This is a genomic window from Microbacterium gubbeenense DSM 15944, assembly GCF_000422745.1.
GTDB lineage: Bacteria > Actinomycetota > Actinomycetes > Actinomycetales > Microbacteriaceae > Microbacterium > Microbacterium gubbeenense.
This window is the reverse complement of the sequence record NZ_AUGQ01000008.1, coordinates 57,672-98,774: the sequence shown is the minus strand read 5'-3', so window position 1 is coordinate 98,774 and position 41,103 is coordinate 57,672. Positions and strand designations below refer to the sequence as shown.

The 41,103-nt window shown below is 69.7% G+C and carries 41 protein-coding genes (1 of these 41 cut by a window edge); 23 read left to right on the top strand and 18 right to left on the bottom strand.

The window, feature by feature from the left end:
* The coding region (locus tag G510_RS18660) for a hypothetical protein (protein WP_029153071.1) at positions 1 to 310 on the bottom strand (310 nt) is incomplete at its 3' end.
* Positions 311 to 490: 180 nt separating this feature from the next.
* Between G510_RS18660 and G510_RS19075 the strand changes: the two genes are divergently transcribed.
* Positions 491 to 1,546 carry a helicase associated domain-containing protein gene (locus G510_RS19075; protein WP_425411290.1) on the top strand — a complete coding sequence of 352 codons (1,056 nt, stop codon included), beginning with the start codon at positions 491 to 493 and terminating at the stop codon, positions 1,544 to 1,546.
* A 107-nt stretch (positions 1,547 to 1,653) separates the two neighbouring features.
* Here the strand turns inward: G510_RS19075 and G510_RS15835 are convergent, their stop codons facing one another.
* Positions 1,654 to 2,373 carry a DUF6518 family protein gene (locus G510_RS15835; protein WP_245563250.1) on the bottom strand — a complete coding sequence of 240 codons (720 nt, stop codon included), beginning with the start codon at positions 2,371 to 2,373 and terminating at the stop codon, positions 1,654 to 1,656.
* Between the two features lie 82 nt (positions 2,374 to 2,455).
* Between G510_RS15835 and dcd the strand changes: the two genes are divergently transcribed.
* The 3 genes from dcd to G510_RS0107115 are packed head-to-tail and all read left to right on the top strand — an operon-like array spanning position 2,456 to position 4,389.
* Positions 2,456 to 3,055: a dCTP deaminase gene (dcd, locus tag G510_RS0107125; protein ID WP_029153070.1), complete on the top strand. Its 600-nt coding sequence runs from the start codon at positions 2,456 to 2,458 to the stop codon at positions 3,053 to 3,055.
* A gap of 2 nt (positions 3,056 to 3,057) precedes the next feature.
* On the top strand, positions 3,058 to 3,369 hold the full coding sequence (locus tag G510_RS17515; RefSeq protein WP_051216557.1) for a TfoX/Sxy family protein: 312 nt from the start codon (positions 3,058 to 3,060) through the stop codon (positions 3,367 to 3,369).
* 33 nt (positions 3,370 to 3,402) lie between these two features.
* The gene (locus tag G510_RS0107115; protein ID WP_029153069.1) at positions 3,403 to 4,389 is read left to right on the top strand and encodes a DUF4231 domain-containing protein; all 987 of its coding nucleotides are present in this window, start codon (positions 3,403 to 3,405) and stop codon (positions 4,387 to 4,389) included.
* Positions 4,390 to 4,515: 126 nt separating this feature from the next.
* Here G510_RS0107115 and G510_RS15825 read toward each other — a convergent pair whose 3' ends face one another.
* Entirely contained in the window at positions 4,516 to 5,382 is an 867-nt protein-coding gene (locus G510_RS15825; protein WP_051216556.1) for an endonuclease domain-containing protein, read from the bottom strand.
* A 280-nt stretch (positions 5,383 to 5,662) separates the two neighbouring features.
* Positions 5,663 to 6,505 (bottom strand): CPBP family intramembrane glutamic endopeptidase, encoded by an 843-nt coding sequence (locus G510_RS17510; protein WP_051216555.1) that lies wholly within the window; start codon positions 6,503 to 6,505, stop codon positions 5,663 to 5,665.
* A 137-nt stretch (positions 6,506 to 6,642) separates the two neighbouring features.
* Here G510_RS17510 and G510_RS0107100 point away from each other — a divergent pair, with 137 nt between their 5' ends.
* Positions 6,643 to 7,434 (top strand): siderophore-interacting protein, encoded by a 792-nt coding sequence (locus tag G510_RS0107100; protein WP_029153068.1) that lies wholly within the window; start codon positions 6,643 to 6,645, stop codon positions 7,432 to 7,434.
* A gap of 145 nt (positions 7,435 to 7,579) precedes the next feature.
* Here the strand turns inward: G510_RS0107100 and G510_RS0107095 are convergent, their stop codons facing one another.
* Positions 7,580 to 8,950: an LLM class flavin-dependent oxidoreductase gene (locus tag G510_RS0107095; RefSeq protein WP_029153067.1), complete on the bottom strand. Its 1,371-nt coding sequence runs from the start codon at positions 8,948 to 8,950 to the stop codon at positions 7,580 to 7,582.
* A gap of 78 nt (positions 8,951 to 9,028) precedes the next feature.
* Here G510_RS0107095 and G510_RS15815 point away from each other — a divergent pair, with 78 nt between their 5' ends.
* Entirely contained in the window at positions 9,029 to 9,427 is a 399-nt protein-coding gene (locus G510_RS15815) for a CidA/LrgA family protein (protein WP_051216554.1), read from the top strand.
* Positions 9,424 to 10,095, top strand: a complete 672-nt coding sequence (locus G510_RS0107085) for an LrgB family protein (RefSeq protein ID WP_029153066.1) — start codon at positions 9,424 to 9,426, stop codon at positions 10,093 to 10,095. The genes G510_RS15815 and G510_RS0107085 overlap by 4 nt, the downstream gene beginning before the upstream one ends.
* 6 nt (positions 10,096 to 10,101) lie before the next feature.
* Here G510_RS0107085 and G510_RS0107080 read toward each other — a convergent pair whose 3' ends face one another.
* A complete protein-coding gene (locus tag G510_RS0107080) occupies positions 10,102 to 10,965 on the bottom strand; it encodes a phosphoribosylaminoimidazolesuccinocarboxamide synthase (RefSeq protein WP_029153065.1) in 864 nt (287 codons plus the stop codon).
* A gap of 56 nt (positions 10,966 to 11,021) precedes the next feature.
* Here G510_RS0107080 and G510_RS0107075 point away from each other — a divergent pair, with 56 nt between their 5' ends.
* Positions 11,022 to 12,200, top strand: a complete 1,179-nt coding sequence (locus G510_RS0107075; protein WP_029153064.1) for an MFS transporter — start codon at positions 11,022 to 11,024, stop codon at positions 12,198 to 12,200.
* A gap of 53 nt (positions 12,201 to 12,253) precedes the next feature.
* Here G510_RS0107075 and katG read toward each other — a convergent pair whose 3' ends face one another.
* Positions 12,254 to 14,470: a catalase/peroxidase HPI gene (katG, locus tag G510_RS0107070; protein WP_029153063.1), complete on the bottom strand. Its 2,217-nt coding sequence runs from the start codon at positions 14,468 to 14,470 to the stop codon at positions 12,254 to 12,256.
* A 117-nt stretch (positions 14,471 to 14,587) separates the two neighbouring features.
* Between katG and G510_RS0107065 the strand changes: the two genes are divergently transcribed.
* The 3 genes from G510_RS0107065 to G510_RS18230 all read left to right on the top strand — a co-directional run bounded on the left by G510_RS0107065 (position 14,588) and on the right by G510_RS18230 (position 16,905).
* Positions 14,588 to 15,046, top strand: a complete 459-nt coding sequence (locus G510_RS0107065; RefSeq protein ID WP_029153062.1) for a hypothetical protein — start codon at positions 14,588 to 14,590, stop codon at positions 15,044 to 15,046.
* Positions 15,047 to 15,190: 144 nt separating this feature from the next.
* Entirely contained in the window at positions 15,191 to 16,768 is a 1,578-nt protein-coding gene (locus G510_RS0107060; RefSeq protein ID WP_029153061.1) for a sodium-dependent transporter, read from the top strand.
* Positions 16,765 to 16,905, top strand: coding sequence for a MetS family NSS transporter small subunit (locus tag G510_RS18230; protein WP_157560465.1), 141 nt, complete (start codon positions 16,765 to 16,767; stop codon positions 16,903 to 16,905). The genes G510_RS0107060 and G510_RS18230 overlap by 4 nt, the downstream gene beginning before the upstream one ends.
* A gap of 6 nt (positions 16,906 to 16,911) precedes the next feature.
* Here the strand turns inward: G510_RS18230 and G510_RS0107050 are convergent, their stop codons facing one another.
* Positions 16,912 to 17,607 carry a LysR substrate-binding domain-containing protein gene (locus tag G510_RS0107050; protein ID WP_036322303.1) on the bottom strand — a complete coding sequence of 232 codons (696 nt, stop codon included), beginning with the start codon at positions 17,605 to 17,607 and terminating at the stop codon, positions 16,912 to 16,914.
* A gap of 71 nt (positions 17,608 to 17,678) precedes the next feature.
* Here G510_RS0107050 and G510_RS0107045 point away from each other — a divergent pair, with 71 nt between their 5' ends.
* Positions 17,679 to 18,635 (top strand): acetylxylan esterase, encoded by a 957-nt coding sequence (locus G510_RS0107045; RefSeq protein ID WP_029153059.1) that lies wholly within the window; start codon positions 17,679 to 17,681, stop codon positions 18,633 to 18,635.
* Positions 18,636 to 18,790: 155 nt separating this feature from the next.
* Here the strand turns inward: G510_RS0107045 and G510_RS0107040 are convergent, their stop codons facing one another.
* Positions 18,791 to 19,198: a transferase gene (locus G510_RS0107040; protein WP_029153058.1), complete on the bottom strand. Its 408-nt coding sequence runs from the start codon at positions 19,196 to 19,198 to the stop codon at positions 18,791 to 18,793.
* Positions 19,199 to 19,359: 161 nt separating this feature from the next.
* Here G510_RS0107040 and G510_RS15810 point away from each other — a divergent pair, with 161 nt between their 5' ends.
* The 3 genes from G510_RS15810 to G510_RS15805 all read left to right on the top strand — a co-directional run bounded on the left by G510_RS15810 (position 19,360) and on the right by G510_RS15805 (position 21,629).
* Positions 19,360 to 20,628, top strand: a complete 1,269-nt coding sequence (locus tag G510_RS15810) for a winged helix-turn-helix domain-containing protein (RefSeq protein WP_245563249.1) — start codon at positions 19,360 to 19,362, stop codon at positions 20,626 to 20,628.
* An 85-nt stretch (positions 20,629 to 20,713) separates the two neighbouring features.
* Complete coding sequence (locus tag G510_RS0107030; protein WP_029153057.1) at positions 20,714 to 20,980, top strand: hypothetical protein; 267 nt, start codon at positions 20,714 to 20,716, stop codon at positions 20,978 to 20,980.
* A 127-nt stretch (positions 20,981 to 21,107) separates the two neighbouring features.
* On the top strand, positions 21,108 to 21,629 hold the full coding sequence (locus G510_RS15805) for a protein kinase family protein (protein ID WP_051216552.1): 522 nt from the start codon (positions 21,108 to 21,110) through the stop codon (positions 21,627 to 21,629).
* A gap of 3 nt (positions 21,630 to 21,632) precedes the next feature.
* On the opposite strand, the gene G510_RS0107020 is transcribed toward G510_RS15805, so the two are convergent.
* The 6 genes from G510_RS0107020 to G510_RS0106995 form a co-directional block, all read right to left on the bottom strand.
* Positions 21,633 to 22,397, bottom strand: coding sequence for a DNA-formamidopyrimidine glycosylase family protein (locus tag G510_RS0107020; protein ID WP_029153056.1), 765 nt, complete (start codon positions 22,395 to 22,397; stop codon positions 21,633 to 21,635).
* 103 nt (positions 22,398 to 22,500) lie between these two features.
* A complete protein-coding gene (locus G510_RS0107015; protein ID WP_029153055.1) occupies positions 22,501 to 27,354 on the bottom strand; it encodes an Lhr family ATP-dependent helicase in 4,854 nt (1,617 codons plus the stop codon).
* Positions 27,355 to 27,397: 43 nt separating this feature from the next.
* Positions 27,398 to 27,709 carry a type II toxin-antitoxin system RelE/ParE family toxin gene (locus G510_RS19070; protein WP_084644252.1) on the bottom strand — a complete coding sequence of 104 codons (312 nt, stop codon included), beginning with the start codon at positions 27,707 to 27,709 and terminating at the stop codon, positions 27,398 to 27,400.
* Between the two features lie 14 nt (positions 27,710 to 27,723).
* Complete coding sequence (locus G510_RS0107005) at positions 27,724 to 27,993, bottom strand: type II toxin-antitoxin system ParD family antitoxin (protein ID WP_029153054.1); 270 nt, start codon at positions 27,991 to 27,993, stop codon at positions 27,724 to 27,726.
* A 38-nt stretch (positions 27,994 to 28,031) separates the two neighbouring features.
* Positions 28,032 to 29,711 (bottom strand): bifunctional 3'-5' exonuclease/DNA polymerase, encoded by a 1,680-nt coding sequence (locus G510_RS0107000; RefSeq protein ID WP_029153053.1) that lies wholly within the window; start codon positions 29,709 to 29,711, stop codon positions 28,032 to 28,034.
* 9 nt (positions 29,712 to 29,720) lie between these two features.
* The gene (locus tag G510_RS0106995; RefSeq protein WP_029153052.1) at positions 29,721 to 30,680 is read right to left on the bottom strand and encodes a LacI family DNA-binding transcriptional regulator; all 960 of its coding nucleotides are present in this window, start codon (positions 30,678 to 30,680) and stop codon (positions 29,721 to 29,723) included.
* Positions 30,681 to 30,793: 113 nt separating this feature from the next.
* On the opposite strand from G510_RS0106995, the gene G510_RS0106990 reads away from it, so the two are divergent.
* The 4 genes from G510_RS0106990 to G510_RS0106975 are packed head-to-tail and all read left to right on the top strand — an operon-like array spanning position 30,794 to position 35,842.
* On the top strand, positions 30,794 to 32,401 hold the full coding sequence (locus G510_RS0106990; protein ID WP_029153051.1) for an HAD family hydrolase: 1,608 nt from the start codon (positions 30,794 to 30,796) through the stop codon (positions 32,399 to 32,401).
* Positions 32,402 to 32,418: 17 nt separating this feature from the next.
* Entirely contained in the window at positions 32,419 to 33,315 is an 897-nt protein-coding gene (locus G510_RS0106985; protein ID WP_029153050.1) for a DUF8171 family membrane protein, read from the top strand.
* Positions 33,312 to 35,012: an ABC transporter ATP-binding protein gene (locus G510_RS0106980; protein WP_029153049.1), complete on the top strand. Its 1,701-nt coding sequence runs from the start codon at positions 33,312 to 33,314 to the stop codon at positions 35,010 to 35,012. Before G510_RS0106985 ends, G510_RS0106980 begins: the two co-directional genes overlap by 4 nt.
* Entirely contained in the window at positions 35,009 to 35,842 is an 834-nt protein-coding gene (locus G510_RS0106975) for an energy-coupling factor transporter transmembrane component T family protein (protein ID WP_029153048.1), read from the top strand. Before G510_RS0106980 ends, G510_RS0106975 begins: the two co-directional genes overlap by 4 nt.
* Before the next feature lie 80 nt (positions 35,843 to 35,922).
* Here the strand turns inward: G510_RS0106975 and G510_RS0106970 are convergent, their stop codons facing one another.
* Both G510_RS0106970 and G510_RS0106965 read right to left on the bottom strand, forming a co-directional pair.
* Positions 35,923 to 36,912 (bottom strand): LLM class F420-dependent oxidoreductase, encoded by a 990-nt coding sequence (locus G510_RS0106970; RefSeq protein ID WP_029153047.1) that lies wholly within the window; start codon positions 36,910 to 36,912, stop codon positions 35,923 to 35,925.
* Positions 36,913 to 36,940: 28 nt separating this feature from the next.
* Entirely contained in the window at positions 36,941 to 38,674 is a 1,734-nt protein-coding gene (locus G510_RS0106965) for an ABC-F family ATP-binding cassette domain-containing protein (protein WP_029153046.1), read from the bottom strand.
* A gap of 400 nt (positions 38,675 to 39,074) precedes the next feature.
* On the opposite strand from G510_RS0106965, the gene G510_RS18225 reads away from it, so the two are divergent.
* Entirely contained in the window at positions 39,075 to 39,215 is a 141-nt protein-coding gene (locus G510_RS18225; RefSeq protein ID WP_157560463.1) for a hypothetical protein, read from the top strand.
* Between the two features lie 47 nt (positions 39,216 to 39,262).
* On the top strand, positions 39,263 to 39,646 hold the full coding sequence (locus G510_RS15795) for a hypothetical protein (protein WP_051216550.1): 384 nt from the start codon (positions 39,263 to 39,265) through the stop codon (positions 39,644 to 39,646).
* 4 nt (positions 39,647 to 39,650) lie between these two features.
* Here the strand turns inward: G510_RS15795 and G510_RS0106950 are convergent, their stop codons facing one another.
* Positions 39,651 to 40,280 carry an alpha/beta hydrolase gene (locus tag G510_RS0106950; protein WP_029153045.1) on the bottom strand — a complete coding sequence of 210 codons (630 nt, stop codon included), beginning with the start codon at positions 40,278 to 40,280 and terminating at the stop codon, positions 39,651 to 39,653.
* A gap of 117 nt (positions 40,281 to 40,397) precedes the next feature.
* Between G510_RS0106950 and G510_RS0106945 the strand changes: the two genes are divergently transcribed.
* Both G510_RS0106945 and G510_RS17505 read left to right on the top strand, forming a co-directional pair.
* Complete coding sequence (locus tag G510_RS0106945) at positions 40,398 to 40,997, top strand: NUDIX hydrolase family protein (RefSeq protein WP_029153044.1); 600 nt, start codon at positions 40,398 to 40,400, stop codon at positions 40,995 to 40,997.
* Positions 40,998 to 41,103 carry the 5' portion of an LppP/LprE family lipoprotein gene (locus G510_RS17505; protein ID WP_051216548.1) on the top strand. Its footprint extends 479 nt past the window's final position, so the window shows 106 of its 585 coding nt (coding positions 1-106); it begins with the start codon at positions 40,998 to 41,000; its stop codon lies off the right edge, out of view. It begins immediately after the preceding gene.

Here is a 41,103-nt window from a genome sequence, read left to right as displayed (position 1 = left end):
GTCGGTAGATGACGGCCCAGTTGGCAACGGTTGTAGGTGAGGGCAGGTCAAACTCCTCGGCGAGTGCTCGTCCGGACTCGCCAGCGACGTGACGCCGCACGATCTCGAGTTTCGTCTCGAACGGATACTGCCTACGCTCTCTCGTCACCAGCGCCCCTGCTCCTCGGAGTTGCCATCGCTGGAACAACATTTGGACAGGGTTCGGGGTCAGGTCAAGAGCGAGCGCCACGGACTTCGCGGTGAACCCTTCTTCGAACAACTCGATTACAGATGCGGCCTCTGTCTGCGTCAGCGTGCTTCGCGTGTACATGGGTGGACTCCTTCGGGGGACAGTGCTTGATTGCGGTGTCCAACTTCTGGGGTCCACTCCAATTACGTTCCTGTTCCGGTAATCGGCGGCGTCCAGGGAGGCGGCTCTGCCGCACCGCTCAAGATTCCCAGCGCGCCACCAAATCACTCGTCAGACGCGCCCTGGTCGCGAGAGTGATCGATGTCGCGTCGGCGACCCCATCCGCACCAGCACCATCGCCTGCTGTCGGGGCGTTCGACACTGCATCAAAAATGTGATCCACGGCGCGGTGCACATTCACAATTTCCCGCGGCGTTCAATCCGCGATACGTCACGCTCCGAAGTCTCGATGTGCCCGGCGAACATGCAGCCGCCGCACGTCAGTACGAGACGACAGACAGGACGATGGCAGTGGGACGTGGACATAAACAACGGTCCGGAGGGAACCAGCTCCTCGGCACGGAGCAGTATTGGCGGAAGCAAGCCCGCGAGGTCAGGAATTTTCAGGCGCGGCACGCGAGGTGGCCGAGCGACGATGCGCGCGACCCGACCGAACGGGCTCTCGGAGTATGGCTGGGTGCTCAACAGAGAGCAGCTCGAGGCGGAAGGCTCGCCGCGGATAGGCGGCAGTTTCTCAACGACGAAGCCTCCGGCTGGGCTGACGAGACAGCCGTGCCAGAGTGGGTCGTGTCAGCGCGTGATGCGGTGTCGTCCCACACACGCGAGGAGAGGTGGCGGACGCGCTGTCGTGAGCTAGGAGCGTTCCGCGAGCTACACGCGCGCTGGCCGAATGGACACTCGCGCAAGATCTCCGAGAAGACGCTCGGTCTATGGCTAGGCACGCAGCGGGTGGCATCCGGGAAAGGAAAGCTCTCGTCTGAGCGTCGTGAGTATCTGGACGACGTCGCACCCGGGTGGCTGACCGATGACCGTGACGATCTCTGGCGCGGGAAGGTGCAGGAGCTCGCGGAGTTCGTGACGCGGAGAGCCGGTGGCCGCGTGCGAAAGCGGCGCTCGCTCTGGAATCGACGCTCGGGCGGTGACTGCGGAACTACCAAGCTCAGGCAGCGTCAGGCACTCTGGTGCCGGAACGTCGCGCAATCCTCGATTCGCTTGCGCCGGGGTGGAGTTCGGCTTGACGGGCTGGCGACGGGGGATGCTCGGATGGGAGTGAACACTCCGTGGCGCCGCCGAGGACGAGCATCAGGCGTACCTCACGTCGCCTCGGCCAGCAGCTCCGACAGGCCCGCTCGTTGAGCCGGATGCCGGTTGTGGGGCGTGAGAACTGAAGGGCTCGCGCATGGCTCCACACCCCTCCTCGGCTGGGCCTCGCGGGTCGCGCCGATACATCACGTGCTCTCGCGCTATCCGAGACCCCGATAGGCGATGTTGAACGCAGCGGCGATCGCGAGTGTGCCGCCGAAGAGCACGATCAGCGAGAGCAATCCGCGTACCCTCGTCACGGAAGTGTAGACAACGAGCGCAGCGCTCAGGATGATGATCGCGATCCAGTACACGGGGCTGGTGGTCTCCGCTACCGCGGTGAGCCCGTAAACGCCTTCTCCGACACCGATGCCGGCAAGCAGCGCGGTTCCGGCGGCCGCGCGAATGCCGTTTGCACGGAGCCAGCACGCGGCGACGCCGACGAACGGCCCGACGATCACGCCGATGACGGAGAACATGAGCGGGTCATAGTAGAAGCCGCGCCACGTCGACACGATGGCATATCCCACGGTCAGTGCAACGAAGCTGCCTGCGCCGAGCAGTGCGGCCAGAGGCCAGCGGACCCTGGCGACGACGACAAGCACTGATGTGATCAGGCTCCAGCCGCTCGCTGAGTTGGCGAACGATTGCAGAGCATCCGGCAGGAAACCCTGAGCATACGACGTCACCCCGCCGAGGATCAGGCTTCCGATGATGGTGCAGAACGTCGCGACGAGCGCCGCGGCTCCGGTGCGGCTGTTTTGGCAGCGCCGGATGAGGTTCGCTGAGCGTCGTGGGTCATGGCACCGATCGTAGGGGGAGGGCGTGCTTGGTGTGTTTGTGACACGACTGCGCTTCAACGCCCCATGCCGCACGACCATTGCGCCGGCAGTCCTCTGCGCACGTTCGCTTCCGCTTCGGCGGCGTCGAGGTCGCTGTGCGATCGCAAAGTAGACTCGAGCCGTGCTGCTCTCTGATCGCGATATCAACGCCGAGCTCGACGCCCAACGCATCCGTCTGGATCCGCTCGACCGACTGATGGTGCAACCGTCGAGCGTCGACGTGCGCATGGACCGCTACTTCAGGCTGTTCAGCAACCACAAGTATCCGTTCATCGACCCGGCCGAGGATCAGCCCGATCTCACTCACCTCGTCGAGGTGGCCGCGGACGAGCCGTTCATCCTGCACCCCGGCGAGTTCGTGCTGGCGAGCACGTTCGAGACCGTCACGCTGCCCGACGATGTCGCCGCCCGACTCGAGGGCAAGTCGTCGCTCGGACGTCTCGGCCTGCTGACGCACTCGACGGCCGGATTCATCGATCCCGGGTTCTCCGGTCACGTCACCCTCGAGCTGTCGAACATGGCGACGCTCCCCATCAAGCTGTGGCCCGGCATGAAGATCGGCCAACTCTGCTTCTTCCGGCTCTCGTCGCCCGCCGAGAACGCGTACGGCGCATACGGCAACCGCTACCAGGGGCAGCAGGGGCCGACTGCGAGCCGCTCGCACCTGCGGTTCGTGCGCACCGACGTGTCCGTGACCGATATCGGATCCGCCGGGGAGTAGACATGGCCTACAACCCCGAGATCGCGGATCGCGTGCGCGCGATCATCGAGGCGGCGGGCGATGTCGACGAGAAGCGCATGATGGGATCGCTCGCGTTCATGCTCGGCGGCAAGATGGCGGTCGGCGTCTCGGGCGACGAGGTGTTCTTCCCGATGGGCGGAGGCGAGGCGCTGGACGTCGCGCTGCAGCAGGGCGCGCACCGTCTGCGGCTGCCCAGCGGCCAGGAGGTGCCGTTCGCCGCGCTCACGGACCCCGGCGACGAGATCCTCGCCGACTGGATCGGCGACGCGATCGCCCGCGCTCTCGGAGACTGACACGCGATGAGCCGCGTCTGAGAGGATCCGCCGATGACCCATGGGCTCGCATCGATGCGAGATTTCCGCCGCCACGCGCGTCGCGAGGCGCCGATCATCCGGCGTGCCGAACGCATCTGGCCGATGGTGCTCGGTTGGGGACTGCTCGCCCTGGTCTTCGCGGCGATGGGCGCACTCGTCGTCTGCATCGCGATCGACACAGACGACTCCGGGGCGTTCTGGGCGGGCGTCGCGATCGTGGCGTTTGCGGTCGTGCTTCTCGGATCCATCGTCGCTGTCGCGACCTCGAATGCGCGCCGGTGGCGGATGCGCCGCGCTGCGGCGGAGCTCGCGCTTGCCCATGGCTGGCACTTCGAGCTCGAGGTCGACCCGCGCTTCTTCCGCGGTTCGCTGTTCACCGCCGGTCGTCAGGGCCGCGCCGAGACGGTGATGCACACGCACGACCCCCGAATGATCGAGGTCGGCAACTACACGTTCTCGGCGGACGTCGGACAGTCCTTCAAGGGCGTCGACCAGGTCGGCTACGTGCGCATGGTGCTCGACAACGAACTGCCGCACATGTTCCTGCAGGCGCAAGGTCGCACCAGGCCGCGCCCGTATGCCTTTGCGTTCGACCGCGTGCAACGGATCGATCTGGAGGGAGATTTCACCCGGTACTGGCGTCTGTATGTTCCGCAGGGCAGCGAACAGCACGCGTACTACATCTTCACACCTGACCTCATGCAGACCTTCGTCGACGTGATCCCCGGGTGCGACATTGAGGTTGTCGGCACCGAGTTATACATCTACGCTCCCGGCAGGTTCGATCTCACCCACGCCGACGTTCTCGATGCAGCCGAGGTTGTCGCTGAGACGGTCGGCGAGCACACCAGCCGACGGGCCGCGCGGTTCACCGACCTCATCGGTGGACCGGTGCCGCGCCTGAGCCCGGTCGCGACGTGGATATTGCGGCTTGTTCCTGCGGCGATCGTCGGAATCGGCCTGATCATCGTCGGTCGGCAAGGCGGACTCTTCGGTTGACGCCGGCGAGAGCCCAGTTGTGTCGGAACCGCGCAAGAGCCAGCGCTGGTTCCGCCGGAGACTCTGCACTTCTCGACCCGCTTGCTCGTCACCGCCGCGAAATCTCCGACAGAACCGAAGCGTCGATCACGCGACCTCCGACAGAACCGGGCGACGACCGCCCCGGCGGCTTGCACGCGCGCCGATGATCGCGGCCTCGACGACCGGCCAGTCGTACGTGACGAGCGCGTAGTCGAACCGCAGAGCCGTGTACCCGCGCGCGGCGGCAGCTGCGTCTCGCCGCAGGTCTTTGTGCCGCTTCGACGGGCCGTCATGGTTCTCGCGGCCGTCGATCTCGAGAATGATGCATCCGTCGATCAGGAAGTCGACGAGTCCGACATCGTCGATCCACACCTGAGCCTCGACGCGGATGCCCAAGAGGTGCAGGCGCAGCCGCACGAGCGACTCGAGACCGCTGTCGGATTCGCCGTGCGCGAAGTCGACGAGCCACCTCTTCCGCGCCGGGATGCGCGAGCGCACCGCCTGACGGTCCTCCGCGCCGAGCATGCCCTTGTTCCACGCCGATTCGAACGCGGCGAAGAACGCCTCGTCGCCGCGGCACGACAGGATCTGTGCGAGCGCCATATGCAGCGGTACGGCTCCCACACCTCCGGATCCCGAGCTCCAGTGCGCGACGCATCTGCACCCGTCGTGGGGCCGCGCCCTGCCGCGCGATCCGAGCCAGACGTGCACATCGTCGTGGCCGTCGAGCACCCAGATTCCCCGCAGATACAGCAATGACGCGCACGTCAGCGCACCGCCGTGCAGGGCGGCCTCCACAACCGGCTCGGGCGTCTCGGGCACGACGTAGATGCCCTTCCTCGGCCGCAGGACGGTTTCTGCGCGTCGCGCACTGAGCAGATTCTCCTCCGTCGCGCCGCTGTTCAACAGGGTCGAGGTGCGTGCGCACCCGCCGGCGTGCCGGATGGCGGCGGCGATGTCGTCTGGGGTCATGAACCCACACTGCGCTCGAGCGGGCAGCCGTGCGTGGTGCGAGTGCCGTCAATGGGGATGGATCGGCGAAGATCCCGATTGTGAGCGCGTTGACCCCGCGCCGACCGGCAGACGCACAGGGCCTCCGCCGCCCAGAACCCGCATTCTTCGACGGCGCTCACCGGGGCAGCTCGCTGCAGCACCCGGTTCTGTCGGGCCCACGGCCCGAGTGTCTCCGGTTCTGTCGGAGATTCCCTCCGTATTCGGTGCTGTCCCGGCGCTGCGGAGCGGATGTCCGACGCTACCCAACCCAGGCGGGGGACGTCTCCGACAGAATCGGGATACGTCGCGTCACGACCGCGAGCACCACGGCCCATACGCCCCAGCTCACGCCGAAGAACGCCCAGTACGCGCCGTCGTCGAGCGACGTCAGCGGCGTGATGAGGTTGCTGTACGCGAACTGCCCCATCGTGTTCATCACTGCGTGCGCGAACACCGCCGGCCACACGGATCCGCTGAACCACCGCACGAGCGAGATCGCGACAGCGGCGAACAGCAGATTCACGGTGGTGCTCACGACGTCTCGGAACGGCATCGTCCCGTCGAGCGCATAAGTGAGCGTCAGCGGAAGGTGCCACGCGGCCCAGAATCCGCCGATCACAAGGGTCGACCGCCAGAAGCCGAGCGGTGCGAGGAGCGAGGTGAGGTATCCGCGCCACCCGATCTCCTCGCCGAACGCGAACACCATCCATACGATCGACAGCGGCAGCACCAGCAGGGCAGCGGCCGCCGCGCCCTCCACTGGCGCGAACTCGACGAGCCCGAGCGCCGTGCCGATCGCGATCGTCGCGATCGGCACGGCGACGAAGACCGCGAGCGCGACTCCGGCTGCGCCGACCGTGCGAGCGACCGGTCGCACTCCGATCGCGCTCCATCGCCAGAACCTCATGCCCGGTCGCATCGCGAGGTGCACGACGAGCACCACGGCGAACGGCAGCCACTGCAGCGCGGGCGTCACGACCGAGAGGATCTCGCTATCGAGATCGGTCACCCAGAACGGCAGGCAGACGGCGACGACCGATGCAACGAGTGCGGCACCCGAGACGGCGAGGAAGCGTGGTGCCCACGGCAGGAGAGCGTTCATGTCGCCAGGTTAGGGAGGCGTCCCGCGCGATATCCACCCTTCGCCGGAATGCGGGGGTCAACTCGAGGGCTATCCCCACCGCCGGCGTGGGGACCGTACGATGTGAGGTAAGCCTCACCTATGTTCAAGGGAATGTCATGCCCAACATCACCATCACCCACGCAGACTCCGGCCTCGTGGCAGCGGAGGTCGTGCGCACCGCTCGCGTCACGCCGAACATGATCCGGATCACGCTCGGCGGCGACGACCTGCGCCGGTTCGAGTACCGGGGCTTCGACCAGTGGTTCCGCCTCGCGCTGCCGGTCAGCAGCCCGGACGATCTCGCGCGCATGCCGCAGAAGTTCGGCGTCGGCGGCTACCTCTCGTACCTGAGGATCCCGAAGGGCCATCGCCCGATCGTGCGCAACTACACCGTGCGGTCGTTCGACGAGGAGTCGCGCGAGCTCGACATCGACTTCGTCTCGCACGGCACCGAGGGCGTGGCCGGGCCGTGGGCGGCGTCGGCCGAGCCGGGCGATCGCGTCGCGCTCATCGACCAGGGCTGCGGGTGGCTCGGGCGCGCCTCCGACTGGAACCTCATCGTCGCCGACGAGAGCGCGCTCCCCGCGGCACTCGGGGTGCTGCGGGACATGCCGCGCGACGCCACCGGCCACGCGATCATCGAGCTCTTCGACCGACGCGACGAGCAGCCCGTCGATGCACCCGACGGCGTCACGGTGCACTGGGTGGTGCGCGAGGGAGACCCCGGATCCGCCGCCCTGCCGCTGCTCCGAGAGCTCGAGTTCCCGGCAGGCGAGCCCTATGCTTTTGCCGTCGGCGAGCAGTCGCTCGCGGCCGGCGCACGCCGCCATCTCGTGAAGGAGCGCGGCCTCGCGAAGGACCGCGTCACCTTCTCCGGTTACTGGCGCAAGGGTCGCGCCGCCGGGTGACGCCCGGTTCTGTCGGAGCTGCACTGGAACGTGATCCGGTTCTGTCGGAGAAAAGTGTCAGCACGCGCCGCGAGACCACGGATCCCGCCAGAACTCCGACAGCACCGCCGATGCCCGGGCGCCGTCTCCGACAGAACCGGCCGGATCAGGCGTTGTAGCGGTACTGCGCGGCCCGGTGCGTGTCCTTCACCCGGTCGCCGGCGCCCTGAAGCTTGTTGCGCAGCGTGCCGGGCGCGTATTCGGTCGGGTAAGCCTCGCGTGCGCGCAGCACGGGGATCACGTGCTCGATGACGTCCTCCCATGTCTCGTGCGCCACTGCATAGGCGAGGTTGAATCCGTCGATGTCGGTCTCTTCCTGCCAGCGCTGCAGCTCATCAGCGATCTGCTCGCCGGATCCGACGATGGTCGGGCCGAGCCCGCCGATCGCGTTCTTTCGGGCGAGATCGCCGACGGTCCATTCACGCCCCAGGTCGGCCTCCTCCTGGAGGTGCTGCAGCGTCGACTGGATGGCGTTCGATTCGACGTTTCCGAGCGGCTCGTCCCAGCTGTAGGTCGACAGGTCGACGCCCATCCAGCCCGACGTGAACGTGAGCGCGCCCTCGGTCGAAGCGTACTGGTCGTACTCGGCCTTCTTGGCGAGCGCGTCCTCCTCGGTCGCCCCCGTCACGATGGTGACGAGCGTGTAGATCTTCGCGTCGTAGCGGCCGCGCCCGGCGGCCTCGAGCCCATCGCGGACGCGCTTCACGGTGTTCGCGAGCACCTCTGTCGAGGGGGCAGCGACGAAGATCGCCTCGGCGTTCCCCGCGGCGAACGCGACCCCGCGCGGCGAGGCGCCGGCCTGGTAGATGACGGGAGTGCGCTGCGGCGACGGTTCTGAGATGTGGATGCCGGGGACATCGAACCACTTGCCGTGGTGCCCGATCTCGTGCACCTTCGACGGATCGGTGAAGACGCCCGTCTCGCGGTCTTCGATCACGGCGTCGTCCTCCCACGACCCCTCCCACAGCTTGTAGAGCACCTCGAGGTACTCGTCGGCGTGGTCGTAGCGCTCGTCGTGCGCCATCTGATCCTCGGCGCCCATGTTGCGGGCCGCGCTCGGCAGGTAGCCGGTCACGACGTTCCACCCGATGCGGCCGTTCGTCAGGTGATCGAGCGTCGTGAGCCGGCGCGCGAACGGGTACGGGTGCTCGAACGCCGTGCCCGCCGTGATGCCGAACCCGAGGTTCTCGGTCACGGCCGCCATCGCCGAGGCGAGCAGGATCGGGTCGTTCACGGGAACCTGCGCGCCGTTGCGAAGCGCGGCCTCGTTCGTGCCGCCGTACACGTCGTACGTGCCGAGAACGTCGGCGATGAACAGGCCGTCGAACGTGCCCGATTCGAGCAGCTTCGCCAAGTCGGTCCAATACTTGATCGTGTTGTACTCGCGCGACCGGTCGCGCGGATGCCGCCACATGCCCGAGGCTTGATGGGCGACGCAGTTCATATCGAAGGCGTTGAAACGGATCTGGCGAGTCATGGGACGAGCCAACCCCGCGGATCGCCGGCGCGCAAACCGGGCGTCATCCAGCGTCACGGCGCCTGGCAGAATGCACGTGTGGACGAAACGACGCAGCCGGCACGGGGTGCACCGATCGCGCGCTGGCTGCTCGGGCTCGGCCTGCTCGTCGCGTTCGCCGCGGGCGGCAATCTCGTGCAGCACCTCCTGGACCTGCCGATCCCCGGATCCACGATCGGCATGATCGCGCTGCTCATCCTGCTGGCAACGCCGGTGCGCGAGCCGCTGATCCGGCTGGTCTCGCCCGCGGCCGACTCGCTCATCGCGGTGCTGCCGCTGCTGCTCGTGCCGCTCGCGGTCGGCATCGTCGGATCCTTCGGCCCGCTCGCCGAGCACGCCCTCGCGCTCGCGGCGGCGCTCGTGATCGGCTGGCTCGTCACGTTCCTGACGGCGGCGTTCGTCGCCGATCTGCTGATGCGACGGATGAGGCGCCCGTGATCTGGGCGCTCGCCGTAACGCTGCTCGTGTGGTCGGGCGCCGTCTGGCTGTCGCGGTTCGGCCGCGGCGTGCTGAACCCCGTGCTCGTCAGCACGATCGTGATCGTCGCGGTGCTTCTCGTCGGACGCATTCCGCTCGAGGCGTACGCCGAGGGGACCGTGCCGCTGACGGCGCTTCTCGGCCCGGCGATCGTGGCGCTCGCCTTCCCGATCTGGCGGCACGGCAAGGAGCTCGGCCGCCTCCTGCCAGCGCTCGTCATCGCCGCCGTCGTCGCCACGATCGTCGGCGCCGCGGTGACCGTTCTGGTCGCCTGGCTGCTCGGCGTGCCGCACGACATCCTGCTCGCGATCGCTCCGAAGCACGCGACGTCGGCCGTATCGGCGGCGGTCGCCGACGCGCTCGGCGCCGATGTCTCGCTCGCCGCGGTGTTCTCGATCCTCACGGGGATCCTCGGCGCCGTCGCCGGGCCCCCGCTGCTGCGTCTGGTGCGGGTGAAGGATCCGGTGTCGCAGGGGTTCGCGATCGGCCTGTCGGCGCACGCGATCGGCACCGCCCGCGCCATGGAGCTCGGCCGCACGACCGGCGCGTCCTCGGCGCTCGGTCTCGCGCTCGCCGCGCTGTTCGTGCCCGTGGCGCTGCTGGCCGCGTCGCTGTTCGGCTGGATCTGATCCGGGCTATTCGCCCGTGAGCCGCCCCAGCAGCTCCTCGTACCGGGCGACCGTGCGATCGATGATGTCCGCCGGAAGCGCGGGCGGCGTGCCCTGCTTGTCCCAGTTCGCGGCGAGCCAGTCGCGCACGATCTGCTTGTCGAAGCTCGCCATGCGCTCGGCGGTCGTGGATCCGTTCTCCCACGCCGCGCGATCCCAGTAGCGCGACGAGTCGCTCGTGAGCACCTCGTCGGCGAGGCGCAGCACACCCTCGTCGTCGGTGCCGAACTCGAACTTCGTGTCGGCGAGGATCAGGCCCTTGGCCTCCGCGATGCGCGCGGCACGGGCGTAGATCGCGAGCGACTGATCGCGCAGTTCCGCCGCGCGATCTTCGCCCACGAGCTCGACCGACTTCTCGTACGAGATGTTCTCGTCGTGCTCGCCGAGCGGCGCCTTGTACGCCGGCGTGTAGATCGGCTCGGGCAGGCGGTCGCCGTCCTGCAGCCCCTCGGGCAGGGCGATGCCGCACACCGTGCCCGACTGCTGATATTCGAGCCAACCGGATCCCGTGATGTAGCCGCGCACGACGCACTCGATCGGCAGCATGTCGAGCGAGCGCACGAGCATCGCGCGGCCTGAGACCTCGGCGGGCGCGTCGCCCGCGAGGTGGTTCGGCACGTCGGAAAGCTGCTCGAACCACCACATGCTGAGCGACGTCAGCAGGGCGCCCTTCCCGGGGATCCCCGGCTCGAGCACGTGATCGAACGCGCTCACGCGGTCGGACGCGACGACGAGCATGCGCGGATCCTCGTCGGCTGTGGGGGAGTACAGATCCCGCACCTTCCCGGAGTAGACGTGCTTCCAGCCGGCGATCTCGGGTGCAGTGCTCATGCCTCCATTATGTCCGGTGTGATTCGGGCTCCCCGGACGGGGCACAATGGATCTCGATGTCCACCGCACCCGCCGCCGACCGCTGGCGGGGCGTGCAGACGGGCGCGATGCTCATCGGCGTCGCGGTGATGGCGGCCATCTACGCGCCGCAGCCGCTGCTCGCCGAAATCGCGGGTCACTTCGGCCGCACCGCATTCGAGGCGAACCTCGTGGTGTCGATGACGACGCTCGGCATCGCGCTCGGTGTGTTCCCCGCCTCGTTCATCGCGACCCGCGTCGGCCGCGGCCGCGTGCTGGCCGTCTCTCTCGCCGGTGGGGCCGCGCTCACCGTCGTCACGGCGCTGGGCGACGGATGGGCGCTGCTGGTCGCATCCCGCGTCGCGGTCGGCCTCGTCATGAGCGGCGTGCTCGTTTCGGCGATCGTGTGGGCGGGCGGCGCCGTCGCCGGGCATCGGCGCGCGCGGGTCGCAACCGCCTACGTCTCCGGCACGACGGCCGGAGGCATGCTCGGACGCCTCCTCGCCGGTTTCGTGACCGAGTTCACCGACTGGCGCGCCGGGATCCTCGCCGTCGACGTCGCGGTGATCGCCGGCGGTGCGATCGGCGTCGCGCTCGTCGGGATGCGCGCGCGTCAGAAGAGCGCCGCGCCGACGGCGAAGCCCGCGGATCCGTCGCCGTACGCCGCGCGCCGGATCGTGCGCGTGAGCCTGTTCGCCGTCGGATTCTTCGCGATGTGCGCGTTCATCGGCGTCTTCAACGCGACCGCGTTCCGAATGCTCGAGCCGCCGTTCTCGTACGGCGTCGCCGTCACGTCCATGCTGTTCCTGGCATATATCTCCGGCACCTTCACGTCGATGCGGGCGGGGGTGATCCTCGAGCGGCTGGGGGCGCGCCGCGCGATCCTCGTCGGCTCAGCGCTCATGATCGCGGGCCAGCTGCTCACGCTGCCGGACAGCATCGTCGCGATCGTGGCCGGACTCCTGCTGCTGGCCGCTGGGTTCTTCCTCGCGCATGCCGTCGCGAGCGCGGTCGTGCCGGCGGTGTCGCCGAAGCCGGTCGTCGGATCCGCCTGGTACACGCTGACGTACTACGCGGGTTCCTCGGTCAGCGCCCTCGCTCTCGGGTGGGGCTGGGACGAGGGCCGGTGGCCGCTGGTGATCGCCATGGCCGCGGCGTTCGGTGTGCTGACGGCGGCGGTCGCCTTCGGCATCCCCGCCCGCCTCGGCCGCCGCTGACAGCGCGCAAAAGGGGCCGTCCCGCACAAAGCGGAACGGCCCCAGATGATGGATCAGACCAGGTCGAACCGGTCGTTGTCCATGACCTGCGCCCAGGCCGCGACGAAGTCGCGCACGAACTTCTCGCCGGCGTCGGCCGAGGCGTAGACCTCGGAGATCGCCCGCAGCTCGCTGTTCGAGCCGAACACCAGGTCGACGCGGCTGCCGACGAGGCCCGAGCCAGACGTGTAGGTCTGCTGGTCGTCGGACGGGGTCCACTCGGTGCCGTTGACGAGCAGGTTCACGAAGAAGTCGTTCGTGAGCACGCCCGGCTGGTCGGTGAACACGCCGGTGCTCGAGCCGTCCCAGTTGTTGCCGAGCACGCGCAGGCCGCCGACGAGCGCCGTCATCTGCGGCGCGCTGACGCCGAGGTGGTTGGCGCGGTCGATCAGCAGGTGCTCGCTCGGCAGGTCGAACAGGCGGCTGTCGTAGTTGCGGAAGCCATCCGAGACCGGCTCGAGCCAGTTGAACTGGTGAACGTCGGTCTGCTCCTGCGTCGCGTCGACGCGGCCCGGCGTGAACGGCACCGCGATGTCGACGCCCGCGGCCGAGGCCGCCTGCTCGACACCGACGCCGCCGGCGAGCACCACGACATCCGCGAACGAGAGGCCCGATTCCTCGGCGACCTTCTCGAGCTGCGCGATGACGGGCTTCAGCTCTGCCGGACGGTTCACCGACCAGCTCACCTGCGGCTCGAGGCGGATCCGGCCGCCGTTCGCGCCGCCGCGCTTGTCGGACGAGCGGAACGTCGCCGCCGCCTTCCACGCGGTCGAGACGAGCTGCTGCACGGTCAGGCCAGAGGTCGCGATGAGCTCCTTCGCCGAGGCGATCGCCCCGGCGTCGGTTGCCGCGGTCTGCTCGGGCAGCGGATCCTGCCAGTCGAGGTCCTCCTCCGGCACCTCGGGCCCGAGGTAGCGCGACTTCGGTCCCATGTCGCGGTGCGTGAGCTTGAACCAGGCGCGTCCGAATGCCTCGGCGAACGCGTTCTGGTCGAGGCGGAAGCGGTTCGAGATCTCGTTGTAGATCGGGTCCACGCGGAGGGCGATATCGCTCGTGAGCATGCGCGGCTCGCGACGCTCGGATCCCTGCGCCATGGGCACCATGTCGGCGCCGCCGCCGTCCTTCGGGCGCCACTGCTTCGCGCCCGCGGGCGACTCGAACAGCTCCCACTCGTACGCGTAGAGGATGTGGAAGAACTCGTTGTCCCAGCGGGCCGGGTGGTAGGTCCAGGTGACCTCGAGGCCGCTGCCGACGGTGTCGTTGCCGCCGCGGCCGTCGCCGTAGCCCTGCTTCCAGCCGAGCCCCTGCTCCTCGAGGGGCGACCCTTCCGGATCCGCGCCCTGCTTGTCATCGGGGTGCGCGCCGTGCGTCTTGCCGAACGTGTGACCGCCCGCGATCAGCGCGACGGTCTCCTCGTCGTCCATGCCCATGCGCATGAACGTCTCGCGGATGTCGATTGCCGAGGCGAGCGGATCCGGGTTGCCGTCGGGCCCCTCCGGGTTGACGTAGATGAGGCCCATCTGCGTCGCGGCGAGCGGTGCGTCGAGCTCGCGCTTGCCCTTGTAGCGCTCGGCGTCGAGCCAGACCTTCTCGGGGCCCCAGTACACGTCGTCGTCGGCCTCCCAGACGTCGGCGCGGCCGGCGCCGTAGCCGAAGGTCTCGAAGCCCATCGTCTCCATCGCGACGTTGCCGGCGAGGATGATCAGGTCGGCCCACGAGATCGACTGGCCGTACTTCTGCTTGACGGGCCACAGCACGCGGCGCGCGCGGTCGAGCAGCACGTTGTCGGGCCACGAGTTCAGCGGAGCGAAGCGCTGCATGCCCGCGCCGCCGCCGCCGCGACCGTCGTGCGAACGGTAGGTGCCGGCCGAGTGCCACGCCATGCGCACCATGAAGGGGCCGTAGTGGCCGAAGTCGGCCGGCCACCAGTCCTGCGAGACCGTGAGCGCCTCGGCCAGGTCGGCCTTCAGCGCGGCGAAGTCGAGGCGTCCGAACGCATCCTTGTAGTCGAAGTCGCCGCCGAGCGGGTTCGAGACCGGGGTGTTCTTCGCGAGGATCTTGAGGTTCAGGCGGTTCGGCCACCACTCTGCGTTCGCACTGCCCTGGGTGGGGTGCACGCGGGGCGGGCCCGGGTCTGAAACGTTGCCGTCGTGCGTGAAATCTCCCGCAACGGTGGGGCTGTCACTGCTCGATCCGTACCCGAGCGGGCACGCGCCGTTGTTATCGCTCATCTTCGCCTTCCAGAAGGGACGTGTGTGTGAAGAAGTGAATGATTCAATTCTAGCGTAACCGCGTCCCGCACTCGACCCTGCGTGTCGAGCACCGCACGGATCCGTAAGGTGAGCACCATGGACGACCTCGACGCGCTGCTCGCCGACGCGCGCGCTCGCCTCGACGGCGTCGCGAAGGTGCGCATCGGCGTGGTGCGCGAACCGCGACGGATCCGCCGCGCATTCGGCGCGCGCCCCGTCATCGCGCCGGTCGCCGACGCGTGGCACCTGGGCGTGCTGCTCGTGGGGGAGGCGGATCTGTGGGCGACGGGATCCGTTCTGCGCGCGGCCGAGGAGGTGCGCCGCGGGTACACGGCGGAGTCGCAGCGCGAGCGCGCCGCGATCCGCGGCATGGCCTTCCGCGGCGGCTTCGCGGAGGGCGAAACGTTCCACTACGACGCGCGAGCGGTCGACGACGAACACCCCGGTCCGCTCGTGCGGCAGGGCGATCGGATCCTGGTGCGCTGGTCGCCCGCGGGCTTCCTCGCCCCGCTCGAGGCGTATCTCGACGAGCGGATCCAGCTGGCGCGCGACTGAGCACATTGCTCATTCCTGTCGGCGCGACGCGCTCGGGACCGCGCGGTTCTTCCATTGCGGGCGGTTCCTGACTTATGTTCTGGGGGAGCACTCTCGCGCCGCGATACCGCGGCGCGTTCTCGTCGAAGGAGCCGAAGGAGCAGCATGGTGCGATCGTCACAGCCGAGGACAGACGCGATCCCCGAGCGCGAGCAATGGACCGGCCAGCTCGGTTTCATCATGGCGGCGGTGGGATCCGCCGTCGGCCTCGGCAACATCTGGCGCTTTCCGGGTGTCGCGTACGAGTCGGGCGGCGGAGCGTTCCTGATCCCGTATCTGGTGGCGCTTCTGACGGCCGGAATTCCCATCCTTTTCCTCGACTACGCGATCGGCCACCGATTCCGCGGATCACCGCCGCTCGCGCTGCGTCGCCTCGGCGGCCGCTTCGGCGAGGGAATCGGATGGTTCCAGGTCGTGATCGCCGCGCTCATCGCGGTGTACTACACGGGCGTTCTCGCCTGGGCCGCCAGCTACTTCGTCTTCTCGTTCGGTGAGCAGTGGGGCGACGATACGGCGGCGTTCTTCACGGGCGAGTACCTGAAGGTCGCGGACGGCGCAGCGGATCCGGTGACGTTCGACTTCGTGCCGGCCGTGCTGATTCCGCTCGTGCTCATGTGGATCATCACGCTCGTGATCCTCGGCGCCGGCGTCGTCAAGGGCGTGCAGCGCGCGAACGTCATCATCATCCCGCTGCTGGTCGTCGCTTTCGTGGCGCTCGTCATCCGCGCGCTGTTCCTTCCGGGCGCGCTCGACGGGCTCGACGCGTTCTTCACCCCGGACTTCGCGGCGCTCGCCGATCCGAACGTCTGGATCGCGGCGTACAGCCAGATCTTCTTCTCGCTCTCGATCGCGTTCGGCATCATGATCACCTACGCCTCGTACCGCCGGCGCCGCTCGAACATGACCGGTGCGGGGCTCGTGGTCGCGTTCGGCAACTCCTCCTTCGAGATCCTCGCCGGCATCGGCGTGTTCTCGACGATCGGCTTCCTCGCCCATCAGCAGGGCATCGGCGTTGACGACGTCGAAGGGCTGAGCGGGCCGATCCTCGCATTCGTGACGTTCCCCGCGATCGTCAGCGAGATGCCGGGCGGCGGTTTCATGGGGGCGCTGTTCTTCGGCACGCTCACTCTCGCCGGCCTCACCTCGCTCATTTCGATCCTCGAGGTGGTCATCGCGTCGATCCGCGACAAATTCGGTATCACGCGCGGCCAGGCCGTCGGCGGGGTGGGCGTGCTCGCGGTCATCTCGATCGTGCTGCTCGGCACGACGTCGGGCCTGACCGCGCTCGACACGATCGATCAGTGGACGAACAACATCGGCATCGTCGCGTCGGCGATCATCATGACGATCGTGGTGATCTGGGTGAAGCGCCGCGGCGGCGAGCTGTCGAGGCACCTGAGCGCCGTGTCGACGTTCAAGGTCGGCGGTCTGTGGGTGGTCTTCACGGGCGTCGTCGCCCCGGTCGTGCTGATCTGGATGCTCGCGGCCAAGATCATCGACCTCGTGACGAACGGCTACGAGGGGTATGCGACCTGGTACCTCGGCGTCGCGGGCTGGGGCAGCGTCGTGCTCGCGGTCGTCGCCGCGATCGTTCTGCCGATCGTCGCCTGGCGCCGCGACCCGCACAGCTTCGAGGCGTGGCCGACCAATGAGCAGCTCAGCGTGAAGGGAGGCGCCCGATGAGCGCCATCGCCATCTTGTTCCTGATCATCGCGGCGGTCATCGTGTGGGGCGGGCTCGCCGCGAGCATCGCGTTCCTCGTCGCGCGGCCGGAGACGAGCGCCTACCCGGAGGGCGGTGCGGGCGACGACGTCGGATGACGCGGATCAGCGGGACGAGCGTGCCGTTCGACCGCGCGTGACGCCGACGAAGGACTGCACGTCCTCCGCGTCGCGATCGAGCAGCCACGCGAGGACCACGTCCGAGGTCGCGGCCCCGACGAGCGGGCGGTAAGTGGCGTCCTTGCGGTGGTGGAGCCGCGCGAGAGACATCGGCACGACCACGATTCCGGCGCCGGCCGCGGCGGTCGCGATCGCGTCCTCGGTCGTGTCGATGGCGGCGAACGTCGGCGCCTCGGTCGGCAGCCCGAGCTCGCCGAGCACGTCGTCGCGGGGAGTGATGAGCACCTCGCCGTCGAGATCCTGCGGCGTGAGCTCGTCGGCCGCCGCGAGGGAGGAGTCGGCCGACATCACGACGACCGGGGTCTCCTCGTAGAGGGCGATCACGTGCAGGCCGTCCTCTGCGAGCGGGCGCCGACAGATCGCGGCGTCGACGAGGCCCTGCGTGAGCGCCTCGACCTGCGCGTCGAAGGCGATCTCGATCAGCTCGATCCGCTGGTGCGGGCGCTGGAGGCGCCATTGGCGGATCCACTTGCCGGGCGTCGCCCCCGGAACGGCGCCGAGACGGAAGGCGGGGAGCCGAGCCGGGGTCGGGGCGATCTGCTTCGGCTGCTTCTTCGGCTGTGCGGGCTTCGCGGGCGCTCGTCGAACGCGCCCCCCGCGGGATGCCCTGTTCTGCGCCATGACCTCAGAATACGGAACGATCGGCGACAGCGGTCGCGCCGCGTTACGCTCGGCGTGACGAAAGGATCCCCGTGCCGCATTTCGACCTGCCGCTCGAGCAATTGCGCGAGTACCGCTCCGGTGTTCTTCTCCCCGACGACTTCGATGACTTCTGGGCGAGCACGCTCCAGGGCAGCCGCGACGCGCGCGGCGAGACGTACGCACCCGAGGTCGACAACGGGCTCGCGCTCATCACGACGAGCGACGTGACGTTCTCCGGGTTCGCGGGCGATCCGATCCGGGCCTGGTATCACCGGCCCGCGCACGCGGAGCCGACCGCGATCGTCGTCGAGTTCCTCGGCTACTCGGGCGGGCGAGGGCTGGCACACCAGCAGGCCGAGTGGGCGGCGGCAGGATACGGGCACCTGCGCGTCGATACCCGCGGCCAGGGCATGCACCGGGTGCTGCCGGGCGCGACCGCCGATCCGCACGGATCCGAGCCCGCGACGGGCAGCATCACGCGCGGCATCGCGTCTCCGGAGACCTACTACTACCGGCGCGTCTTCACCGACGCGGTGCGCGCGGTCGACGTCGCGCATGAGCTGGCGCCGGGGCTGCCCGTCTTCGTCACGGGCGTCAGCCAGGGCGGCGGCATCGGGATCGCGGCGGCGGCGCTCGGCGACGACGTGGCGGGCGCCCTGATCGACGTGCCGTTCCTGTGCGACTTCCCGCGCGCGATGTCGATCACCGACGCCGATCCGTACGCCGAGATCGTGCGCTACCTCGCGGCGTTCCGCGACCGGGTCGACGACACGTTCCGCACGCTGTCGTACGTCGACGGCGTGAACCTCGCCTCCCGCGCAAGCGTGCCGGCGCTGTTCTCGGTCGCGCTGATGGACGCGGTCTGCCCGCCGTCGACCGTGTTCGGCGCGTTCAACGCGTGGGCGGGCGAGGACAAGGAGATCGTGCACTACGCGTACAGCGGCCACGAGGGCGGCGGCCCGGAGCACCGGCGGCGCCAGCTCGACTGGCTCGCGGATCGCGTCTGAGCTTCTTGCTTGTGCAGGACTACGGCAGATCGGGCCGAGGCCGGCGTTCTTGAGCCGGTGCGGCCCGAATCTGCACCGCGGTGCCGTACTCGTGCGCTCGCGGGCGCAGAAAAGGGCCGCCCACCGGTGTCGGTGAGCGGCCCTTGTCGCGTCAGTTATGCCGCGAGGCGAAACCCGCGGAGGTCGGTGGCGATCTTCTCGCCGTCGAGGATCTTCTCGTCGTCGCCGATGAGCGATCCGCCGGCGACCTGCGCGCGAGCGCCGATGAAGCTGCGGACGCCGATTTTGGCCTTCGCGCCGACGGCCGCCTCGGGGCCGATGTGCGCGTTCGCGTCGATGATGGCGCCCGGGCCGATGATGGCGCCGGGTTCGATCCATGCGCCGGCGGCGATCTGCGCACCCTCCAGCACGTGTGCCCGGGGTTCGATGTACGCACCCGCCTCGACGCGAGCTGTCGCGGCGACCTTCGCGCCGTGCGCGACGAGTCCGCGGCCGTTGGCGTGCTTGCGGTAGCGCAACGTCTCGCCCTGGTCGTCTTCGATGTCTACGTAGTTCTTGCCCACGGTGCCCTTTCCAATCATTCGAGGAGATGGACATTCGGGTAAACGCTCCGGGGAGGAGAGCTATTCCCGTCGAGATAAGGACATACTCACCATTCGCGCAATGCGCACTCTGTGGCCCGGCTATGGTTCTCCTGAGAAAGCGGGCGCGGTACCGTCGAGGGGTGGCAAGGACGACACTTTCGGCAGCGCAGGCGAGGCGCACGGCGCTCGCCTCGCAGGGGCTCGGCGGGGCGAGGGACGGATCCGCGTCGCCGCGCACGCTGCACGCCGGCATCGCGCGCATGGGCGTGCTGCAGATCGACTCGGTGAACGTGTTCGCGCGGTCGCACTACATGCCGATGTTCTCGCGCGCCGGATTCTACGACCCCGCGGCGCTTGACCGCGTCGTGTTCCGGCGCCGCAAGCCCACGCACGTCGAGTACCTCGCGCACGAGGCGGCGTTCATGCCGATCGACGACTGGCCGCTGTGGGGGTTCCGCCGAGAGGCGATCCGCGCCCGCGATGGCCGGTGGGGCGGCTGGGCCGGCGAGAACGCCGAGGTCATCGAGCGCGTGCGGGAAGAGCTCGCCGACCGCGGGCCGCTGAAGCCCAGCGAGATCTCGTCGATCGAGCGCGAGGCGCGGCGCGGGCCCTGGTGGGATTGGGATCACGTCAAGCGCGCCCTCGAACACCTCTGGGGCATCGGCGAGGTCGCGATCGCCGGGCGTGATGGGTTCGAGCGCGTGTACGGGCTCGCGTCGCACGTGCTGCCGGATCGCGTGCTGTTCGACGCGCCGCGGGACGACGCGATCCGGGAGCTCGTGCGCCGGGCCGCGCGGTCGTACGGCGTCGCGACGCTGTCCGACCTCAACGACTACTACCGGCTGCGCGATCAAGCCGCGGTGCGCCGGGCGATCGCCGAGCTCGTCGACGAGGGCGAGCTCGCGCCCGTGCGGGTCGAGGGCTGGGCGCGCGACGCGTGGATCCACCGCGACGCGCGCGTGCCGCGATCCGTGACGCAGGCGAGCCTCCTGACCCCGTTCGATCCGATGGTGTGGTTCCGCGAGCGCGCCGAGCGTCTGTTCGACTTCTCGTACCGGATCGAGATCTACGTGCCGGGGCCGAAGCGGCGGTACGGGTACTACTCGCTGCCGCTCGTCGTCGACGATCGCATCGCCGGGCGCATCGATCTCAAGGCCGATCGGGCCGCCTCGACGCTGCGCGTGCAGTCGGCGTGGTGGGAGTCAGGTGTCAGGCCGGATCCCTCGCGGGTGGCGGCCGAGATCCGCCGCGCGGCCGGCTGGCAGGGGCTGGATGACGTGACCGTGTCGCGCTGGGGCGACGCGGCCGACGACCTCGCCGCATCCCTCGGTGCCGAGCGCCACGAGCATCCGAATGCGTCGGGCGTCTCGCGCTGTTCGCGCGGAGATGAGCCGCAACTGCGGAGCTGATCGTGAAGTCTTTCCGCGGTTGTGGCTCATTTCCGCAAGTAGGGTGCGCGCGGAATCCCATGGCGTCTGAGTTCGAGGAGGAACGATGGGGCTCCGATTTTTGAGCGATGCGGAGGTGCGTTCGCGCTCGCCGGAGATCTGGGACGTATATGTTGAGGTCTTCGGCGACCGAACCTCGTACGACGAGTGGCTCGACGGTATGCTGCTGCGCCACGCGGCGCGGGTGATGCTCGGGCGGAGAAGAGCCATATCTCCGGAGCCGTTCGCGATCTTCCTCCGTCGTTACGGCTCATTTCCGCGGTTGTGGGGCGCGACGGATCTCGTCGTCTCGGGTCCTGGAGGGGGACGATGAGGGGCACGGCGTGCGCTGTTCGCGCGGAAACGAGCCATAACGTCGGACCGAATCGCAGGATCTCTCCGACGTTGTGGCTCATCTCCGACGTTGTGGAACGGCGAGGGCGCGGATCGGACGAGACTCGATGATCCCGAGTGACCTGGCCGGGGTTCCGGAGGGCGCCGAGGCGCCGGCGATCATTGCGGCGCTGCGGGGAGGCGACCAGGCCGAGGCGGTGTGGCTGAACGGCCATGGCGGACTGACCTTTCGGCTGCCCGGACGCCATGCGAAGTGGCAACGCGGAGGCAGCGTGGATCTCGGGCGCGAGGCTGAGCGCCTGCGCTGGGCGAGGCAATACGCGAATGTGCCGCCGGTTGTGTCGTTCACCGCCGGCGATGACGAGCAGCTTCTCGTGACGGAGACGATTGCCGGCACCTCCGCGGTTCTGGATCCGTGGAGCGGGCGCCCGCACGGCGCGGCACGGGCTCTCGGGGCCGGTCTGCGCGCGTTTCACGACGCGCTTCCGGTCGCGGACTGCCCCTGGACGTGGTCGACTGACGAACGGATCGCGACGCTTGCCGACCCTGCCGAGCGGAAGCGGCTCGCGGCGGCGGATCCGGATCCGACGCGCATCGCCTTCTACCGCGATCTGTGGCACACGGAGTAGGGGTCAGGCCGGCTGACAGGTCGGGCACCAGAATACCCGCCTGTCGCGGCCGGGTGCGGCGCCGAGTGATGTTTCGAGAATCACTGTTCCGCACCGGCGACAGGGCAGGCCGGCGCGGCCGTAGACCCAGTGATTGCGGCCGCGGCGGCCGTCGCCGGTGAAGGTGCGCACCGGACGCGTGAGGTTGCTGCGGATCGCGCGGGCGCCGAGTTCCACGAGCTGCGGAAAGTCGTGAAGGGGCGCTGCCGGATCTATGCCGCGCAGGAACAGCAGCTCGTTCGCGTACACGTTGCCGAACCCGGCGACGTTGCGCTGGTCGAGCAGCGCGGTGTGCGCGGGGCGCGGATCCCGCTCGAGGCGCGCGATCGCCTCGCTCGGGTCCCAGGCGGGGCCGAGCGGATCAGGGCCCAGATGACCGATCGCGTTCTGCTCGTCGCGCAGCAGCTCGACGACGCCGAGGTCGAATCCGACCGTCTGCCAGTCGGCGGACGCGAGCACGGCGCGGGCCTGGAAACCCGGGCGGCGCCAGCGCTCGCCGGGGGGATACGCGTGCCACTCGCCCTCCATCTTGAGGTGCGTGTGGAGGGTGACTTCGCCGATGCGGTGCAGGATGTGCTTGCCCACAGCGCGCACGCTGTCGACGCACTGACCGGTGAGGTCCGCCGTCGCGGCCTTCGGAACCCGGAGATCGAAGGTGGTGAGGACCTGGCCGGCGAGCACCTCGTTGAGCCGGCGCGCGGTGCGGTGGGCGGTGTCTCCCTCGGGCATCAGCCGGCCCCGCTTTGCCGAGCGCCTGAGATTTCGGCGAGCGCCTGACGATTTCGGCCGATTCGGCCGGCGGCCGCCGAAATCTCAGGTCCTCGGCGAACGGTCATCGCCGCATCTCCCGGCGCAGGGACAGCCCCTTGGTCGCCTCGACGAACCCGGCGGCGCGGAGGTGGCGGGCGAGCGGTGCGGAGTACGTGCCGACACCGTTGACCTTCTCGACCGTGAGGGTCTCGAGCGCGCGGGCGCGAGCTTCGGTCGCGAGGCCCCGGGCTGCCGCCTCGAGCACGGCGTCGTCGGCGGTGAATGCCAGCACCGTGCGGCCGCCCCGCTCGAGGTACAGCACGAGCTCCCCGTCGATGATCACGACGAGCGCCCCCGCCTTGCGCCCCGGCCGGTGGGTGACCTCGTCGAGCGCGGGCCACGCGAGGGCGGCGCCATAGGGGTTTGCCGGATCCGTCGCCGCGAGCACGCGCGGCGCGAGCGGTGCCGGATCCGCGACCGCCGCGAACGTGCGCAGCCGGTCGACCGTCGTCGACGCGGCGAACTGCGCGGCGCCGAGCTTCTCGATGAGGTAGCCGCGGCGGCAGTGCCCGGCCTCCTCGAACGTCGCGAGCGTGCGGTAGACCTGCGCGAACCCGCCGGGCGCGCCCTCGGTCTGCACGGATCCGCGGGTGACGACGCCGTACCGGTCGAGCATCAGGGACGCGTGCGCCGCGGCCCGCGCCGTGTCGTCGGCGTCGGGAGCCGGGAGCAGCGACCAGCGCCCGCCCGCCGCGGGGTTGCGGGGCGCCGCGGGCCGGGACATGCTCATGCCGCGGAAGGTGCGCGTGCGCGGTGCGCGGCGGGTCGTCTTGTGGCTCTGGGATCCGCCGGCCAGCAGCGTGCGCACGGGTGCGAACGTGTCGTTCGTCGCGCGGCTCGACCACACGAGGCGCCAGAGGGCCTCGGTCACCGACGTCTCGGACACCTCGGCGGCCCCGGCCGCGGTGAGCTGCGCGCGCACCATGTCGGCGATCTGCGCGGCGAAGAATGCGCCGCCGGGGGAGAGCACGCTCGCGACGCGCTCCTCGAGCGCATCGGCCGGCGCGGCGTCCTCCCGCGCGAGCGTGAGGGGCACAGCGTCGCGCGGATGCAGCGCGATCCAGCCGTCTCGGCCGGCGATCTGACCGTGGCCCGACCAGACCACCTCGCCGGCGGCGGTGAGCTCGTCGAGCATCGCCGAGGAGTACCCGGCGACCCGGCTCGGCAGGACGAGCGATTCCCACGCGCTCGCGGGGATCGGCACGCCCGCGAGCTGCTCGACGACCTGCAGCACGCCGTCGACGCCCTCGAGCGGGCGGTCCATGTGGTGCCACGCGGGCAGGAACCGCGCGTAGGCGGCGGGCTCGACCGGCTCGATGGATCCGCGCAGCGCCGCGAGCGAGCGCATGCGGATGCGCCGGAGGCCCTCGGCGTCGCACCACTCGGGCTCTTCCGTCAGCGATGCCGCGGATCCCTCGGGCAGGAAGAACCCGCTGACCGCGCGCCCGCTGGCCTCGAGCCGGTGGAGCGCGTGCCGGGCGACGGCGGCGCCGACGCCGAGCCGGGCGGCCAGATCGGTGACGGTGAAGGGGCCGTGCGTGCGCGCGTAGCGGCTGACGAGGTCGCCAAGTGGATCGGCCAGCGGTTCCGTGAATGCGACCGGCACGCCGACGGGAAGGGCCGTGCCGAGGGCGTCGCGCAGCCGACCGGCGTCTTCGATGGCCGCGTACCGGTCGTCGCCGGCGATGCTGACGCGGATCGCGCGCTTGCTGCGCACGAGCTCGTCGAGGTGCGCGGTCGCTTCCGGGATGTCGGCGTGGTCGGGCGTGGTGTCGTCGGGGACGGTATGCGGATCGTTCGCCGGGTTCGTTGACGCGGTGGGCTCCGCCGGGCTAGCTGACGCCGTGCCGTCACGCGGGTGACGGTCGCCGTCACGCGGCTCATTCGGGTGCGCCGTCGTCCCTGCTTCGAGCCGCTCAGCCACCTCCTGCGCGGTCAGCGGCCCGAGCAGCCGCAACAGGTCGGCGACGCCCTCGATGCCCCTGACGCGGCGGTCGGCCGCGAGCCGCTGAACTTCGAGTTCGTACCGCACGACGATGTCGGGGTCGAGCAGCTCGCGCATCTCGACGCGGCCGAGTAGCTCGCCGAGCAGCGCCGGATCGACCGACAGAGCCGCCGCCCTGCGCTCGCCGAGCGGCGAATCGCCCTCATACATGAACGCGCCGATGTAGCCGAACAGCAGGTCGCGCGCGAACGGCGACGGCTGCGCGGGCTCGGACTCCACCAGGCGGATCCGCCGCTCGCCGATGCCGCGCGCGAGCCGAACGAGCGATGGCAGGTCGTACACGTCCTGCAGCACCTCGCGCAGGGTCTCGAGGATCACGGGGAACGTCGGGTGGCCGCGCGCGACCTCGAGCAGCGCCGCCGAGCGCTGCCGCTGCTGCCACAGCGGCATGCGCGTGCCGGGCCGAAGCCTGGGCATGAGCAGCGACCGGGCCGCGCACTCGCGGAAGCGCGAGGCGAACAGCGCGGATCCGCCGACCTCATCGGTGACGATCTGCTCGAGCTCGTCGGGATCGAAGACGAACAGCTCGGCGCCCGGCGGATCGGCCTCGGCGTCGGGGATGCGCGCGATGATGCCGTCGTCGCTCGCGACCGCGGATCCGTCGACGCCGAGTCGCTCCCGTATACGCGCGTTCACGGCGAGCGCCCATGGTGCGTGCACGTGCATTCCGTAGGGGGAGTGCAGGATGATGCGCCAGTCGCCGACCTCGTCACGTCCGCGCTCGACGTTGAGCACAATATCGGTCGGCAGCGCGCCGGTGGCCGCGAGCTGCTCTTCGAGGTGCGCGAGCAGGTTGGTGCGGGCGCTGTCGTCGAGGCCGGCTTCGCGCAGGCGGTGGTGCGCGGTCGCGGGCTGCGCCGCGGCGACCTCGCGGGTGAACTTCCCGAGCGCCTCGCCGAGCTCGGCCGGGCGGCCGAGGCTGTCGCCCGTCCAGAACGGCACCCGCCCCGGCTGCCCGAACGCGGGCAGCACGTTGACCCGGTCGTGCGTGATCTCGACGATGCGCCAGCTCGTCGTGCCGAGGGTGAAGACGTCGTTCACGCGCGACTCGTAGACCATCTCTTCATCGAGCTCGCCGACTCGCGCGTTGCGCGTCTCGCCCGCGATGAAGACGCCGAACAGGCCGCGATCCGGGATCGTGCCGCCGCTGGTGACCGCCAGACGCTGCGCGCCGGGGCGGCCCTCGAACACGCCGCGATCGCGATCCCACACGATGCGCGGGCGCAGCTCGGCGAATTCGTCGGACGGATATCGCCCGGCGAGCAGGTCGAGCGTCGCCTCGAACGCGCTGCGCGGTAGCGAGCGGAACGGCGCGCTGCGACGCACCGACTCGAACCAGCCCTCCACGTCGACCGAATCGAGCGCCGAGGCGGCGACCGTCTGCTGGGCGAGGATGTCGAGAGGATTCTGCGGCACCGCGATCGCCTCGATCGCGCCCGACAGCATGCGTTCGGTCACGATCGCCGTGTGCAGGAGGTCGCCGCGGTGCTTAGGGAAGAGATCCGCTCGGCTGATCTCGCCCACCTGGTGGCCCGCGCGCCCCACGCGCTGCAGGCCGCTCGCGGCGCTCGGGGGCGACTCGACCTGGATCACGAGGTCGACCGCGCCCATGTCGATGCCGAGCTCGAGGCTGCTCGTCGCGACGACGCAGCGCAGGGCGCCCGACTTCAGCTCCTCCTCGACGATCGCGCGCTGATCCTTCGACACGGATCCGTGGTGCGCCTTCGCGAGCACCGGTGCGACGCCCGCCGTCTGCCCGGACTGCGCCGGCATCGCCGCGGCCTGGGCGGGCGGCGGCGCCTCGAGGCCGAGGCGGTCGGCGTAGATCTCGTTGAGCCGCCCCGTCAGCCGCTCGGCGAGGCGGCGCGAGTTGGCGAACACGATCGTCGAGGAGTTCTCGAGCACGCGGTCGACGATCGCCTCCTCGACGTGCGGCCAGATGGACCCCGTGACCTCCCCGTTCGTCGCCTCGGGCATCGTCTCGCCCGTGCCGGGCGTGCCCTCCCAGAACCGGTCGTCGGCGGGCGCCATCGGATCTCCGGAGCTCGCGCCCGAGAGATCCGCGCGGTGCGACGCCTCCCGCGCCCCGGCGGGCGGCGGGTCGGTCATGTCGTCGACCGGCACGCGCACGGCGAGCTCGAACGTCTTCGACGCGCGCGGGGCGACGATCTCGACCGGCGCGGACCCGCCGAGAAAGCCCGCGACCGCGTCGATCGGCCGCACGGTCGCCGACAGCCCGATGCGCTGCGCGGGCCTCTCGAGCAGGTCGTCGAGCCGCTCGAGGGAGACCGCGAGGTGCGCGCCGCGCTTCGACGAGGCGACCGCGTGCACCTCGTCGACGATGACGGTGTGCACCTCGCGCAGGGTGTCGCGCGCGCTCGAGGTGAGCATGAGGAACAGCGACTCGGGCGTCGTGATCAGGATGTCGGGCGGATTGCGCAGCATGCGCTGCCGGTCGCGCGGGGGAGTGTCGCCCGACCGGACGCCGACCGACACCTCGGGCGGATCGACCCCGAGCCGCTTCGCCGCCTGCGTGATGCCGACGAGCGGCGACTGCAGGTTGCGCTCGACGTCGACGCCGAGCGCCTTCAGCGGCGAGATGTAGAGGATCTTCGTGCGCCGCTTCGTGCGCTTCTGGGTGCGGCCCTCGAAACCGGGCAGGGTCTCGGCCGCGCGATCCTCGCGGAACACCCGATCGAGCGCCCAGAGGAAAGCGGAGAGCGTCTTACCGGAGCCGGTCGGCGCCACGACGAGCGCATGCCGCCCCGCGGAGATCGCCGCCCACGCGCCGGTCTGCGCGTCGGTCGGCCGCGCGAACGCCCCGCGGAACCACGCCGCGGTCGGTTCGCTGAAGCTCTCCAAGATGTCCACGAATCCATCCTGCCGCGAACCTCAGACATTCGAGCGTGCTGCGTTACAGGTGCCGCGGGAGATCCATCGATTCGTGGAGCACACGAAGGATGTGGACGGCGTCATTCTCTAAGAGGTACGCCACGATGTGGCGCGGGTGTTTTACGCGCGATCGGTTGGACGAAGCGAGATGACGGATGAGGAGGCCGCGTCGAATCGCAGAGACCGTGTGAGACCCGGCGCCGTGCGGCGCCGATGCGATATTGATCAGCGTCTCAGTGATCAGCGACTCGTACCGACGCGCGGCCTCTTTCCCGAAGTCGGCCCGGCTGCGCGTCACGGCCTGAGCGATGTCCTTCGCAGCTGTGGCCGTTATGCGGAGGGCCTATGTCATGCTGCTCGGTCAGTGAGTCCGCGGATGAAGTCACCGACCTCATCGGCCGACAGCTCTGCGTAGCGGCCGGCGTCGATATCGGCGAGACCGACCTCGACCGCGTCGGTGAGCTGCTTGAGTCTGCCGCGGTAGTCGAGCTCGCGCTCTTCGAGCAGACGCACGCCCTCGCGCATCGCCTCGCTCGCGTTCTGGTATCGGCCGGATGCAACGAGCGCGTCGACGAACCCCTGCTGGTGTTCGGTGAGTACGACATTTCGCGTAGGCATATCTCCACGGTACTCCCGTTGGCAACTTATGCCAACGACTACTTCGCCGCGCTGTTCCCGGTGGTCACATCGAGCGGGAAGTCGATGGGGAACGACCCGAACAGCAGCCGTCCTGCGGCCGCCGCGGACTCCTTCAGCGCGGTCGCCACCATCTCCGCCTGCTCCTCGGGCGCGTGCACGATCACCTCGTCGTGCAGGAAGAATGCGATGTGGGCGCGGCGCCCGAACACGGGGCCCGACGCATGCGCGGCGCTCCGCGGATCGATCGCGGGAAGCCGCGCGAGCCGCAGCCGCAGGTCGGCCAGCCATGCGAGCGCCCATTCGGCGGCGGTGCCCTGCACGACGAAGTTGCGGGTGAACCTGCCGTGGTCGCGCGCCGAGCGCTGAGCCCGCTGCTCGTCCGCCGCGGTCGCGTCCGCGGCGAGCGCGCGCGACTGGATCCGTCGGGCCGCGTCGTCGAGTGCGGGCGAGGTGCGCCCGAGCCAGGTCGACACGGATCCGCCGACTTCGCCCGTCTTCGCCGCACCGTCGACAAGGCCCATCGCCCGCGGAAACGCGCGGCGCAGGCGCGGCACGAGGCGCCCGGAGTCACCTGTCGTCGCGCCGTACATCGCCCCGAGCATCGCGACCTTCGCCTCGGCGCGCGTCGGGATCGCACCGCTCGCGACGACGCCGTCGTACAGATCCCGTCCGTAGGCGGCCTTCGCCATGCGCTCGTCGCGAGCCATCGCCGCGAGCACGCGCGGCTCGAGCTGCGCGACGTCGGCATCGACGATCACCCACCCCGGATCCGCGCGGAGCGCCCCGCGGAGCTGTCGCGGGATCTGCAGGGCGCCGCCGCCCGCGGCCGCCCAGCGCCCCGTCACGACACCCCCCGGCACATAGACGGGTCGGAATCTGCCGCCGTGCACCCAGGTGTCGAGCCAGGCCCATCCGTTCGCCGTGAGCAACCGCGCGAGGCGCTTATATTCGAGCAGCGGCATGATCGCGGGGTGGTCGACCTCCTGCAGCTCCCACTTGCTCGTCGACGAGACCTGCAAGCCCGCCGCCCGCAGTGATCGCAGCAGCTGCGTGTGCGAATCGAGCGACAGCAGCGGATCCTCGAGCGCCGCCCGCACCTCGCGGGCCAGCCGCGCCATGTTCGCGGGAACCCCGCCCGGGCCGCGCGCACCGAGAACGTCGTCGAGGATCCCCTCATGATGCGCCCCGTCCCACGGCACGCCGGCCGTGCGTGCCTCGGCCGCTACGAGCGCGCCCGCCGACTCGGCGGCGAGCAGCAGGCGCATCGGCCCCGGGTCGGCGGCCGCACCGAGCGCAGCGTCCTGCCGCTCGAGCTCGCGCAGCACCTCGCCCAGATCGTTGCGCCGCGGGCGGTCGAGATCGAACAGTGCCGGCGCGTGCTCCTCATCGGGCGCTGTCCAGTCGACGTCGCTGTCGAGACCCGCACCCGGCACCGCGTTGGTCAGAATCGCGTGGCACAGCCGCAGGTCGTGGCACCGCTCGACGCGCACGCCGGCCGCGAGCAGCTGAGGATACGTCTCGGCCGTGCTCGCCCACACCCAACGCACCGGGCGCTCCGCCTCCCGGGCGGCGACCCACGCGGGGAACTCCGCCGCAGCGATCGTGCGGCTCACCCCGCCCGGCGCGGCCGCGACGATCCGTCCCTCGCTCGAGCGCCCGATCGCGATGCGCGGTGCTTCGCGCCAGGGGTCGGACATGCCCCCAATCTATCCGCGGACCGCGCCCGTCGAGCCCCGCACGACCAGCGTCGGCGGCACGATCAATCGCTCGGGCGGGCTCGCGCCGAGCATGGCGAGCACTTGAGTCATCGCCGCCGTGCCCATCGCGCCGCGCGGCTGGTCGACGCTCGTCAGCGCGGGTCGCAGCAGCCCCGCGAGCTCGGTGTTGTCGTAACCGATCACCGACAGCCCCTCGGGCACGCGGATTCCGCGGTCGGCCGCGTGCCCGAGCACGTTCGCCGCGATGCGATCGTTTGCGGCGAAGACGGCCGTGAGCCCGGATTCGTCGGAGAACAGCGAACGGACGTCGTCGAATTCGCGCGGATCCGCGACGAGAGAACGGTAGACGTCGCGCCTCGCGCGAGACGCGGGGCGAGCAGATCCGTACGCGAACCCGATGCGCTCGTGGCCGAGTCCCCGGAGGTGTGCGACCGCGAGCCGCGCACCTCGCTCGTCGTCGTTGCGCACCCAGCCGGCATTGTCGGGCACCGATTCGGGGCGACCGACGACCACGAGCGGCACGCGCGAGGCAGCGGGGGCGAGATCTGTCGCATCGAGATGCCCCGTCACGGCGATGATCGCGTCGACACCGAGATCGATCAGGCTCTGCAGTCGGCCCCTCAGCAGAGTGCGATCCCGCCGTCCGTGGCTGAGGATCACGCCGAAGCCCGCTTCGTGCGCGGCATCCTCGATCCCGTTGACGATGTCCGTGTGGTACTCGTTGCGCAGGTCGGTCAGGAGCACTCCGACGAGGTCGCTGCGACCGCTGACAAGCCGCTGCGCCCATCCGTTCGTGCGGTATCCGAGCCGGTCGGCCGCGTTCTGGATGCGCTCTCTGCTCGCGGCGCTGACGCCCGCTTCGCCGCGCAGGGCCGCGGAGACGAGCGACTTCGACACGCCCGCCGCACGCGCGACGTCGACGATCGTCGGTCGGGGCGAGGCGGGCACAGATCCAGTGTGCCGGATCGGCGGTGCAGCGGATCGAAGACGCTCTGGAACGTTCCGGATCCGTTCACCTGCGAGCCGCGCGAACGTCACCCCGCGCTCGTAGCGTCTTCCTCGTGACCCACGCGACAACGATCCGGAACGTTCCAGATGCCATTCTCCTCGACTTCGGCGGGGTGATCTTCCAGACCGCGAAGAACGCGGGCGGCTCTCGTGCGGTTGCGGTGAAGCACGCCGCCCGCATGGATCGCGCCGGGATCGGCGTCACTCCCGAGCGTCTCGAGGCCGCACTTCGCGCCGGCCTCGTGGCGCTCAAGCACTGGAAGCACGCTCAGAGCCGTAGGCTCGCCCCGACCGAGCTCGCACCGCGCGAGATCGTCGGAGACTTCCTCGCGAGCGACCTGCCCGCCGCGGCTCGCGAACTTCTCATCGCCGAGGCGGGAGATCTCCTCCGCGATCTCACGCGCATGCTTTCCTCGCACGCGCTGCGGCCCGGCATCCCGGAACTCCTCGACTTCGCAGACGATCGCGGGATCCCCGTCGGCATCGTCTCGAACGCGCATTCCGGGCGCAGCCACCGAGAGGTCCTCGCCGAGCACGGCCTTGAGGGCCGTTTCGCCGTGCAGTGCTACTCCGACGAGGTCGGCCTGCGAAAGCCGCACCCGGGCATCATCGCTCTCGCAGCGGAGGCGTGCGGCGCGATTCCCGAGCGATGCTGGTATGTAGGTGACACGCAGGACCGCGACGTCGTCGCCGGTCGCCGTGCCGGAGTCGGCGCCGTGATCCTCACCCGCAGCCACCACACGGACGACCCGCCGTTCGCCGTCACCGACCGCGCCGACGCCGTCTACGACACCCCGGAGGGCGTCGTCACGGCGCTGCGCGAGGCGTCCGGATCTTCAGCGCCGCTGGCGGAACCGGGCCCGGACCGCGGGGGGCCCGCTCTGCTCATCGACCACGGCGGGGTGATATCGCAGTCGGAGCGCGACCCGCACGCGATCCATGCGTTCGCCGGTTGGCTTGCGGCGCTGCTGTCGCCGGACGGCGAGGCCCGCGTGAGCGCCGAGGAGGTCGAGAGCCTCGTCGCGTCGGCGCGCATACGGCATTCGGAGTTCAAGCGCCGCGTCAGGCGGCGGGATTCCGCGGCCGATGCGTCTCGCATCCCGGAGGTCGAGCCGGTCGAGTTCTGGCGCGACTGGTTCGGCGCCTCTCTCAGCCCCCGACAGCGGGCGGTGCTCGCGGCCGAGGCGCACGACATCATGGCCCGTTACGGGCTCGCGAAGTCGAAGCGCAGGCTGCGAGACGGGATCCGTGAACTTCTGGAGGCGTGCCGCGCCGAAGGGATCCCCGTGGTCGTCGTCTCGAACACCATCAGTGGGCGTTCGGTGCGCGCCGCGTGCCGCGACCATGGGATCGACGAGTTCATCGCCGCATACGAGTGCTCGGACGAGGTCGGAACGCGCAAGCCCGCCGCGGCGCTCACCGATCGCGCGCTCACGATCGCCGGCGCCGACCCCGCGCGTGCCGTGTTCCTCGGCGACAAGCCTGAGAACGACGCTGTCTCGGCGCGACGGGCCGGCATCACGTGCCGCGTGCTCGTTCGCGGCGGATCCACCGCAGATGCCGATCTCGACGCCGCCGCGGCCGACGGGCTCGCCACACACGTCGTCTCCGACCCGCGCGATGTCATCGCCCTCCTCACGACCGCCGTCCCCGCACTCTGAACCGAAGGATCGCCGCCATGACTCTCACTTCCACTGACGACCGCCGCGGTCAGCTCCGCGGATCCGGATCGCCCGCTGCCTCGACCCCGCAGAACCTCATGGTCTTCGTGCTGTCGATGGCGCTGTTCGGGCTCTCGAACATCCTGCTCGAGGTGATTCCCGACATCACGATCGGCCCCGTCGACTTCTCGGTGAGCTACTTCGTCTTCGTACCGATCACCCTCGCCGCGCTCGTCAGCCCGTTCTGGGTCGCGCTCGGCGCCCCGCTGGGCGAGATCGTCTTCACCGACCTGCTGATGGGCGACTTCTCGGGCCTGGCCGAGGTCGAGGGGTTCATTCAGATGTTCCTCGCGGTCTACATCGCCGGATCCGTCATCCGCAACCCGCTGAGCAAGCTGCAGGTCTCGATCGGCGCTCTTCTCGTCGTCATCATCGACAAGTTCCTCTCGACCGTCGTCGATCTCGCGAAGGTCGTCGTCGGCGTCGAAGAGGCCGAGTACGTCAAGGGCCTGCCCGAATCGGTGCTGCTGCTCGAGGGCATCGGATTCGTCGTCGACATCCTGATGTCCGGCGTGCTCTTCGGCATCATCCCCGCGCTCTGGCTGGTGCCCGCGCTCTACGGGCGCATCGAGCCGATGCTCGGCCTGCAGCCGCGCGAGCCGGGTCGCCGGGTGCCCGGATCAGCGCCGAAGTCGGCATGGTTCATCCTCGTCGCCGCGCTCGCGGCCATCGTGTCGTTCTTCTTCGCCTTCTTCGAGGCGTGGGACATCGAGATCGGAGCCGTCGATGGAGACTTCCGCGAACAGTTCGGCAACGGGTTCCTGTGGATCAGCGTCGCGGCCGTGATCGTCGTGCTCGCGCTCGCCGCGGCGCTGTTCGTCGGCTGGCGCCGCAAGAAGCGGAACGCGCGATGACGGATCCGGTGATCGAGGTCCGCGATCTCAGCTTCCGGTATCCGGGTGCGGCGCGCGACACGCTGCGCAACGTGAACCTGACGATCGAGCGGGGCGGCTTCGTCGCGATCGTCGGCGGGAACGGATCCGGCAAGACGACGCTCTGCAAGACGTTCAACGGGCTCGTGCCGCACTACTGGTCGGGCGAGTTCGCGGGGGCGGTCGTCGTGTCCGGACAGGACACGTGGGCGTCGTCGGTCGCACGGCTGTCGTGGACGGTCGGCTACGTCTATCAGGACTTCCAGAACCAGCTCGTGCGCCCCACAGTGCGCGACGAAGTGGGGTTCGGCCCGATCAACTTCGGGTTCGACGACCATGCCGTGCGCACCGCGGAGGCACTCGAGGCGGTAGGGATCTCACACCTCGCCGACCGGTTCGTCTGGCAGCTGTCGGGCGGTCAGGCCCACCGCGTCGCTCTCGCATCGGTGCTCGCCCTCCGGCCGGAGGTGATCGTCGTCGATGAGCCGGTCGCCGAGCTCGACCCGGTCGCCGCGCACGACGTGTACGAGTGCCTGACGACGCTCAACCGAGAGCGCGGCATCACCGTCATCACGATCGAGCACCACGCTGAGTTCATCGCGCAGTACGCGCGCTCGGTTCTGCTGATGAGCGACGGCGCGCCCGTGTGGCACCTGCCGGCGCGGGAGGCGCTCGCGCGATCGGGCGAGCTCGCCGAACACGGGATTCCTGCGCCGCAGGTCGTCGATGCGCTCAGTCGAATGGGGATCGACGACGTCGCCCGAGGAGTCACCGAGGCCGCGGACCTGCTGCGCGCCAGCTGCATCGAAGCGCGTGACCCCGCGGCGCCGATCCTGGCGCCGCAGGAGCAGCAGAGGCGCGTCGTCGCCGAAGCGCGAAGCGTGACCCATGGCTTCCGCAGCGTATCGGGCGAGATCGAACCCGTGATCCGCGATCTCGACCTGAAGCTTCACGAGGGCGACCGGGTCGCCTTCATCGGCGGGAACGGCGCGGGCAAGACGACGCTGATGCGTCTGTTCGCGGGGATCCAGGTGCCCCGCTCGGGCGACCTGTTCCTCACCGGAGAGAACACGCGGTCGAAGCGCGCGGGCCGGCTCGCCGAGCGCGCCGCATATCTTTATCAGCACCCCGAGCGCATGTTCCTCAAGCCGAGCGTGCGCGATGACGTCGAACTGTTCCCGCGCAGTCGCCGGGATCCTGAGACCGATGAGATCGTTGCGCGGATCCTCGAGCGCGTGCGCCTGACGGATCTCGCGGATCGCGATGGTCGCACGCTCTCGGGCGGCCAGCAGCGTCGCGCGACGCTCGCGATCGGACTCGCCATGCGCCCCGACCTGCTGCTGCTCGACGAGCCCACCGCGAGCCTCGATGTCGCGAGCCGCGACGACGTGACCGCCATGCTCACCGAGCTGAGCGGACAGATCTCGTGCGCCGTGATCGCCACCCACGACATGCACCTCGTCGCGGAGTGGGCCAGCCGCGTGATCGCGCTCGACGGCGGTCGGATCATCGCCGACTGCCCGCCGCGCGAGCTGTTCGCCGATGGGGCGCTGCTCGAGGCCTCGAGGCTCGTGCCGCCGCAGGTCGTCCAGCTCGGAAAGGAACTCGGCATGGATCCGCTTCCCCTCACGGTCGCCGAGTTCGAGGCGCACCTTACGACCACAGGTGCGCGCGCATGAGCGTCGCGCGCAAACAGCGCGATGTGCTGAGCGTCGAGTGGATCAAGCTCGAACTGATCCGCACCGCCTACTCGACGCGCGGCGGTCTGTTCGCCGCAATGGATCCGCGCGCCGTGCTCGGCTGGTACCTGATGCTGGCGCTCGCGCCCTGGTTCACGCACAACCTCACGACGATCGGGAGTCTCTTCTTCATCGGCGTGCTCTCGGTGGCGTTCGCACGCGTCGGACCGCTCGTGCTCGGGCTGTTCGTCATCGGGCTCGGATTCGAGCTGATCTACCTCGTGCTCGCCGCGACGGTGTTCGGGGGAGACTTCATGACCTTCGTCGCCCTGACCGAGGTCACGGCGAAGATCGGCGTCGTCTCACTCGCGAGCCTTGCGGCGTTCGTGTCGCTGGATCCGGAGAAGCTCTCCGACGCACTGCTCGCCCTCAGGTGTCCGCCGACGATCGCCTTCGCCGTCTCGTACGGGTACCGCATGATGCCGATCCTCGTCGAGGAGTTCTCGACCGTGATGGAGGGCTACCGGCTGAGGCAGCTGCCGCCCGCGAAAGCCGGCCTGCTCGGCTGGCGGCACCTCGCCCATTGGGCGACCCTCGTCGTGAAAGCGTTCTACCCGATCTTCCTCAACACGGCGAAGTCGGTGCGCACGACGGTCGAGGCGCTCGAGGCGCGCGGGTTCACCTTCGCCACGATCGACAAGCGGGGCCGTCGGATCCGCATTGCGGGGCTCCGTTACGGGTGGCTCGACCTCGCGGTGGTCCTCGCGACGGCGGGCCTCATCGCCGCGAGCTTCGCGGCGGGCGCCCAGTGGCCGATCCATCGCGTATGACGCGGCCGCGAGCGATTCCGGCGACGCCCGCGGACCCTCCCTCGGCCTCGAGGATCCGTTAGCGTCACCGGAAGCGTGCGTCAGGACAGCTCCGGGATGACCTTCTTCTCGAACAACTCCACGCCGCTGGTGTCGTACGCGAACTCGGGGAAGTAGCTGATCGTGTAGTCGGATCCGGCGTCCCCCAGCGCCTGGAGGTGCTCCGAGACCTGCTCGACCGTTCCCACCGCCGGGTTGCCGTCGTACTTCGACATCTCGCGGGCGAATCCGTCGTCCGACAGGTGCGGCTTCACGCGCGCGGCGATCGCGGCGACGCGGTCCTTGACCTCCGCCTCGGTCTCGCCGATGACGATGTTGTTGTTCGTCGAGCGCACGATCTCGGAGTAGTCGCGGCCGACGGCATCGCAGTGATCGCGCAGGATCTCGCTCTTCCGCGTGAACTCGTCGAGCTTGCCGTTCGCGAAGTTCGTGTACTGCGCATACCTCGCGGCGATGCGCAGCGTGACCTTCTCGCCGCCGCCCGAGATCCAGAACGGGATTCCCGGGCGCTGGATCGGCAGCGGACGCACGATCGCGCCGTCGACCTGGAAATAGCGGCCGTCGAGCGTCGCGGATCCGGTCTCCCACGCCTGCTTCATGATCTCGACGCCCTCGCGCAGTGCGCGCAGGCGGTCGCCGATCTCGGGGAAGCCGTATCCGTACGCGTTCCACTCGTGCTCGTACCAGCCGCCGCCGATGCCCATCTCGACGCGTCCGGCGGACACGTGATCCACGGTCGCGGCGACCTTCGCGAGATAGGTCGGGTTGCGATAACCCATGCAGGTGCACATCTGTCCGAGGCGCACGCGCGAGGTCGACGCGGCGAACGCCGACATGAGGGTCCACGCCTCGTGGGTCGCCTCCTCGCTCGGCTCGGGCGTGGTGTGGAAGTGGTCGTAGACCCAGATCGACTCCCACGACCCCTCGTCCGCGCGCTGCGCGAGCCGCTTCATGGTGTTCCACTGCTCGGACGGGTCGATGCCGACCAGGTCGAAGCGCCAGCCCTGCGGGATGAATATGCCGAATCTCATGGCGCCAGGCTAGCGGCGCGGCGGGGCATTATGCGAGCACCTCCGTGAGCTTTCCGTCGCGCAGCTCGAGGGTGAGGTCCGGCGCAAGATCCGTGAGGAACGGCCGATCGTGGCTCACCACCAGCACCGCGCCCCGATAGGCCGCGAGCGCCGCGCGCAGGTGCTGGGCCGTGTCGATGTCGAGGTTGTTGGTCGGCTCGTCGAGCACGAGCAGCTGGGGCGGCGGATCCGCCAGCAGCAGCCGCGCGATCGCGACGCGGAAGCGCTCGCCGCCGGACAGGGATCCGACCGGTCGGTGCACCGCATCGCCCCGGATCAGGAACCGGGCCAGCCGGTTGCGCAGCTCGCGATCGGGCATGTGCGGCGCCGCCCGCTGCACGATGTCGATCGCCGATGCCGCGTCGTCGAGCCCGTCGAGCCGCTGCGGCAGGAACGCGACCTGGTCGGTGTGCAGCTCCGACGCCTCCGCACACCGGCGCCAGGCCGGCAGGTCGTCGTCCGATGCATGAGTACGGCAGTTCGGGCCCGGATCTCCGTCATCTGGGGTGGGTTCCTGCGGATCGGGCTCGGATGCGCCGTACTTGTGCGTCGGGATGTCGAGCAGCGCCCGCAGCAAGGAGGTCTTGCCGGCGCCGTTCGGGCCGACGAGCGCGACGCGCTCGGGCCCCTGCACGATCCATTCGCGCTCGCCGTCGCCGAGGGTGAGGATCCGCCGGCCCGCCGCGACATGCGGATCCGGCAGGTCGAACACAATGGAGTCGTCGTTGCGCACGCGGCGATCGGCCGCGTCGAGGGCGGCGGCCGCGGATCCCTCCTTCTCCCGGGCCTCGATGCGCAGTCGGCCCGCCGACTCCTCCGCACGCCTCTTGTAGGCGTTCGCGACGATCGGGGGCAGCGTTTCGGCCTTCTTCTTCCCCGCGCGATTGCGCCGGGCGATCTTGGTCTCGAGCTCGATGCGCTGCCGCTTCTCCTTCGCCATCGCCTTCTTCGCGTCGGCGACGGCCTGCGCGGCGTTCTCCTGCTCGGCCTCGAGCGCCTCGCGCCACGCGGAGTACGGCCCTCCGAACGGTGTGAACACATGTTCATGCAATTCGGCGGTCTCGTCCATGAGCTCGAGCAGTTCGAGATCGTGCGAGACCACGACGAGCGCCCCGCGCCACGAGCGCACCATGTCGTGCACGCGGTGCCGCGCCTCGCGGTCGAGGTTGTTGGTCGGCTCGTCGAGCAGGGTGACGGGCGTTCCGGCGAGGCGGATCCCCGTGAGCGCGGCGAGCATCGCTTCGCCGCCCGAGAGCGCGCCCACCGTGCGGTCGAGCATGCGGGGCTCGAGGCCGGCCTCGGCCAGCGCGGCGACGGCGCGGGCCTCGACGTCCCAGTCGTCGCCGACCTCGTCGAAGCGCTGCGGCGACGCGTCGCCGTCGGCGATCGCCCGCACGGCGTCGAGCGCGCGGGCGACGCCGAGCAGTTCCGCCACGCGCATGCCGGTGTCGAGGGTGAGGTTCTGGGGGAGCAGAGCGACGCGATCGTTCACCGCAAGTCCGGCGGACCCGGGCGCGGCCGCGACCTCGCCGTCGTCGGTGAGGATGCGCCCGCTCGAGGGGGCGAGCAGGCCGGCGGCGAGCTTCAGCAGCGTCGATTTGCCGGATCCGTTGCGTCCGACGAGCCCGGTCCTGCCGGTGCTGAAGGTGCCGGACACGTTCTCGAGCGCGACCGATCCGTCGGGCCACGAGAACGAGACATGGTCAAAGGTCAGTGCGGGCATGGTGCCTCCGAAGTGTCGTGCCCGCGCCGAGCATCGCTCGCGCAGGGCCATAGCGGGATGGCGCGCATGATCGCGAGAGCGAAGAGCGATCGGCAGATCAGCGCGATGCGCTGAGGATGCCTCGAAGAATGAGGGAGGTCAGCGCGTGATTACGCGAAGATCCACACCAGTTCGTTCCGATCGTCGGGGACAGGACCGGTGAAACAGTACGCGCACCCGTCGGCCTCTGTCAACGCCGATGCACAACGACGGCAGTTCGGCGGTGGAACCGCGTGATATGCGTCCGTGCGGCTGGAGAAGGGCAGATGTGACGTCGTCGTGCATCCGCCTTGCGGGGGAGGAAGGAAAGTCCTCCTCTGGGTGGATGTGGCCGTCGCACCGGGTTCGTAGCGTGGGGGACATGAACATCGCAATCTTCCTCATGCTCCTCGCACCGGCGGTCGTCAGCTCGATCCTGTCGGCCGTGAACGCGCCGAAGATCAACGCCCAGTACCGCGCGCGTCGCGACGCCAAGCGCGCAGCACGAGGCGTCGCGGCCTGAGACCATGACCGATCCGAAGCGGAGCGGCTACACCCCCCAACTGGGGTGTGGGCATCGCCCTCGGGGTGGCACTGGGGGTCTCGTTCTCGGTGGCGCTCGACAACTGGGCGTTCTTGGCCCTCGGAGCCGGCCTCGCGGCCGCCTTCGCCATGGCGCTGGGGAGCTCGGGCGATGAACCCGAGGACGACAGCGACGGCTCGGACGAAGCTGCGCCCGATGATGACGCAGACGGCGATGCGTCGGGCGACGCCGCTGACGGCTCGGATAACCGAGCGTCCAGCAAAGACTCTGACGGTGCGGACGACACGTCCGGTGATGACGCAGATGGTGTGGACAGCGAAGAGTCCGGCGACGGCGGCGACGGGCTGGACGATGATGCGTCTGGTGATGATGCTGACGACGCGCCCGGCCCCGACGCCCCGCGCGACTGACCCGCTACGTCAGCTGCTTCTGCAGGAACCGCGCCACGTCGTCGATCTCCTGCGGTGACACGGCATGAGCGAGGCCGGGATAGACCCGCCCCACGAGGCTGCTGTGCGCGGGGAGCCACTCGGTCGTCTGCAGGATCGCGTCGGCCGGAATGACCTCGTCGGCGGACCCGCGGCCCCAGAACACCGGCGGCTGCGAGAGCATGAGCGCCTCGTCTCCGTCGAGGGATCCGCCTGCCGCGTACCCCGAGAGGTTCACCACGAAGTCGAACCGTTCGGGGGCGAGCCGCATCGCCTGCAGAGCGATCGCACCGCCCTGCGAGAAGCCGATGAGGCCGACGCGACCGGCGCCGGTGGTCTCGAGCCACTCGATGAACCGCGCCGCGCCGGCGGTGACGGCGGCCGGATCGCGCGACGAGAGCCCGTCGATCGAGTACCAGGAGTACCCGCTCATCGGGAACGGCGGCACGAGCGGCGCCCGCACGGCGGCGTAGGCGTAGGCGTCGGGCAGATGGTCGCGCAGCGAGAACAGGTCGCGTTCGTCTGCGCCGTAGCCGTGCAGGAACACGATGAGCGGTTTCTCGTCTGCGGATCCGGACCACAGGACGGCGTCGTTGTCGAGCGATGGCGTCTGCATGCATCCATCTTCTCGCGAACCACCGACACGCGAACCGCATGTCGCCTCGGCAGCGGAATCGACGACCCGACACCTGCGCGTCGCTCGAATGTCACCGGTTCCGAGTAGCGTGAGGCCATGGCGGTGCGCACACCTGATCCCGATCCCGACGATGTTCCGAGCGACCTCAGCGGTCTGAACGGCGTGCCCGGCGGATCCGCGAACCCCGCGTGGCTGAGCGACGTCGAGCTGGCCGAAGCGCGCCGGCGCCTGCCGATGCTCTATGTCGAGGCGGTTCCCGTGAGAACCGACGGATCCGGCCAGGTCACCGAGATCGGCATCCTGTTGCGCTCGACGAGCATCGGCGAGCTCACGCGCACGATCGTGTCGGGGCGCGTCCGGCACGGCGAGACGGTGCGCGATGCGCTGTACCGGCACCTCGAGAACGACCTCGGGCCGATGGCGTTCCCGCAGGTGCCGCCCCAGCCCACGCCGTTCACCGTCGCCGAATATCTTCCGATGCCGGGCATCACGCCGTACCACGACGACCGCCAGCACGCCGTATCGCTCGCGTTCGTCGTACCGGTCACCGGCACCTGCGATCCCCGGCAGGACGCGCTCGAGGTCACCTGGATGACGCCCGAGGAGGCCGCCTCAGACGCGCTCTCCGCAGAGATGGAGGGCGGTCGCGGAACGCTCATCCGTCAGGCCCTCGCGAGCGTGGGCGAGCTGAGATAGATGGCGCGGCGGATCCTCGCGGCGCTCGCCGCAGCATGCGCGCTCGTCGTCGCCGGATGCGCGTCGACGCCGCCGCCGGCGCCCCCGTTCCCGACGGCGGCAGCAG

Coding starts and splice junctions, on each gene's coding strand:
- G510_RS19075 (WP_425411290.1), top strand. CDS start 491: ATGTCGCGTCGGCGACCCCATCCGCACCAGCACCATCGCCTGCTGTCG.
- G510_RS15835 (WP_245563250.1), bottom strand. CDS start 2,373: ATGGTCGTGCGGCATGGGGCGTTGAAGCGCAGTCGTGTCACAAACACA.
- G510_RS17515 (WP_051216557.1), top strand. CDS start 3,058: ATGGCCTACAACCCCGAGATCGCGGATCGCGTGCGCGCGATCATCGAG.
- G510_RS0107115 (WP_029153069.1), top strand. CDS start 3,403: ATGACCCATGGGCTCGCATCGATGCGAGATTTCCGCCGCCACGCGCGT.
- G510_RS15825 (WP_051216556.1), bottom strand. CDS start 5,382: ATGACCCCAGACGACATCGCCGCCGCCATCCGGCACGCCGGCGGGTGC.
- G510_RS17510 (WP_051216555.1), bottom strand. CDS start 6,505: ATGAACGCTCTCCTGCCGTGGGCACCACGCTTCCTCGCCGTCTCGGGT.
- G510_RS0107100 (WP_029153068.1), top strand. CDS start 6,643: ATGCCCAACATCACCATCACCCACGCAGACTCCGGCCTCGTGGCAGCG.
- G510_RS0107095 (WP_029153067.1), bottom strand. CDS start 8,950: ATGACTCGCCAGATCCGTTTCAACGCCTTCGATATGAACTGCGTCGCC.
- G510_RS0107080 (WP_029153065.1), bottom strand. CDS start 10,965: ATGAGCACTGCACCCGAGATCGCCGGCTGGAAGCACGTCTACTCCGGG.
- G510_RS0107075 (WP_029153064.1), top strand. CDS start 11,022: ATGTCCACCGCACCCGCCGCCGACCGCTGGCGGGGCGTGCAGACGGGC.
- katG (WP_029153063.1), bottom strand. CDS start 14,470: ATGAGCGATAACAACGGCGCGTGCCCGCTCGGGTACGGATCGAGCAGT.
- G510_RS0107065 (WP_029153062.1), top strand. CDS start 14,588: ATGGACGACCTCGACGCGCTGCTCGCCGACGCGCGCGCTCGCCTCGAC.
- G510_RS0107060 (WP_029153061.1), top strand. CDS start 15,191: ATGGTGCGATCGTCACAGCCGAGGACAGACGCGATCCCCGAGCGCGAG.
- G510_RS18230 (WP_157560465.1), top strand. CDS start 16,765: ATGAGCGCCATCGCCATCTTGTTCCTGATCATCGCGGCGGTCATCGTG.
- G510_RS0107050 (WP_036322303.1), bottom strand. CDS start 17,607: ATGGCGCAGAACAGGGCATCCCGCGGGGGGCGCGTTCGACGAGCGCCC.
- G510_RS0107030 (WP_029153057.1), top strand. CDS start 20,714: ATGGGGCTCCGATTTTTGAGCGATGCGGAGGTGCGTTCGCGCTCGCCG.
- G510_RS15805 (WP_051216552.1), top strand. CDS start 21,108: ATGATCCCGAGTGACCTGGCCGGGGTTCCGGAGGGCGCCGAGGCGCCG.
- G510_RS0107020 (WP_029153056.1), bottom strand. CDS start 22,397: ATGCCCGAGGGAGACACCGCCCACCGCACCGCGCGCCGGCTCAACGAG.
- G510_RS0107005 (WP_029153054.1), bottom strand. CDS start 27,993: ATGCCTACGCGAAATGTCGTACTCACCGAACACCAGCAGGGGTTCGTC.
- G510_RS0107000 (WP_029153053.1), bottom strand. CDS start 29,711: ATGTCCGACCCCTGGCGCGAAGCACCGCGCATCGCGATCGGGCGCTCG.
- G510_RS0106985 (WP_029153050.1), top strand. CDS start 32,419: ATGACTCTCACTTCCACTGACGACCGCCGCGGTCAGCTCCGCGGATCC.
- G510_RS0106980 (WP_029153049.1), top strand. CDS start 33,312: ATGACGGATCCGGTGATCGAGGTCCGCGATCTCAGCTTCCGGTATCCG.
- G510_RS0106975 (WP_029153048.1), top strand. CDS start 35,009: ATGAGCGTCGCGCGCAAACAGCGCGATGTGCTGAGCGTCGAGTGGATC.
- G510_RS0106970 (WP_029153047.1), bottom strand. CDS start 36,912: ATGAGATTCGGCATATTCATCCCGCAGGGCTGGCGCTTCGACCTGGTC.
- G510_RS0106965 (WP_029153046.1), bottom strand. CDS start 38,674: ATGCCCGCACTGACCTTTGACCATGTCTCGTTCTCGTGGCCCGACGGA.
- G510_RS18225 (WP_157560463.1), top strand. CDS start 39,075: ATGAACATCGCAATCTTCCTCATGCTCCTCGCACCGGCGGTCGTCAGC.
- G510_RS0106950 (WP_029153045.1), bottom strand. CDS start 40,280: ATGCAGACGCCATCGCTCGACAACGACGCCGTCCTGTGGTCCGGATCC.
- G510_RS0106945 (WP_029153044.1), top strand. CDS start 40,398: ATGGCGGTGCGCACACCTGATCCCGATCCCGACGATGTTCCGAGCGAC.